44 protein-coding genes and 1 rRNA gene are annotated in these 47,463 nt (G+C 43.1%); 6 read left to right on the forward strand and 39 right to left on the reverse strand.

All coding sequences use genetic code 11. The features are described from left to right. Positions 1 to 155: 155 nt before the first annotated feature. Entirely contained in the window at positions 156 to 1,562 is a 1,407-nt protein-coding gene (gene ffh, locus FTU03_RS12220; RefSeq protein ID WP_004783356.1) for a signal recognition particle protein, read from the reverse strand. A gap of 138 nt (positions 1,563 to 1,700) precedes the next feature. Here ffh and FTU03_RS12225 point away from each other — a divergent pair, with 138 nt between their 5' ends. Beyond that, positions 1,701 to 2,510: an inner membrane protein YpjD gene (locus FTU03_RS12225; protein ID WP_004783358.1), complete on the forward strand. Its 810-nt coding sequence runs from the start codon at positions 1,701 to 1,703 to the stop codon at positions 2,508 to 2,510. A 55-nt stretch (positions 2,511 to 2,565) separates the two neighbouring features. Here the strand turns inward: FTU03_RS12225 and FTU03_RS12230 are convergent, their stop codons facing one another. The 11 genes from FTU03_RS12230 to paaA form a co-directional block, all read right to left on the reverse strand. Next, positions 2,566 to 3,345: a class I SAM-dependent methyltransferase gene (locus tag FTU03_RS12230; RefSeq protein WP_179993127.1), complete on the reverse strand. Its 780-nt coding sequence runs from the start codon at positions 3,343 to 3,345 to the stop codon at positions 2,566 to 2,568. 141 nt (positions 3,346 to 3,486) lie between these two features. Then, a complete protein-coding gene (locus FTU03_RS12235; RefSeq protein ID WP_179993128.1) occupies positions 3,487 to 4,086 on the reverse strand; it encodes a gamma carbonic anhydrase family protein in 600 nt (199 codons plus the stop codon). A 42-nt stretch (positions 4,087 to 4,128) separates the two neighbouring features. Continuing rightward, positions 4,129 to 5,070, reverse strand: coding sequence for a phenylacetic acid degradation operon negative regulatory protein PaaX (gene paaX / locus FTU03_RS12240; protein ID WP_159123525.1), 942 nt, complete (start codon positions 5,068 to 5,070; stop codon positions 4,129 to 4,131). Positions 5,071 to 5,130: 60 nt separating this feature from the next. Next, complete coding sequence (paaK, locus tag FTU03_RS12245; protein ID WP_179993129.1) at positions 5,131 to 6,423, reverse strand: phenylacetate--CoA ligase PaaK; 1,293 nt, start codon at positions 6,421 to 6,423, stop codon at positions 5,131 to 5,133. A gap of 58 nt (positions 6,424 to 6,481) precedes the next feature. Beyond that, positions 6,482 to 7,693 carry a 3-oxoadipyl-CoA thiolase gene (pcaF, locus tag FTU03_RS12250; protein ID WP_179993130.1) on the reverse strand — a complete coding sequence of 404 codons (1,212 nt, stop codon included), beginning with the start codon at positions 7,691 to 7,693 and terminating at the stop codon, positions 6,482 to 6,484. 442 nt (positions 7,694 to 8,135) lie between these two features. After that, positions 8,136 to 8,927, reverse strand: a complete 792-nt coding sequence (gene paaG / locus FTU03_RS12255; protein WP_179993131.1) for a 2-(1,2-epoxy-1,2-dihydrophenyl)acetyl-CoA isomerase PaaG — start codon at positions 8,925 to 8,927, stop codon at positions 8,136 to 8,138. 64 nt (positions 8,928 to 8,991) lie between these two features. Further along, positions 8,992 to 10,050, reverse strand: a complete 1,059-nt coding sequence (gene paaE, locus FTU03_RS12260) for a 1,2-phenylacetyl-CoA epoxidase subunit PaaE (RefSeq protein ID WP_179993132.1) — start codon at positions 10,048 to 10,050, stop codon at positions 8,992 to 8,994. Between the two features lie 65 nt (positions 10,051 to 10,115). Continuing rightward, complete coding sequence (gene paaD / locus FTU03_RS12265) at positions 10,116 to 10,616, reverse strand: 1,2-phenylacetyl-CoA epoxidase subunit PaaD (protein WP_179993133.1); 501 nt, start codon at positions 10,614 to 10,616, stop codon at positions 10,116 to 10,118. A 28-nt stretch (positions 10,617 to 10,644) separates the two neighbouring features. Then, positions 10,645 to 11,400, reverse strand: a complete 756-nt coding sequence (paaC, locus tag FTU03_RS12270; protein ID WP_166136736.1) for a 1,2-phenylacetyl-CoA epoxidase subunit PaaC — start codon at positions 11,398 to 11,400, stop codon at positions 10,645 to 10,647. Positions 11,401 to 11,416: 16 nt separating this feature from the next. Further along, complete coding sequence (gene paaB, locus FTU03_RS12275; RefSeq protein ID WP_004783374.1) at positions 11,417 to 11,704, reverse strand: 1,2-phenylacetyl-CoA epoxidase subunit PaaB; 288 nt, start codon at positions 11,702 to 11,704, stop codon at positions 11,417 to 11,419. Between the two features lie 28 nt (positions 11,705 to 11,732). Continuing rightward, complete coding sequence (gene paaA, locus FTU03_RS12280) at positions 11,733 to 12,677, reverse strand: 1,2-phenylacetyl-CoA epoxidase subunit PaaA (protein ID WP_179993134.1); 945 nt, start codon at positions 12,675 to 12,677, stop codon at positions 11,733 to 11,735. 262 nt (positions 12,678 to 12,939) lie between these two features. On the opposite strand from paaA, the gene paaZ reads away from it, so the two are divergent. The 3 genes from paaZ to FTU03_RS12295 all read left to right on the forward strand — a co-directional run bounded on the left by paaZ (position 12,940) and on the right by FTU03_RS12295 (position 17,831). Then, positions 12,940 to 15,051: a phenylacetic acid degradation bifunctional protein PaaZ gene (gene paaZ / locus FTU03_RS12285; protein ID WP_179993135.1), complete on the forward strand. Its 2,112-nt coding sequence runs from the start codon at positions 12,940 to 12,942 to the stop codon at positions 15,049 to 15,051. 206 nt (positions 15,052 to 15,257) lie between these two features. Continuing rightward, positions 15,258 to 16,697, forward strand: a complete 1,440-nt coding sequence (locus tag FTU03_RS12290; protein ID WP_004783378.1) for an MFS transporter — start codon at positions 15,258 to 15,260, stop codon at positions 16,695 to 16,697. Positions 16,698 to 16,895: 198 nt separating this feature from the next. Continuing rightward, entirely contained in the window at positions 16,896 to 17,831 is a 936-nt protein-coding gene (locus FTU03_RS12295; RefSeq protein WP_179993136.1) for a tRNA-dihydrouridine synthase, read from the forward strand. A 19-nt stretch (positions 17,832 to 17,850) separates the two neighbouring features. On the opposite strand, the gene FTU03_RS12300 is transcribed toward FTU03_RS12295, so the two are convergent. From FTU03_RS12300 to FTU03_RS12360, 13 genes are all read right to left on the reverse strand, one after another. Then, positions 17,851 to 18,525, reverse strand: a complete 675-nt coding sequence (locus tag FTU03_RS12300) for a nuclease-related domain-containing protein (RefSeq protein WP_179993137.1) — start codon at positions 18,523 to 18,525, stop codon at positions 17,851 to 17,853. Positions 18,526 to 18,558: 33 nt separating this feature from the next. Further along, complete coding sequence (locus FTU03_RS12305; protein ID WP_034170626.1) at positions 18,559 to 19,041, reverse strand: methylated-DNA--[protein]-cysteine S-methyltransferase; 483 nt, start codon at positions 19,039 to 19,041, stop codon at positions 18,559 to 18,561. 69 nt (positions 19,042 to 19,110) lie between these two features. After that, positions 19,111 to 19,428 carry a quaternary ammonium compound efflux SMR transporter SugE gene (gene sugE, locus FTU03_RS12310; protein ID WP_034170625.1) on the reverse strand — a complete coding sequence of 106 codons (318 nt, stop codon included), beginning with the start codon at positions 19,426 to 19,428 and terminating at the stop codon, positions 19,111 to 19,113. A 627-nt stretch (positions 19,429 to 20,055) separates the two neighbouring features. Further along, the gene (gene rpe, locus FTU03_RS12315; RefSeq protein ID WP_034170624.1) at positions 20,056 to 20,742 is read right to left on the reverse strand and encodes a ribulose-phosphate 3-epimerase; all 687 of its coding nucleotides are present in this window, start codon (positions 20,740 to 20,742) and stop codon (positions 20,056 to 20,058) included. Between the two features lie 251 nt (positions 20,743 to 20,993). Continuing rightward, positions 20,994 to 22,133 (reverse strand): M48 family metallopeptidase, encoded by a 1,140-nt coding sequence (locus FTU03_RS12320; RefSeq protein WP_179993138.1) that lies wholly within the window; start codon positions 22,131 to 22,133, stop codon positions 20,994 to 20,996. An 11-nt stretch (positions 22,134 to 22,144) separates the two neighbouring features. Further along, complete coding sequence (locus FTU03_RS12325) at positions 22,145 to 23,191, reverse strand: YjgN family protein (protein WP_306669519.1); 1,047 nt, start codon at positions 23,189 to 23,191, stop codon at positions 22,145 to 22,147. A 160-nt stretch (positions 23,192 to 23,351) separates the two neighbouring features. Continuing rightward, positions 23,352 to 24,188, reverse strand: a complete 837-nt coding sequence (gene fghA, locus FTU03_RS12330) for an S-formylglutathione hydrolase (protein ID WP_179993140.1) — start codon at positions 24,186 to 24,188, stop codon at positions 23,352 to 23,354. A gap of 39 nt (positions 24,189 to 24,227) precedes the next feature. Continuing rightward, positions 24,228 to 25,628, reverse strand: a complete 1,401-nt coding sequence (locus FTU03_RS12335; RefSeq protein ID WP_166136755.1) for a C13 family peptidase — start codon at positions 25,626 to 25,628, stop codon at positions 24,228 to 24,230. A gap of 124 nt (positions 25,629 to 25,752) precedes the next feature. Next, positions 25,753 to 26,571, reverse strand: a complete 819-nt coding sequence (locus tag FTU03_RS12340; RefSeq protein WP_159124259.1) for a class I SAM-dependent methyltransferase — start codon at positions 26,569 to 26,571, stop codon at positions 25,753 to 25,755. Then, positions 26,565 to 27,389 carry an undecaprenyl-diphosphate phosphatase gene (locus FTU03_RS12345; protein WP_034705726.1) on the reverse strand — a complete coding sequence of 275 codons (825 nt, stop codon included), beginning with the start codon at positions 27,387 to 27,389 and terminating at the stop codon, positions 26,565 to 26,567. Before FTU03_RS12345 ends, FTU03_RS12340 begins: the two co-directional genes overlap by 7 nt. A gap of 16 nt (positions 27,390 to 27,405) precedes the next feature. After that, the gene (gene tsaB / locus FTU03_RS12350; RefSeq protein ID WP_179993141.1) at positions 27,406 to 28,071 is read right to left on the reverse strand and encodes a tRNA (adenosine(37)-N6)-threonylcarbamoyltransferase complex dimerization subunit type 1 TsaB; all 666 of its coding nucleotides are present in this window, start codon (positions 28,069 to 28,071) and stop codon (positions 27,406 to 27,408) included. Between the two features lie 140 nt (positions 28,072 to 28,211). After that, positions 28,212 to 28,742 (reverse strand): gamma carbonic anhydrase family protein, encoded by a 531-nt coding sequence (locus tag FTU03_RS12355; RefSeq protein WP_179993142.1) that lies wholly within the window; start codon positions 28,740 to 28,742, stop codon positions 28,212 to 28,214. Positions 28,743 to 28,756: 14 nt separating this feature from the next. After that, positions 28,757 to 29,371 carry a CoA pyrophosphatase gene (locus FTU03_RS12360; protein WP_034705731.1) on the reverse strand — a complete coding sequence of 205 codons (615 nt, stop codon included), beginning with the start codon at positions 29,369 to 29,371 and terminating at the stop codon, positions 28,757 to 28,759. Positions 29,372 to 29,494: 123 nt separating this feature from the next. On the opposite strand from FTU03_RS12360, the gene FTU03_RS12365 reads away from it, so the two are divergent. Further along, positions 29,495 to 30,043 carry an NUDIX hydrolase gene (locus FTU03_RS12365; RefSeq protein WP_122959126.1) on the forward strand — a complete coding sequence of 183 codons (549 nt, stop codon included), beginning with the start codon at positions 29,495 to 29,497 and terminating at the stop codon, positions 30,041 to 30,043. A 46-nt stretch (positions 30,044 to 30,089) separates the two neighbouring features. Here FTU03_RS12365 and FTU03_RS12370 read toward each other — a convergent pair whose 3' ends face one another. From FTU03_RS12370 to FTU03_RS12395, 6 genes are all read right to left on the reverse strand, one after another. Continuing rightward, positions 30,090 to 32,015: a hypothetical protein gene (locus tag FTU03_RS12370; RefSeq protein ID WP_179993143.1), complete on the reverse strand. Its 1,926-nt coding sequence runs from the start codon at positions 32,013 to 32,015 to the stop codon at positions 30,090 to 30,092. A gap of 21 nt (positions 32,016 to 32,036) precedes the next feature. After that, entirely contained in the window at positions 32,037 to 33,230 is a 1,194-nt protein-coding gene (filE, locus tag FTU03_RS12375; protein WP_179993144.1) for a putative pilus assembly protein FilE, read from the reverse strand. Positions 33,231 to 33,237: 7 nt separating this feature from the next. Then, entirely contained in the window at positions 33,238 to 34,902 is a 1,665-nt protein-coding gene (locus FTU03_RS12380) for an OmpP1/FadL family transporter (protein ID WP_005234148.1), read from the reverse strand. A gap of 12 nt (positions 34,903 to 34,914) precedes the next feature. Next, a complete protein-coding gene (locus FTU03_RS12385; protein WP_171505611.1) occupies positions 34,915 to 36,168 on the reverse strand; it encodes a hypothetical protein in 1,254 nt (417 codons plus the stop codon). A gap of 38 nt (positions 36,169 to 36,206) precedes the next feature. Beyond that, positions 36,207 to 37,040 (reverse strand): C39 family peptidase, encoded by an 834-nt coding sequence (locus tag FTU03_RS12390; protein ID WP_179993145.1) that lies wholly within the window; start codon positions 37,038 to 37,040, stop codon positions 36,207 to 36,209. Positions 37,041 to 37,230: 190 nt separating this feature from the next. Further along, positions 37,231 to 38,298: a DUF6160 family protein gene (locus FTU03_RS12395; RefSeq protein ID WP_166139568.1), complete on the reverse strand. Its 1,068-nt coding sequence runs from the start codon at positions 38,296 to 38,298 to the stop codon at positions 37,231 to 37,233. A 261-nt stretch (positions 38,299 to 38,559) separates the two neighbouring features. Between FTU03_RS12395 and FTU03_RS12400 the strand changes: the two genes are divergently transcribed. Further along, entirely contained in the window at positions 38,560 to 39,891 is a 1,332-nt protein-coding gene (locus tag FTU03_RS12400; protein WP_179993146.1) for an anthranilate synthase component I family protein, read from the forward strand. 132 nt (positions 39,892 to 40,023) lie between these two features. Here the strand turns inward: FTU03_RS12400 and hisC are convergent, their stop codons facing one another. The 8 genes from hisC to rrf form a co-directional block, all read right to left on the reverse strand. Beyond that, entirely contained in the window at positions 40,024 to 41,115 is a 1,092-nt protein-coding gene (gene hisC / locus FTU03_RS12405) for a histidinol-phosphate transaminase (protein ID WP_179993147.1), read from the reverse strand. A gap of 118 nt (positions 41,116 to 41,233) precedes the next feature. Beyond that, on the reverse strand, positions 41,234 to 42,535 hold the full coding sequence (gene hisD, locus FTU03_RS12410; protein WP_166139574.1) for a histidinol dehydrogenase: 1,302 nt from the start codon (positions 42,533 to 42,535) through the stop codon (positions 41,234 to 41,236). A 187-nt stretch (positions 42,536 to 42,722) separates the two neighbouring features. Further along, the gene (hisG, locus tag FTU03_RS12415; protein ID WP_005234128.1) at positions 42,723 to 43,424 is read right to left on the reverse strand and encodes an ATP phosphoribosyltransferase; all 702 of its coding nucleotides are present in this window, start codon (positions 43,422 to 43,424) and stop codon (positions 42,723 to 42,725) included. Beyond that, positions 43,424 to 44,680, reverse strand: coding sequence for a UDP-N-acetylglucosamine 1-carboxyvinyltransferase (gene murA / locus FTU03_RS12420; protein WP_159124271.1), 1,257 nt, complete (start codon positions 44,678 to 44,680; stop codon positions 43,424 to 43,426). Before murA ends, hisG begins: the two co-directional genes overlap by 1 nt. Positions 44,681 to 44,687: 7 nt before the next feature. Continuing rightward, positions 44,688 to 44,939 carry a BolA family iron metabolism protein IbaG gene (gene ibaG / locus FTU03_RS12425; RefSeq protein ID WP_004783413.1) on the reverse strand — a complete coding sequence of 84 codons (252 nt, stop codon included), beginning with the start codon at positions 44,937 to 44,939 and terminating at the stop codon, positions 44,688 to 44,690. 135 nt (positions 44,940 to 45,074) lie between these two features. After that, a complete protein-coding gene (hpf, locus tag FTU03_RS12430) occupies positions 45,075 to 45,407 on the reverse strand; it encodes a ribosome hibernation-promoting factor, HPF/YfiA family (protein ID WP_004783414.1) in 333 nt (110 codons plus the stop codon). Between the two features lie 185 nt (positions 45,408 to 45,592). Continuing rightward, on the reverse strand, positions 45,593 to 47,038 hold the full coding sequence (locus FTU03_RS12435) for an RNA polymerase factor sigma-54 (protein WP_125279334.1): 1,446 nt from the start codon (positions 47,036 to 47,038) through the stop codon (positions 45,593 to 45,595). A gap of 268 nt (positions 47,039 to 47,306) precedes the next feature. Further along, positions 47,307 to 47,421 (reverse strand): 5S ribosomal RNA (rrf, locus tag FTU03_RS12440). Positions 47,422 to 47,463: the final 42 nt, after the last annotated feature.

Here is a 47,463-nt window from a genome sequence, read left to right on the forward strand (position 1 = left end):
CATGAAATACGGTATTCTGATGTGACAAAACCTGAATCCTGGTCGTTAAAGTGTTTGTTTGCACTCATATTTTAACTGTTAGGACTCAGGTTTTTTTATTTAAAGCAAACTATGGGACAGCAGTGCGCTGTACGCGCCTTTTTTATTTAAAACAGTTATTTTTTGTCGTTGCCGCCGAACAGTGGGCCCATACCACCGCCACCGCCAAACTGTTTTTGCAGACCGCTCAGTGATTTCATCATTTTTGCCATACCCGACGGATTAGCAAATTTCTTCATCATCTTCGCCATTTGCGCATGCTGTTTAATCAGCTTGTTGACTTCTGAGACTTCCATACCGCAACCTGCTGCAATACGCTTTTTACGGCTTGGATTCATCAGGTCAGGGTTACGACGTTCCTTGATGGTCATCGACTGGATAATCGCTTCCATTTTCTTCACTTGCTTTTCAGGATTCGCCTGCGCAATCGCATCTTGAATACCAGAATTGCTCATGCCTGGAAGTTTGTCCAGGAAGCCCATCATGCCGCCCATCTTGTTCATCTGCTCGAATTGCATCAGCATATCTTCAAAGTTGAAGCTACCGCCTTTCTGCAATTTCTTCGCCATTTTCTCGGCTTTTTCTTTGTCGATTTTGCGTTCAACTTCTTCGACCAAAGAAAGCACGTCACCCATGCCCAGAATACGCTGTGCCACACGTTCCGGATGGAATGGCTCAAGCGCATCCAGTTTTTCGCCCATACCGAGGAACTTGATTGGCTTGCCAGTAATCGCACGAACAGACAGTGCTGCACCACCGCGCGCATCACCATCAGTTTTAGTCAGGATCACACCTGTCAAAGGAAGCGCATCGTTAAATGCTTTGGCCGTATTTGCCGCATCCTGACCGGTCATGGCATCGACCACGAACAGGGTTTCAGTCGGATTAATCGCTGCATGCAGCTCTTTAATCTCTTCCATCATATCGTCATCGATATGCAGACGACCTGCGGTATCGACAATCAGTACATCGGCAAACTGGATTTTTGCCTGTTCAATTGCACGATTAACGATACTGATTGGTTTTTCAGTAGCACTCGATTCAAGGAAAATCGCGCCAACTTCGCCAGCCACCGTCTGTAGCTGCTTGATCGCAGCCGGACGATAAACGTCGGCAGACACCATAGCTACTTTTTTCTTTTGACGCTCTTGCAGGAAGCGCGCAAGTTTGGCTGCAGTCGTGGTTTTACCCGCACCCTGCAAACCGGCAAGCAGTACCACCACCGGTGGTTTTGCTGCAAGGTCAAGGCTTTCATTAGCCTCGCCCATCATTTTGGTCAATTCGTCATAGACGATTTTGACGAAGGCTTGCCCTGGTGATAACTGAGTCATCACTTCCTGGCCTAATGCTTCTTCCTTAACTTTCGCGATAAATTCACGAGTTACAGGTAACGCAACGTCGGCTTCAAGAAGTGCCATACGTACTTCACGTAACGTATCTTTAATATTGTCTTCGGTTAGCTGCCCTGAGCCAGTAACATTTCTTAAACTCTGCGTGAGTCGTTCTGTTAAGGTATCAAACATTGCAAAATCCGCTTAAAATAGCCAGTAGCAAAAAATTGTTTCTTAAAATAGAAAATTTATGCATAGAATGCTATAGGATACTGTAGTTCGCACTGAATTTATATAAATGAATATTCATCACCCTTAAAAAGGTTTGACATGCTTAGCCTACCCTTGGTTTACACGATCTTAGCATTAATCGCTTATACCTCCTCTTTTTGGTATCTGTTCATTCATTTAATGACTAAACGTACTCCAAATCAATGGTTTGTCGGCTTAACAGCTTTAGTTGGACTGGTACTGCATGCTTTGGTTTTATCAGGTGACATGTATACCCCGATGGGGATGAATTATGATGTATTTGCCTTACTTTCCTTTACGTCAGGGCTAATGCTGCTGCTAAGTATCATTTACAGTACCTATCGGCCGATTATTGCTTTAAACCTGATTGGTATCCCCGTCGCTGCAACCGGCCTAATTCTCGGTTTCAGTTTCACCCAGCCAGCGAAAGTCATTGCACAGAATTCTCTAGGCCTGGATATTCATATTATCTTGTCCCTATCCGCTTATGCTGTGTTATTGATGGCGACGATTCAGGCCGTCATTTTGCGGTTTCAGGATCGTGAACTGAAGAAAAAACAGAAACGTCGGGTTTGGGTGAATCTGTTGCCCTCCTATCAGGATATGGAATCTTTATTGTTCGATATGCTGATGACCGGTTTCATTTTACTGACACTGGCATTGGGTTTTGGCTTCTTTACCATCGATAATTTCTTTGCCCAGCATCTGGCCCATAAGACTGCCTTTAGTATTGTGTCCTGGCTGGTTTATGGTGCATTACTGATCGGCCACTGGAAATTTGGCTGGCGTGGTCAGAAAGCAGTGCGCTTTACCCTGCTTGGGTTTGGCCTGCTGGCGCTCGGCTTTATCGGTTCCAAATTTGTGCTGGAAATGCTGTTAAACAAATAAATTGATTTACCTCTACTTTATATTTTTAAAGCCCAGCTAAGACTGGGCTTTTTATTTAATTATCCTTTTCTTGATCTGGATTTATCCTTCCCACTCGTAGCGATAGCGGCCAACTCACCACCCGGGGCAATTCTGGATCTTCCCATTCTGGCAATAAGGCATCTGCCAGTACATTCAGCGGATTATGTCCGAGTGCCTGGGTGGCTGCTTTTACGGCTGACCAGGTACTCATATAGCCTATCAGTTGGTAAAAGTTCCACTCGACTTGTAATACCGGCGGCTGTACAGAAATTTCCTGAAATGGAAATGGCAGATTTTTGTATCCTTCATCGACATGGCGACGTTCAGGTGCCCAATAGGGTGCGATCGTCACTTCATAAAAATGTCTGAAATAATGATTCAGATGTTCTTCATCAATGCTGAATACCCCATAACTAATAAGAGCCAGAATGGCATTGGATTTTGCAATACGGCGAACTTCCGCATAGAACTTGTCCAGATCCAGCCAATGGGCAGCTTGTGCGACTGAAATCAGATCTACACTCTGGTCAACACATGGGATTTCTTCGGCTAAGGCCTGATGATATTGAATTTTCGGATGAGGTTTGGCCTGTGCGATTTGTTCGCTACTCGCATCAATGGCAATGATCTGATCAAAATAATGCGCCAAAACCTCTGAAAACTGTCCTGAGCCACAGCCGACGTCTAAAGCCAATTTGGTACTCGTTGATAGCTCTGCCAGCATCTTCCCCAAAGTGTCCGGATAATGCGGGCGAAACAAGGCATAATCTTGGGACTGCTGGGAGAAATGGTCTTTAAATTCCCGCCTTTCCATCTGCACTTTCCTGACCTGTTTTCTAACAGCTTAACTCGATCCAGAAAGGCGACAATAGTAATTTGGTTTCATTTCCAATAATTTTTAAAACTAAAAAATTAGCGTATTTAAATTATCTAAATTTTTTAAACATCAGCTAGTTTAACTATTTTGCTTGATTTGATAATCCGCTTTAAAGTTCTGATAACTACGTCGCTCTGCGGAATTTTCGGTTAAAGCTTTTACTTCCTGCATGGTATTCAAGCAACGTGCAGTGAGCTGGATATATTGCTCGGTGCCATGGCTTTTCCAGGCAATTTCTTTTTCCTCTAAGGGACGAACTACTTTCGCCGGACTGCCAAGTACCAGATTATTTGCTGGTACTTTGAATTTAGCCTTGACTGTACTGTTGGCCCCAACAATGACATTCTCCCCGATTTCGGCCTCATCCAGAATCACACTATTCATACCGATCAGGGCATTTTTTCGTACCACGCAGCCATGCAGAATGGCACCATGACCGACATGGCCATATTCTTCAACCAAGGTCACACTGTCCGGAAATCCATGGATGGTACAGGAGTCTTGGACATTGGCATTTTTCTGGATATGAATCCGGCCAAAATCGGCCCGCAGCGAAGCGAACGGACCAATATAAACTCCGGCTTCAATGATCACATCACCGATCAGCACAGCCGTAGGATGGATATAAGCTTCAGGGCTGACGACAGGAATCACCCCATCAATCGCATAACATGGCATAGACTCCTCCTTGAGCTATTACATTCATGATTTTTTAAAATATTAAAAAGTCAATTCCGGCTGCTTTAAGCCACCAAAACGTTTATAAAATTGTGGATGTGCAGGTGGCATAAGGCCTTCCGCGGTCCGGGCAGTCTCTAGGAAAAACTCATCTCCTGCTGCAAATACTGCCTGATATAGATTGGTACTTAAGTTACGTGCAATCAGTGACAACCAGTCTGTTGGTAACAGTTCAAATGGCAGATTCGGGTCTTTCAGTAAAATACGGCGATATTGATGGATCAGCAGAATACGAATCTGAAAGGCTTGTACTGGATCCAGTTCCTCTTCATTTTCCACCAGATAGAAAAACTCGCGGAAATCGCTAATAAATTTTTCATAACGCTGATGCAGTTCCGGGATTGGCCAATTGGTTTCGACCATGCGTTTAATGGTTGGATAAGATTCCTGCCAAAGCTGTAAAGTTTCAGCACGAAACACTACGACTTGATCAGTCATCTTGTTATTCAGTAACAGGTTTTGCAGTTTCTGCTGATCACACCCCGGATAGGCCATGACATTGGTCGCGATATTGGCAAAGCCTAACCATTCCAGTTCTTTTTTCAGTGTCTGTTTATTTTCCAGTTCAACTGAACTGAGTAGAACCAGATCCCATTTCTGGTCCCATTCATTATGTTGGAAGCTGTAAATTTTCTGGTCTGCGGTAATAAAACGCTGACGGCTGCTTTCGGTAATCCGGTAATAACTGGTGCGGCCAATTTTTTCAGAACTCAGCCAGCCATTTTGTACCAGACGGAATACGGCGGTACGCACAGAACGCTCATTGAAGCCGAATACATCCATCAGCTGAATCAGGCTGGCAAGACTAATGACTCCCCCGCGGTGATAAATACTGTCACCAAAAATCGTCATTACCAATGAGGTTCCACTGAGGGTCTCATTCTGAATGAAATCATCAATTACTTGTTTTAATTTCGGATTCATTATGTTCAATTTACCTTGTCAAAGCCGGATGACAGACCTGAGCCTGTCATCCAGATGTATTTAAGCGGACTTTCGGATATCAAACACCCGCTGAGCCTTACCTTCAGAACGTGGCAAGCTACCTTCCGGTAAAACTTCCACACTGACACTAATCCCGACCATGGTCTTGATTTGTACTTTCAGCTGATTTGCCAATTGGTGTGTCATATTTATAGCATTATCTTTACGCATTTCGGTACGAATATGCAATGTATCCAGGTGACCCTGTTTACAAATCTGAATCTGATAATTTGGAATAAGCTGCGGAATATGCAGGATTTGCTCTTCAATTTGTGATGGGAACACATTCACACCACGAATAATCATCATGTCATCACTGCGACCGACAATCTTATCCATACGACGCATGGTACGTGCTGTACCTGGCAATAAGCGTGTCAGATCACGGGTACGGTAACGAATCACCGGCATACCTTCTTTGGTGATGGTGGTAAATACCAGTTCACCCAGCTCACCATCAGGTAATACTTCACCGGTTTCCGGATGGATAATTTCAGGATAGAAGTGATCTTCCCAGATGGTAGGACCATCTTTGGATTCCAGACATTCCATCGCCACACCCGGCCCCATCACTTCAGACAGGCCATAAATATCTAGCGCATCAATACCCAGACGTTCTTCGATTTCACGGCGCATTTCATTGGTCCATGGCTCTGCGCCAAAGATCCCGGTCTTGATGGAACAATCCTTGGCAGTCCCGAATTTTTTCTCCAGACATTCAATAATGTTCAGACAATAAGATGGTGTGACCATTAAAGCTGTTGGCTTGAAATCATGAATCAATTGTGCCTGTTTGTCGGTCTGGCCACCTGACATTGGAATTACGGTAGCGCCCAGACGTTCTACACCATAATGTGCACCTAGACCACCAGTAAACAGGCCGTAACCATAAGATACCTGAATCGTATCTTTACTGCTGAGTCCTGCTGCACGTAACGAGCGTGCCACCACATCTGACCAAGTATTAATGTCATTCTGGGTATAACCGACTACAGTCGGCTGACCTGTAGTACCTGAAGAAGCATGTACACGGACAATCTGCTCCTGAGGCACAGCAAACATGCCAAATGGATAGTTTTCGCGAAGATCCTGCTTGGTGGTGAACGGGAATTTTGCCAGGTCTTCCAGTGATTTTAAGTCATCCGGATGGACACCGGCTTCATCAAACTTTTTCTTGTAAACCGTACTTTTCTGATAAGCATGCTGCAGTGTTTTTTTCATACGTTCCAATTGCAGGCTACGTAATTCATCTACTGAAGCGGTTTCAATCTGTTCCATTGCATTGTTATTCATATTCTTGCTCCTGCTGCAGTCATCCTGACTGCTGATGATTTCTCTTTTGATTCAGTCCTTAAGCCACATTTTCCAGAATCAGTGCGACACCCTGTCCAACACCGACACACATGGTACAAAGGGCATATTTTCCTTGCTTGCGCTGTAATTCTTTCATGGCAGTAATCACGAGTCGTGTACCGCTCATTCCGAGTGGATGGCCAAGGGCAATAGCACCCCCGTTTGGATTGACTCGTGGATCATCATCCTGAAGGCCTAGCTCACGTAGCACTGCAAGTGCCTGTGCGGCAAAGGCTTCATTCAGTTCGATCACATCCATCTGTTCCAGACTTAAGTTTGTCTGTTTTAATACTTTCTGTATCGCTGGTACTGGTCCAATCCCCATATAGCGTGGCTCTACACCTGCACTGGCAATTCCTACCACCCGTACTAGCGGTTTCAGTCCATATTGTTCTGCGAAATATTTATTACCCAGTAGCACACAGGCTGCACCGTCATTGACACCAGACGCATTACCCGCAGTTACCGAACCACCTTCCTTTCGAAATGGTGCTTTTAAAGAAGATAACTTTTCTAAAGTAGTATCGGCACGTGGATGTTCATCTTCAGCAATCACCCGAGTAGAACCCTTAGCGCCCTTGATTTCCACTGGCAGGATTTCTGCCTGAAAAATACCATTCTGCTGTGCCTGTGCAGTTTTTTGCTGGCTACGATAAGCAAACAGATCCTGATCTTCACGATTAATCTGATATTTTTCAGCCACATTTTCTGCTGTTTCCGGCATGCTATCTACGCCGAAACCTGCCTTGAATTTTGGATTGATAAATCGCCAGCCAATGGTGGTGTCATAAATTTCCGGAGTACGGCTAAATGCTGTGGTTGGCTTGGATTGTACAAATGGCGCACGGCTCATGGATTCTACCCCACCGGCCACTACAAATTGCGCTTCACCCGATTTAATTGCACGTGCTGCCAGGCCGACCGCATCCAGACCGGAAGCACAGAGACGATTTACAGTAATCGCGGGTACACTTTCCGGCAGGCCCGCTAAAAGTGCTGCCATACGCGCGACATTACGATTATCTTCACCGGCCTGATTAGCACAGCCTAAAATCACTTCATCAACTTCTGCCCATGGCAGGTTGGGATGCTGCTGTTTTAAATACTGGATCGGTAAAGCAGCAAGGTCATCAGTACGAATACTGCTCAAACCACCTGCGTAACGACCAATTGGGGTACGAATACCGTCAAAAATATAAACATGTTCCATCGTTCTTGTTCCTTAGCTCGCCATCCCTTAGTCTGTTGGCGATACTTGTTGCGCCTGTCCTAGCGCTGTCTGCTTAGTTCAATATATACCAGGTTGTATCACTCTTCACCAAAAATACGATACATATTTTTTAATATTTGTAAATTCCTGACATATTAAATTCCACTTACTCATCCAAATCATTTTTTTGAATAAAAAAAATAAAAAATAATTCAAAAATCAACATCTTGAGTATAAAAATAGTGCATAAATCTATATTTTCAGATTTCATTTACTATCAGGGTACTACTACATATAACATAGGACCTAGCTAACCATCAGACCAAATAGGTATCATATTCATACCTGTCAGTAATAATTCAACTCGACCAAGTTGCTAAGCGATAACTGAAAGGAAAAAATCCAACAACTTTGAGCCGAGTCAAATCCATCTCCGGCAGATTTAGCAGCCCTTATATTGTGGTGTGCGTTTTTGCATAAAGGCCTGAACGCCCTCACGATAATCATTAGAACGGCCCGCCAGACGTTGCAGATCCCGCTCCAGAATCAGTTGCTCATCCAGATTATTGTCTGCAGCGGCATGAATCGCTTTCTTGATCAGGGATAGACCATAAGTCGGCTGAGTCGCCAGATGTTCAGCCATTTTTTCAGTTTCTGCCTTTAACTGATCATCTTCAACTACCTGCCAGATCATGCCGAGTTGCAGCGCACGTTCAGCCGAGATTTTGTCACCCAGCATCGCCAGACCCATTGCTTGGGCACGGCCAACCAGGCGTGGCAGGAACCAGGTACCCCCTGAATCTGGCACCAGACCGAGACGGCAGAAGGCCTGAATAAATGAAGCAGATTTCGCTGCTACCACGATGTCACAAGCCAGAGCAATATTGGCACCTGCACCCGCTGCTACACCATTTACGGCACAGATCACCGGTTTTGGCATTTCAGTAATCAGTTTAATCAGCGGGTTGTAGTATTTTTCAATGGATAAACCTAAATCTGGAGCATCAGCATTTGGATCTACTACACGGTCGTTCAGGTCCTGACCAGCGCAGAAACCACGACCTTCTGCAGAAATCACCACTGCGCGAATTGCTGAATCTTGCGCCCAGCGTTTTACGACAGAAGATACTTCCTGATGCATGGTTTCATTAAAACTGTTGAGCTGTTTTGGACGATTAAAAGTCAGGTAGCCCACTGCATTTTTTTCTTCAACAATAATTGTTTGGTAATCCATTACACACCTTTTAAGTTTCTATTTCGTTCATGCATTTATCTGCATGGTGCTTAATTTAAAATCTTTACTCGTCGAAACTGAGACGAACATTTCGAGTGGTTGGACGCGCCTGACAGCTCAGCACATAACCTTTCTGGATTTCTTCTTCTTCCAGGCTATAGTTGATTGCCATTTCCACTTCACCTTGCAGCACCTTACATTTACAGGTTGCGCATACCCCGCCCTTGCAGGCATATGGCAGATCTGCACCAGCACGTAAAGCCGCATCCAGAATGCTGTCATCCTGTTTGGACACTTCAATGATCAGCTCACGACCATCCAGAATGATGTTGACCCTTTCCTCGGTACGGCTTTCGATCTGCTGCGCAGAGGCTTTTGGTGCAGTACCGGTATTAAAGCGTTCGGTGTGAATTTTGCTGCGTTCGATCCCAAGGGTTGGCAAAACGGTTTCTACTGCATTCATCATTTCTTCAGGGCCACAGGCAAAGCAGTGATCGGTTTCTGCTGGAATCAGGCCTGCCTGGAACAGCTGCTGCAGTTTTTCTGCATCAATACGACCATTGAAAATCTCGCTGTCATTCAGTTCACGCGAGAAAATATTGATCAGTTGCAAACGCTCTTTAAAACGGTCTTTCAGATCCATAATCTGTTCAGAGAACATAGTCTGTTTCCAGGAACGGTTACCATAAACCAAAGTAAAAATGGCATCTTGTTGACGGTTCAACACTGCTTTGACAATAGACAAAATTGGTGTAATGCCACTACCTGCAGCAAAACCCAGATAATGTTTACCACCAGTCTTGGCCGCTTTCTGGAAAAACACACCTTGTGGTGGCATTACTTCCAGTACATCGCCCACTTTCAGGTTTTCATTCGCCCAAGTTGAAAACTGGCCTTGATCAATTTTCTTGATCGCAATACTCATGTCTTCATCACTATCGCTACAGATCGAATAGCAACGGCGCAATTCTTCCTGTTCTGTCATATGACGGATGGTCAGGTGTTGGCCCGGCTGATACTGAAAATTTTCGGCATGTTCCGGACTCAGTTCAAAAGCAATGCAAATTGCCTGTTCAGTCTGAGGCTGAATCGATTTAATGGTTAACGGAATAAACTGGCTCATTTCAAAATCCTTCTTAAGCTGTGGCGATCTCACGCTTTATTGTTATAGCTTGTGCGCTTAAGCCCTTAAATACATTTAAAATAGTCAAACGGCTCCAGGCATTCCTGACATTTGTACAGCGCCTTGCAAGCGGTTGAACTGAATTCACTGAGTAATCGGGTGTGGTGGCTATGACAATGTGGACACTGGATACCATCACTGAGTGCAACATGAGTGCCGCAGCTATTCGATTCACCTTTAGGTGGAGCAATACCGTATCGCTGCAATTTATGTTTACCTTCCTCACTCATCCAGTCAGTGGTCCATGCTTCTGACAGATCGACCACGACTTTGACCGGCGTCAGCTCATGTGCTGCAAATGCCTGGGTGATTTCCGCCTTGAGCAGATCGGTTGCCGGACAGCCACTATAAGTGGGGGTCAATCGAACCACGATTTCATCCTGTGGGTTGATCTCCACTCCACGAATCATGCCCAGGTCAAGGACTGACAGGACTGGAATTTCCGGATCGGAAACCTGTGCCAGGACCTCCCAGCATTGATCTTCTACATGTCTAATCAAGTTCATGCCACTCACTCCCTGTGATGTGCTGGATTTACCAGTTCATGCCTGGATAGCTGCGCTGCATATATTGCAGTTCCGCCAGTACATAACCCAGATGTTCGGTATGTAGTCCCTGCTTGGCGCCACTACGGTAAGCACCACTTTCTGGCAAGCTCAGTTCAAAACGTTGCAACTCAGCAGATATAGTTTCCAACCATTTCGGTTTCAGCAGTTCCAGATCCGGAATCAGGTGAGCATCAACCAGCTGACGTTCATCTGCAGTCAGGCTGAACAACTCTTCGGTAAAACGCCATAGCTGATTCAGACCATTCTGGATTTTTTCATGAGCTTCTGCTGTACCTAAGCTCAGGCGTTCCATCCATGAGGTTGAAAAACGCAAATGGTATTTCACTTCTTTCAGCGACTTGATGGCGAATGAGGAAATCTCTTCATTCCTGCTATTGCTCAGGGCTGCAAACAGCAAAGCATGGTAATGATCCATCAACCACTGACGTACGATAGTTTGACCGAAGTCATTATTTGGCTGTTCGCATAGCAGTAAGTTACGGTATTCACGCTCGGTACGGAAATAGGCCAGTTTATCTTCATCACGACCTTGCCCTTCAATTTCACCGGCTAGACTCAACGCGGTACGTGCCTGACCCAGCAGGTCCAAACCGATATTTGCCAATGCAATATCCAGCTCCAGCTCCGGTGCGTGACCGCACCACTCTGCCAGACGGTGTGAAAGGATGAGCTGACTGTCGCCAACATGCAGTAAAAATTGTGCCAATACCTGATTCGTCATTGCTCTTTCCTCCACCTTACATGTGTTCGATGCCATCTGGAATGTGATAGAAGGTCGGATGACGGTAGACCTTGTTCAATGAAGGATCAAAAAACTCCGATTTTTCATCTGGTTGAGATGAGGTAATCAGTTCAGATTTCACGACCCAGATACTTACACCTTCATTGCGACGGGTATAGACGTCACGGGCATTTTGCAGGGCAATTTCATCATCAGGGGCGCGCAGGCTGCCGACATGACGGTGGCTCAGACCCTGTTTGCTGCGAATAAATACTTCGTATAAAGACCAGTTATTCTTGTTCATTTGCATATCCTTGTGCTATTCCGTTGCCTTAAGCGATTTTTCGTTGATCTGACTGCTGCTGTTGCTTGCTGGCATAAACTGCTGCTGATTCACGCACCCATTTGCCGTCTTCCCAAGCCTTGCGACGCGCTTCGATACGTTCATGGTTACATGGACCTTTACCTGCCAGCACATCGAAGAACTCATCCCAGTTCACCTGACCAAATTCATAGTGGCCTGTTTCTTCATTAAACTTCAGGTCTGGGTCCGGCACAGTCAGGCCAAGCTGCAATACTTGCGGCACGGTGTTGTCGACAAATTTCTGACGCAATGCATCATTACTGAATAATTTGATTTTCCACTGCATGCTTTGTGCACTGTTTGGAGAATTGTCATCACTTGGACCAAACATCATCAGTGCCGGCCACCAGAAACGGTTCACTGCATCCTGTGCCATCTGTTTCTGTTCTGGTGTACCTTCTGCCAGTTGCATCATGGCTTCAAAACCTTGACGCTGATGGAAACTTTCTTCTTTACAGATACGCACCATGGCACGTGCATAAGGACCATAAGAAGTACGACACAGCGCCACCTGGTTGACGATTGCCGCCCCATCCACCAGCCAGCCAATCGCCGCTACATCTGCCCAGGTCAAAGTTGGATAGTTAAAAATGGATGAGTATTTCATGCGGCCAGCAATCAGCTTTTCCATCATGTCATCACGGTCTGCACCAAGCGTTTCTGCTGCACTGTACAGGTACAGGCCATGCCCGGCTTCATCTTGTACTTTAGCCAGCAATACCGCTTTACGTTTCAAAGTCGGTGCGCGGGTAATCCAGTTACCTTCTGGCAGCATGCCAATCACTTCTGAATGTCCGTGCTGACCAATCTGGCGAATCAGGGTCTTTCTATAGGCATCCGGCATCCAGTCCTTCGCTTCAATCGAAATGTCCTGCTCTATCTTCTGATCGAATGTTTGTTGTTGCTTATTCATGTTTGTCTCACTTATCCCAAGTGCTGATACACTCAAATTAAAACGATACAAATATAAAATCAATACTATTTTTTAAGTATCATATATTTTTCAAAAGCATTTTTTATTAAGTTATTGTATTTATTGTTTTTAATTTTTTAATTACATCAAAATTACTTTTTTGTTTGCGGATTATGATTGACATTTAAGCTTTTTGATTGCAATTTATGAAACATCAAAAGTAAAAATAAACTCAATAACGTATCATAAATGGAGTTATACAATGTTGGAACTGGACAGCACTACCCAGAGCACGGATCTTCAGGACGACACACAGGCGAATTACTCAGCTAAAGTTAAAGTATTGAGTTCACTGGTTTTAGGTGGTGAACATAGCGCACAAAATGACTTGCGTACGGTTTATCACGCTATTAGCGGTGAAGCGATTTATCAGGTCAGCAGTCACGGTATCGACATGCATAATGTGGTGCAATATGCCAAACAGAAGGGTGCAGCCATTGCCCACTGGACTTTCCACCAGCGTGCTAATGCTCTGAAACAGGTGGCACAATATTTACTGGAACGTAAGGAAGATTATTACCGCCTGGCAGCCGCAACCGGCTGTACCCGCAAAGATGCCTGGATTGATATTGAAGGTGGGATCGGCACTCTGTTTGCCTATTCAAGTCTGGTTCGCCGTGAACTCAGCGATGAAACGGCACTGGTTGAAGATGCCTGGATTCCATTATCCAAACAGGGCAGCTTTGGTGCCAAACATATTCTGAGCCCGAAAGCTGGTGTAGCAGTGCATATTAATGCCTTTAACTTCCCGATCTGGGGCATGCTGGAAAAAATTGCACCTACTCTACTAGCCGGCGTACCTTGTATTGTCAAGCCAGCAACAGAAGGTGCAGAACTGACACATACAGTCGTTAAAGACATTTTAGCCAGTAATTTACTGCCAGAAGGTGCTCTGCAGCTGATCTGCGGGCAGACTTACGACCTGTTTGATCACCTGAATGCACAGGATACCGTTACCTTCACAGGTTCGGCTGCTACCGGCCAGAAACTGCGTGCGCATCCACACCTGAATGCCCACTCCATTCCATTCAGCATGGAAGCCGATTCGGTGAACAGCGCCATCCTGACCCAGCAAGCCAACGATGAAACCATTGACCTGTTTGTGCGTGAAGTCTTCCGTGAAATGACAACCAAGGCCGGACAAAAATGTACTGCAATACGCCGTGCCTTTGTGCCAGCAGCATTGCTCGATACCGTACAGCAACGCCTGACTGAAAAACTACAGAAAGTGGTCATCGGTGATCCTGCAAAGGATGGCGTAACCATGGGAGCTCTGGCCAGCGTTAAACAGAAGCATGATGTTGCTGCCAAGGTAGAACAGCTAGCACAGGAAGCAGAAATCATCATGGGTAGCCATCTGCGCCAGGATTTTAGCATTCAGGTCGCACATCCAGAAAAATCGGCTTTCTATCCGCCAACAGTACTGTTATGTAAAGATCCGGTTCAGGCCCAGCAGATTCACAACATCGAAGCCTTTGGTCCAGTTGTTACATTGATGCCGTATAGTGACCTGCCACAACTGGCAGCATTAGTGGCTCGTGGTGAAGGCAGTCTGGTTGCTTCAATTGTGCGTAACCATGATGAAAATATTGAACAGCTACTCAGCAAGATCGCGCCTTGGCATGGTCGTGTGCATATTCTGGACCGTGAGAGCGCTAAGGAAAGTACCGGTCATGGTTCACCACTGCCATTGTTGGTACATGGTGGTCCAGGTCGTGCTGGCGGTGGTGAGGAACTCGGCGGCCTGCGTGCAGTGAAACATTATATGCAGCGTACTGCTATTCAAGGCTCACCAAATGCGCTGACTCAAGTCGGTCATAGCTGGACCGCAGGTGCTGAGGTGTTTGAAGACCGCGTACACCCATTCAAGAAATCTTTTGATGAACTGCGGATTGGTGAGCGCCTGCTGACTGCACGCCGTACCATTACTGAAGCTGATATTGTCAACTTTGGTGGTTTAAGTGGAGATTACTTCTATGCACATATGGATAAGATTGCGGCTGCGGAATCCTTGTTCGGTGAACGCGTCGCACATGGTTACTTCATTGTTTCTGCCGCTGCCGGCTTGTTTGTTGATGCTGCTCCAGGTCCAGTTATTGCCAACTATGGCATGGACAACCTGCGCTTCGTAGAACCGGTGAAAATTGGTGATACCATTCAGGTAGAACTGACCTGCAAGCAGAAAACCCCAAAACCGCTGCGTGATGAGCAGAGACCGCATGGTGTCGTGGTCTGGGACATCAAGGTGAAAAACCAGCGCAATGAACTGGTCGCGACCTATGACATCCTGACTCTCGTGGAAAAAGCTGCTTAACAAATATTTTCAAACACTTAAAGTAAGAAGGGAATCTATTTGATTCCCTTTTTTATTGATTTAAAAATAATTGTATCTTTTTAACCCAGACATATTGACGGCTGTGCAAATTACTCCTAGATTAGATTAATTGATACACATTAAAAATAAAAATAATTAAATTTGTATCAAATAAACCAATCACTATAACTTGCACAGGATGTTGCATGATGAATGAAAAAACATTGGTCATAGACAAGGTTGACAATGACGTCCAACCACTCGATTCTCATCTAAAAATTACTACGCCTATCCCTGAACAGGTGGCTACAGAAATTCCACCAGCAACTCCGGAACGTAGCAGCTATCAATGGTATGTGGTGATCATTTGTATGGTGGCCTATATTTTGTCTTTTGTAGACCGCCAGATTTTATCCTTGATGATTGAGCCGATTAAGGCCGACTTGATGCTCAGTGATACCCAGTTCAGCCTATTGCAGGGGCTGGCCTTTTCGCTGTTTTATGCCTTTATGGGCGTACCGATCGCCGCACTGGCCGACAAGAAATCACGTGTGAAAATTATTTCGGTTGGGATCGCTTTCTGGAGTCTGGCCACTGCAGCCTGTGGCCTCAGTAAAAACTTTATCCAGATGTTCCTGGCTCGCCTCAGTGTCGGTGCAGGTGAAGCAGCCCTATCTCCTGCTTTTTACTCAATCGTGGCGGATCTGTTTCCTAAACATAAACTAGGCCGTGCGCTGGGTGTTTATGCCATTGGTGCTTTTATCGGTTCAGGACTGGCTTTCCTGATCGGCGGTTATGTCATCGGTCTGCTCAAGGATGTTAGTTTCGTTACTTTACCGGTAATTGGTGAGATCAAGACTTGGCAACTGACCTTTATGATTGTCGGTTTACCGGGTGTATTGCTGGCGCTGCTCATGATTTTGACCGTACGGGAACCCGAGCGTAAAGGCCTCAAAATGGATGCGAATGGTGTCGCCGTTAAAGCATCTTTTAAGAATTCCATCGGTTTTATTAAAACCCATAAAAAGACTTTCTTCTGTCATTTTATTGGCTTCTCTTTCTATACTATGATGCTGTATTCCCTGCTCGGCTGGGCACCGGCCTACTACATGCGTCACTTTGGCCTGGATGCAAGCCAGACCGGATATATCCTTGGAAGTATTATTCTTGTCGCAAATACTTCAGGCGCCCTATTCTGTGGCTGGCTCATCGACTTCTTTTCTAAACGTGGCTATAGCGATGCAGCAATCCGTGCCGGTGCAATTGGCTGTGCTGCCCTGATCATTCCAAGCGTGCTGTTTACCCAAGTCGACAATATGCAGCTTTCATTCGCACTGATCTTTGTCGCCATGTTCTTCTCCACCTTCCCGATTCCAGCATCAGCCGCTGCTACCCAGATGCTGACACCGAACCAGTTGCGCTCTCAGGTATCAGCCAAATTCCTGTTGATTTCTAACCTGATTGCACTCGGTGTGGGTACAACTGCTGTGGCGCTGATTACAGACCGATATTATGAAAATACCTTAATGGTGGGTAATTCGATTTCTATCGTCAATGCTGTAGCTGGTGTAATCGGTGTATTCCTGCTGTATAAAGGCTGTCAGTATTATCGTGAAAGTATGAAAGTCGAAAAACTAATCGATTAAGACAATATTAGATTTTTAAGATTTAAATCCAAACCTTAAATCAGTCGATTTAAGGTTTTTTTATTTCGATAGCAAAAGATCAATAGATACTCATTCACACTCAATCTTTTTCTGCAATTCATATGAAAATTAAACTGCCTGGACATTCCCACCAAAAAGCCGTATAACACCGTTTTTCGAATTAACAGGTGTTGACCATTGAAACTTGTTCTTGCACCCATGGAAGGCTTAACTGACCCGATTATGCGCGATGTACTGACATCCGTCGGGAGCTTCGACTGGTGTGTAACCGAGTTTATTCGTGTCACGGATTCGGTGCTGCCAGATCATATCTATCACACCTACTGCCCTGAACTGTTAAATGAGGGCAAAACTGCTGCCGGTACGCCGGTGCATGTACAGTTTCTGGGAAATAATCCGGAAATGCTGGCAGCCAATGCAGTGAAAGTCGCTGCCATGGGTGCTCCTGTGATTGATATGAATTTTGGCTGTCCAGCCAAAACCGTGAATCGTCACCGTGGTGGTTCAGTGCTGCTAGATGAACCTGAAGTCGTTTATGAATTGGTCAAAGCTGTTCGTGATGCAGTGCCCACACATATCCCGGTTTCGGCGAAAATGCGTCTGGGTTATATGGATCGCAACTTCATGATGGAAAATGCCCATGCCATTGAAGATGCTGGAGCGGCCTGGGTCACCGTCCACGCGCGGACCAAGGCCGATGGCTATACTCCGCCAGCCTTCTGGGACCAACTGCAACCGATCCGTGAAGCCTTAAAGATCAATGTGATTGCCAATGGTGAAATCTGGACCAATGCCGATGCCAAGCAATGTCAGCTAGAATCAGGCTGTGAAGACTTGATGATTGGCCGTGGTGCGGTCACTACACCTGATCTGACCCAATGTATTCGCCAGAATTCTGATGAGCCGCTTATCACCTGGAATGAACTACTGGAACTGCAAATCCGTTTCCTGAATGGTTCCTATAAAAAGGAAATGAATATGGTCGGCCGTTACAAACAATGGCTGGGGATGATGTCCAAGCATTATCCTGAGGCCAAAACACTTTGGGATGAGGTCAAACGGATTAAACAGCTGGTTGAAATTACTGAAAAGCTAAAAGCCTCGAAAAATTAAGAAAAAGCCTTTGAATGATTCAAAGGCTTTTTTGTTCGGATTCTCGCCTGTTTAAATTTGCAACATGTTCACGGTTGGTTTTCCAGGATTTTTCTAGTACTTCCTTCTCCAATCGAATCTGGATACGTTTAATCTTGGTATCAGAAATAACTCGCTGATTAAAGCTTTTTACATAATCTGTCCAACCTGCACCCCGAAATACATAATTCGGCATTGGGGTTTTGAATACCGCATCTGGCATAAATACAATCACAGAATGCAGCTGGTCTGGCTCGATAATATCAGCCAGCAACTGCTCCAGAACTTTGATGTGCTTATAATTCTGATGAATCGGATTTTGAAATTTATAGCTATTTTTATAAAGTTTTTGCGTCCAGGTTTTTTGTCGCTCGCTACCAAAGATCCAGCCTTTATAGTTCTTGGTTTCAATCACAAACAGGCCATAAGGACTTAATAAGAGATGATCAATTTGTGTTGTGCTTCCTTCTCCATCCGAAAGAGTCAAATCGTTTAATAACCGATACTCAAGGTCTTTCAGATAAAGTTTGACATGCGTGGTAACAGCGAACTCTCCCATCTTTCCTTTTATAAATGGTTTAAATAACTTAAAAACGATTAAACCAATAAAAAGTAGAAGAACCCACCATAAACTGGACCAGAGTTGGCCTAAGATTTGTGTTGCGAACTGATCCATATTTTAATTTTCATTAATTTTATGATTTTGATCTTAATGGGTTCGCTCAATATTTAACAGAATTTCTTTTTTATCCAGACCACCCGCAAAGCCTACCAGCTTACCGCTACTGCCAATCACCCGATGACAAGGTGCAATAATCGAGATCGGGTTTTTACCATTGGCAGCACCCACGGCGCGTACTGCTTTAACATTACCGACCTGTTCAGCGATTTCCCGATAGCTTCGGGTCTGTCCATAAGGAATATTCAGCAAAGCCTGCCAGACTTTTTTCTGGAAATCTGTACCAGCAAAGTCCAAAGGCAACTCAAAAACATTGCGCTGACCGGCAAAATATTCCTGAAGCTGACGCCGAGCTTCTATCAATACAGGATGCTGTGGATCTTCAACCAGAGTTGCCAACCTGACCCGATTAGGTTTTTCACAATCCCAGAGTACAGCTACCAGTGCCGTTTCATTGGCGACCAGCTGCAACTGTCCTACAGGCGAGTCCATATAAATATAACTGAGTTGCATGGCCCTACTCCTACAGAATCAAGCTTGGCAGTTTTTATTTTACTCGAAATCAGAACTGCTCAACAGCTCTTAGGAGGAGGATAATTTCATCAAAACAAGTCCGGAAATAATCAGCACCGCAGCCAGCATACGCATAGCAGAAGCAGGTTCACCTAAAACTATAACACCGACCAGAAATGAGCCGACTGCGCCAATGCCCGTCCAGATGGTATAGGCAGTTCCTAGAGGCAAAGTACGCATGGCATAGGCCAGTAATACAAAACTGAGCACCATAAAAACAATCGTAAAAATACTCGGTGTGAGTTTAGTAAAACCCTCTGAGAGCTTCATGGAATAGGCCCAGACAATCTCAAATAGTCCAGCGAATACAAGTATAATCCAGGCCATATTGCCCTCCTCCTAATTAACAGAGTCAGGCCGTCCTGACGATTTTTCTTGTTGAATTTTATAAATTTAATCAACAAGGGAGGTCGTTCCCCCTAAAAAAATAAACATCTTATAAAACAGATGACAAAACCAAACTGCCGTTTACAAAATTTGACTGAATGAGAATTAACTTAACCATGTCTTACTCAAATGCTCAGGACAACTTGAAGATTTCAGCCTATCTTAAGGAACGCCAACATGGGACATCGTGTTATGGCATTACAGAGACTTGAGTAAGAAAAACAAACAAGGAATAAGTCCATATTATTAAGTTATGCACATGAATTAAATTTAAAAATAGCGTGGAGATCTTACACAATGAAACACAAAACTAAGACCTATTGATCACTTTTTGTTTGGCTTGATTATTAACCTTTGATGAATAAACGACCACTAAAATCAAGGGCTGACATATGTAAAAAGAACTCCAATTGAGTTCTTTTTATACAAATTTTGTCTAAGATACAATCAATCAGGCTACAAACGATTACAAAATATGCAACATATCCATATGGTTATCAACATAGATATCTACACACTTATCCATAAAGTTATCCACAGATTTATGCACCTTAAACATTTTAGAGATTAAAGCTGGATTTGACCGACTTTAGCCAGCTCACTACGCATTTCATCAATCACAGCTTTATAATCTGGCTTGCCAAAAATCGCTGAACCGGCCACAAACATATCTGCACCAGCTTCTGCAATTTCACGAATATTTGCTGGTCCCACACCGCCATCTACTTCTAAGCGGATATCACGACCTGAAGCATCAATGATCTTGCGCGCCTGACGTAATTTATCCAAAGTCATTGGAATGAATTTCTGTCCACCAAAGCCAGGGTTCACACTCATTAGCAATACCTGATCAACCTTATCCAGTACATAATCCAGATAATGCAATGGTGTCGCTGGATTAAATACCAGACCGGCTTTAGCACCACCCGATTTGATCAATTGTAAAGAACGGTCAATATGATCAGATGCTTCCGGATGAAACGTAATAATATCTGCACCTGCTTCCAGAAAGTCACCAATCATGCGATCTACAGGTTTCACCATGAGATGCACATCAATAGGTGCCTGAATACCATATTTTTTCAATGCCTTACATACCCCTGCACCAAAGGTTAAATTGGGTACATAGTGATTATCCATGACATCGAAATGCACAACGTCTGCACCGGCCTGAAGTACATTTTCAACTTCTTCACCTAAACGGGCAAAGTCGGCAGACAAAATAGAAGGTGCAATTAAATAAGGCTTGGACATGAAAGGACCTGGCTAACTGAAATTGGATTTTTCTCATTATACCAAATCCAGTCCTGCTACTGTGACTTGGATGTTATGTGAATACAATGCTATGTAACGCTGGACAGTATTTATGCTTAATATCACTTGGCCTGGATGAAAATGATTGATTAAGACAGGAAAACTCGCATATCCATCAATCAAAAATCGAGGCTAAACACGCCTCGATCCTCAGGATATAGAGATATGAATTTTTATACTCAATATCAGGGCTAAGCAGGTTGGCTCATTTTTTCTTCAAATGCATGAATACGTTCAATTCTTTTATCCAGTTCGGGATGCGATTCCAGATATTTTTTGAGTTTTCCAATCAAACGCAACCATTTCAGCTCAGACTCGGTAATTTGCCGTTCTTTTCCATCAATATTCAGGGTAAAGTTTTTCATTTTTATCGTTTTACTCTGCTCTGCCAAGATTCTAGCGTTTTCAACCCGCTGCAAAAAGTTCGACAGATGAATACTGGAGATCTGCTGTTGATGCAAATGTTGCATGGCATAATCATCCGCAGCAAGTTCAAGCGCCTGTGAATATCCCGCATCGGCGAGTACCGCTATAGATGCCGCCACGACATCACTTAAGTCTCCTGTTACCAAGGCAAATAATCCTGCTGCACCCAGGTTAGAAATCACTTTTTGCATGCTATGTTTTTGTACCAGATGACCTTGTTCATGCGCCAGTACTGCAAGGACTTCTTCATCTGCACCACTAAGCTTGACCAGTTCATCGGTGACAATAATGGTATTGTTCGGAATCGCAGCGGCATTAAGTCCCATGGTTTCACCGCCTTGACGGAAAATAATCTTAGCGGGTTTCCCTACTGCAATTTTTTGTTCATACAATTTTTTTAGATGTGCTTGATGCTCTGCGGAGAGCTTGGATGGCTCAGTTTGCTCAATTAATTTCTGCTCAGTTTGATTTCCTACCTCGATCAAGGTCTGTTCGGGAAGTAATTGAGCGAGCTGATGGGCCGTATAAGGAATCCCCCATTTAAGAATAAAAATTACCGCACATATCACGATAATCATCGAGAAGAAAATCAGGCGTGGAGAACGTTCAAATTTCCATATGGCATGATAGATTTCTTTGGATTTAATCTTCAGCCAATGCGGTGCTTTGGTCAAAAATTCAATCCGACGATCTTCAGGCAGTTCGATAATCGGTTTACGTCTCCCGACCCCGCCAATATACGCCATATCAGGATAACTAAAATAAAAGTCAGCCTCGCTCACTTGCTTGGGTGTTTCTTCACTGAGTTTCAAGGCAATCCCGCGTTGCTGATCAGGGACAATCCATGCACGCTGGGCTTCGGCCAAAACCCCATCATAAAATCTGACTTCAACAGGTCGCTTCATCCTACTTGCCTCTATAACGATGCATCGAAATCAAAGATATCCAGTACTTCATTGGCTATAGCATTTGGATCACGCTGCAAGATATTTTTTAGATTAGTTTCGTCCTCTGCTAGATAGAGTTCTAGGTTAGCCAGTTGATATTCATATAAACGGATGCTCGTCCAAGGGGTCATGAGTCCCAAACTGAGTGCACGCACTATCCAGTTACTGAGTACAATCCAGCTATAGCGCCATGTCGTTACCCGGGTTTTAAAATAGCTTTGACCAAGCTCTACATGATTCCAGGTATACATATATAAGCGTGCAGAGATCATCGGCCAGACCAAGGCCAGGCAAAACAGATAGCTCAACACAACACCTAAGGTAAACAGGGTTGTACCGATCAAATCGACCCAGTAAACGATTGCTGCGATCCATGCGATACCAATTAGCAGACACAGACATAAGGGAACATAGACTGCTGACATAAATTTAGACCATTTGATCCCCAAGCTGAACTGAAGTTGGCCGATTGATAAATGATTAAAGCAGTAACGTTTGTATAGCCAGATCACCACTGGGCTGAAAAGAAACAGGGTGAAAATATTGACCAATATCGCGAGCCATAAAACCCTATAGGCTTCCCGATTGCTTCCACTAAAATGAAACCGGATATTGCCATATTTACTATTCCGGGCCTTAAATTTCAGGGTCATCCGAATTAACCAAGGTAGAGAGATCGCAGCAATCAGAAATAATGAACTGGTGACAAGAATGGAGTAATTGGTCAAGATCAGTGTCACCACATACAACTCCAATGCCAATAGACGACCTAGCAGAATTCGGCTTGGCATGGCGATGAAGTCAAAGCGATGTTTTAACAATTGGGTATTACCGTAGAAATAGCGGATACGGCGTGCCTTTGCCCACGGGCTATACAAAGTAAGCGTAATGATGGTTAACATCAGATTCACCATCCAGATTCCAAAATATTCAGTGGCACTGCCATGAAATCGGAAGCTGTGTTTTTCTAGTGGAGGTGATGGTTGGTCAATCTCTGGTTCAGGCTTATTGTGCATCGTGTTCTTAACTGCAACTGGTTCTACCTGATTTTTGAATAGCAACTTATATGCCATTTTTATTATATTTATTTGATATTCATATAAAAAACTCCAAAAATATGACCTATTCTTGGAGTTTCATTGTACTTTTAAGTTTGCTTGGCTTTTGCTGCTTGGCTTATGGATTTAATTGCACAGCATGGAATTGTAGATGGTCATCTACAAAGCTTTGAATAAAATAGTAACCATGATCATAACCTTGATGTTCACGTAAGGTTAATTTCTGGTTCACAGCATCGCAGGCTTGCTGAAATAAAGCCGGATTCAGCTGGCTATAGAACTGGTCAGAAAAGCCCTGATCAATCAGGATATCGCTAAACAGTGCACCTTTTTCCTGAACCAGCGCAGTTGCATCATGCTTCAACCATTCTTTGCGGTTTTCGCCCAGATAATTTGAGAATGCTTTTTCACCCCATGGACATTGGCTTGGTGCACAAATCGGTGCAAATGCCGAAACTGAACAGAATTTTTCCGGATATTTAAAAGCCAAAGTTAAAGCGCCATGTCCACCCATGGAATGACCGAAAATCCCGATCTTATCTGCCTGAACTACGAACTCTTCACACACCAGTTCATACAACTCATCGACGATAAAGCTTTCCATCTGATAATGTTCAGCCCACGGTGCTTGAGTGGCATTAATATAGAATCCGGCACCTTGCCCAATATCCCAGTGATCCCCTTTGGCAACATCATCTCCACGCGGAGAAGTGTCTGGTGTAATCAGAATAAGACCAAGCTGGGCCGCCAGACGCTGGGCATGTGCCTTGATTGCAAAAGTTTCTTCCGTACAGGTCAGGCCAGCTAAATAGAACAAAGCAGGACAACTTTGGCCTTCCAGAGCTTGTGGCGGCAGGAAGATTCCAAATCTGGTTGGTTTTTTTAATATTTTAGACTCAAAGCTATAAATCCGCTGTTCACCCTCAAAGCTTCGATTATTCTGTACCAGTTCCATCATCATTCCTTTTTCTATTTTCTAAAGTTGTAGATTGGTTTATGGAGTCAAAGCGACAGACGGAGATGCTGAAGTGGTCGTCGCTGGAGGGAAAAGGCGCTGTTCCAGTTGTGGCAACATCAATTCCATGTTTTTGCCAATCACCCATTGTGGTTCTGACGGTTCAAATCCCTGAGCTGCTTCCCATTTAGCCACTGTAGTCTTGGCCTGCTCAAAAGAGGCTTTCAGGCTGTTATTTTCACGCATGGCCTCATCAAAGAAAGCACGGCCGAAATAGGTATAATCAGCTTCGTTTGAACAACCGAAAGACTGACGGTCAGCAGCAGAGGCTGTGATAATTAAAGTATTATCATTCTGCAAAGCCGAAGCGAAACTACCTGAGAAACAGGCAGAAATAACAATCACTCGCCAGCGTACACCTGAGGCATCCAGAGTATCACGCAACCATTTTGGATCGACTGATGCCAGATCTAGCGGTGCATTTTCCATTTCAAATTCATTTGGCAAGCCATGTGAGGTCATATACAGGAACAGTACATCACTTTCCCGGTTCATCTGCTGGCCAATACGGCGCAAGGCCAATTCCATGCTGGTTTTGGAAGCAAGTGGAATCTCAGTCCGTGTTGCCGGATGATTGACTAGCATAATCGAACGGCCGAAAGTCCCAAACCGGGTATCAAACTGCTTTTTAATCCGCTCTATTTCTGAATAGAACACATCCTGATAACTCGCGCCAGCGACGCCCATGAAGTACCAGTGCGATTGTGCAAATTCACCATATTCAATTGCATCCAGCGCCTTATTCAGCAAGATCGGCTGAGCATAGAAAGCATCTTCAGCAAAACTTGGTGGAATTTCTTCAACTTTCCAGATGGGCTGATCTTTCACCGAAATCTGCCACACCACTAAAGTAAATAGCGTAGCCAGCATAATCAGTGCCCGTTCCCACCACGGCCATTTTAATTCACGTGAAATCACCCAGACCACAGCCAGACTTTGCCAGACAAACAGCATGACAAACAGGGTCGGAATATAGGCATAGAAAATATAGGGTAGATAATCCAGATCCCCCAGATACTGGATCAGGCTCTGGAACAGCATGATATGTGTATCCAGCACTAGCCAGAGCAATGCGGGTACCAGCATCAGACGAGGATTATTCACCCGTTGGGACAAAAAGATCCCGACAATCAAGGCAATAAAGGGCCAAAGCGCATAACTGATGAGACCTTGAGAGTTGAAATCTCCCATGCGGCCAGAACTAAGCCAGCTAAACAGGCTGTTAGCACAGCCGCCCAAAATGCCCCAGAATACCAGTTGCAGAATAGATGGACGCACCAGTTGCAGCGAACGCCGAGATCCCAGAAATAACCACATCCCGGCAATTTGGTTGCTTTTAAAATCGTGCCAAAAATTGATGGAGGGTTTAAAGTCGATCATATGATTTCAGGGAGATGAGTGGCTCGCTAATGTGCCCAATAAGTTTATGCTTGATATAAGTTTTATCAATGCCAATTTTTAAATATATAACAAATCCTTGATCTATTTTGAAGCAATTCTCATATTAAGTAACCAGTTCATGCTGAAAATAGGCATCAAAACGGCAAGCATCACCAGACCATTGATGATTTGGCTCTTTTCCAGCTAAAAATACGGCCAGACGAGGACGTTTCACCACCACCCGCTTGCCAATTTTTTGTGCTAATTCTAAGAGATTATCCCCCAGATCCATTTCACCATCTTCCGGTAAAAGCAAATGTAATAACTGCATTTGTTTTTTCACCTGTGCCTGCTTTTTCGGTGCCTGCTGATTCTGGTCACGTTGTGGAAACATCGGGTCCAGATAAACCACATCGACGACCGCATTCTGCTCAGCCTGTGATTTCAGATAGTCTGCAGAATCTGAAAAAACCAGATGAATCCGGTTAACCACCGAACTTAGAAAAGTATCCTTTTTCGCTCGGTGATGACTGTCTTCAAGCAGGGTAAATAAAATAGGATGTCGTTCGACCAAGGTCACCTGAGCACCCAAATGTGCCATCAACAGGCTGTCATGACCTAGCCCAGCTGTCGCATCGATAAGAGTCGGCTTTTCTCCGAGGTTACAAGCACGAGCAATCATTTCCGATTTTAAAGAGGCACGTTTTAAACGCCCTACTTCTGCTTGCCAATCTGGTTGCATTTTCATGCCATTGGCACAGAGCCATAGGCCGTCAGCATCAACACACAGGGCCAGTTCGGGATGTAAACGCAAGAAACGTGCATTCAGCTTTTCAATAACCTCAATACTAACCTCTACACCACGAGAAGAAAGCACAGCCTCGAAGTGCTGTGCTTTCTCTTGATACTCAGATTCGGTATATAAGCGAATCGTGCTTACCATAATCTCCAACCTGTAAAGGCAAATAATAAAATCAGTAAACCTGAGGCTATGCGATACCAGGCAAAAACCATGAAATCACGTTTTGCCACATAGGCTACCAAGGCACGGATTAATAAAAGCGCTGAGATGAACGATACGATGATACCGACTGCCAGAACCGTCCAGTCTTCTGTGGTACTGTAAACATCATAGCTTTGATACAGATCGAGCAGGCCTGCACCGATAATAACCGGAATCCCCAAGAAGAATGAAAATTCAGTTGCAGCCTTACGTGATACGCCAAGGAACATCGCCCCGATAATGGTCGCACCTGAACGTGAAGTTCCCGGTATCAGGGATAAGACCTGAATCAGACCAATCCAGATCGCATCTTTTACGGTCAGATCTTCAACTTCCTGGGCACGTACCTTAGGTGGATTCTTTTCAATCCAGATAATGATCAGACCACCGACGATCAAGCCAATGGCAATTGCAATATTATTGAATAGCAGTTCTTTTACAGTTTGCCCTAGGGTCAGACCAATCAGCACAATGGGAATAGAGGCCAGAATCAGGCCAATCCCTAAACGGCGTCCTTGCGGTTCACCACTTACGATCCCGGTTGCTGCACCCCAAAGCCGTGCCCAATATTCATAAATAACCGCGGCAATTGCCCCCATCTGAATTGCGACGACAAAAACATCGCTTTTTTGTTTAGTCCAGAAATTCATTAATTCTGAAGCCAAAATCAGATGCCCAGTACTGGAAATAGGCAAAAACTCAGTAATACCTTCAACAATACCCATAATTGCTGCTTTCAGCAGCAGTAAAAGATCCATGCTTAATCCTGATTAATTATGCTTTGCCTTGTTCTGGAATTTTTTTCCATGCGTTATCACGTAAATATACCGGAAGTGCCAATTCTGCACTGACCCAATTTTCTGTTTTTGCTGCTGCACGCGCAATCATGGCAATATCCTGCGCTGTTGCACTGACATTTTTATATTCAGATGCTGTTTCTTGAACTAGATTGGCACCTGAACCCACCACAGTAAATTTGACTGCTTCAGCACCTTGTTCATAACTCAAAAGCTGTTCTTCATCAACAGCCTGCATAATCCCTTGAGCATCTAACTGATAACTGGCCACGTAGACTTCATTCATCCGTGCATCCAGTACGGCAGTTACTGTAGTTAAACCATGCAAACGATATGCCGCTTGCGCCAAAGCTTGTAAAGTGGATACCGGAATTACAGGCAGATCATTTGACCAAGCCAAAGCTTGGGTCACAGCCGCATTGATGCGAACACCACTAAACGATCCCGGGCCACGACTAAAGGCAATCGCTGTCAGATCAGATACAGCCCAGCCCAGATCATTGAGACCTTGTTCAATCATTGGGAGAATGGTTTGCGTTTGTGCCTTGGCGCGCGCATCAAGCTGAAAAAATAGTTCTTGAGTATCATCGATCACAGAGACGGAACACTGCTCATTGGCAGTCTCCAATGCCAGCACTTTCATGCACAACCTTAATTCAGAGAATATAAAAAACGTCGAATATAATACTCCACTCATATCTTCTAGGCGAGATTTTCCCAAGCCAGATACAAAAATGCCTAGAAAATTCTAGGCTTAACTGAGGACATTATTCAGATAACAGCCTAAAGCTGTACTTCTTCCAGATTTTGAAATTTCTGGAAATGCTCGGCATAGTGCATGGCACTCATTTTCAGTTTCTGAATACTGGCTTCATCTAAAGTTTTCACGACTTTGCCTGGTGAGCCCATTACCACCGAATTATCAGGAATCACCTTCCCTTCTGGAATCAGAGCATTGGCACCAATAATACAATTCTTGCCAATCACGGCATGATTCAAGATCACTGCCTGAATTCCAATCAGGCTATTATCGCCAATGGTACAGCCATGCAGCATGGCCTGATGACCAATGGTCACATAATTCCCGATGTTCATTTCAATTCCAGCATCGGTATGTAGCACCGCATTTTCCTGAACATTGGTGAAGTCACCTAAACGGATTTTACTGTTATCGGCACGAATAACGGCGCCAAACCAGACACTCACCTGCTTACCTAATTCAACCTGCCCAATGACCGTCGCTGTAGGTGCCACCCAACCATCCCATGGCTGATGCGTTACTTTTGGTGAATGTCCCTGAAACTGATATAACATGGCTGAAATCCTGTTCAACGGTTAAAAAATTTTGAGCGTTTAAACGCAGGTGAATTAAGTAAAAATGGCCAGTCTTTTTTATAGTCAAGCCCGTACTGAAATAATGAAATTAGCATACGTGCGGTCAGTCCCCAGACAATCTCATTTTCCACCCGCATACTTGGAAAATATAAAGACTGCTGGGCAAACCGCACTTCATAAGGCATCGGCTGGGCTTCCAGCAAATGCTGCAAGGAAGCAAAGAAAATCCGGTCAATTTCCGTCGGCTGAGGAATGAGTTGAATGGTAGGCGGAATTATACCTACCACAGGTTTGACCAGCATTCCATTACGTGCCTTTTGCATCGGCAGATCCCCGATCAGATGCACATCAAATGGATTAAGCGCCGTTTCCTCATACGCCTCTCTCAAAGCCACTACAATATTACTGGTATCTTGCGGATCGCGTTTACCACCTGGAAAAGAGACTTCTCCTGCATGATTATTCATATAAGCTGAACGGCGTGTCAGCAAAACTTTGGGATCAGCTTCATCTGTGATCGCAATTAATACAGCAGCCTGTGCAGTTTGAATCCGTTTGGAAAATCGTAAATGTTTCTGCAAGCGTTGTATTAATCCCAGCTCATCCATTCATTCAGCTCCCTATGCGACTGTAATTTCATCATAGCTGATTTTTGATTTGGCGGGATAGAAATGATGCCAAATTTTGATTTTTCAGTTATCCTGACCTTACTGTTATCATTGATGATGAATATGAACTTCTGTGTGAACTGTGGACATAAAACAACAGAGAAAATTCCTTTAGGCGATCAGAAGGTTCGCAAGGTTTGTACTACATGCGGATATATTCATTACATTAATCCAAAAGTGATTTGCGGTGCATTGGTGCTCTGGGAAGATAAGGTCCTGCTCTGCCGCCGTGCAATTGAACCACGTTATGGACTGTGGACTTTACCTGCCGGTTATATGGAACTGTTTGAAACCATGGAACAGGGCGCGGCACGTGAAACCCGTGAAGAAGCCGAAGCTGAAGTGGATATTGAACAGCTGTACTGCATGTACAATATTCCGCGGATTGGCCAGATTTATGTCCTGTTCAAATCTCAACTGATTGATGGAAAATTTGGTGCAGGTGAAGAAACCATTGAAGCACGTTTATTTAACGAAGATGAAATTCCCTGGAGTGAACTGGCTTTCCCGAGTGTAGAGCATACGCTTCGTCATTATTTTGAAGACCGTAAAACCAATAACTTCCCGATGCACCTAGAGACCTTGGGAACCCGTTTGGATCACACAGGTTAAAATGTCTTTTTATAAAAAAGCCCATCATTTGATGGGCTTTTTTTTATTATTTGGTTTTGATGCTATAACAATCCGCTAATTTAAATGAAACACTTCCGCCACTTAGCTTGGCCAGATTGGTCTCCTCCGTCGTTTCATCAGTATTATTGTTGTTATAGATTTTCTGGAAGCTGGCATAAGTATTCGCCCAACCTACGCTTTCTCCAGCTGAGTTGGTAAAGCCCACACGACTGGTTCCATTCAGTACATTAGATAAATTGAGTAATGCTCCACCAATCACAATCTTATCATCTGTATTGGTTGAAGCCTGAATAGTGGAGTTCATACCTACCAAGGCACCATTTAATGAACCAAATACAGGATCAGCGAAGACCAGTCGCATAGATACTGTTTTTTCATCTATAAATGCACGGCCTAATGTACCCAGACGATATTGTTGAACGCCGTTATTGTCTTTAAGTCCAGCCGGTAAGATATCTCCCTGGCAACCATTAATACTATCAGTTGCAAGATTGCTCGCGGACTGCATATTGGTACGCACATCACCATTACTATCAATCACAACACCCACTGTAACAGGGCTAATTGAGTTTTCGCTAAATTTAAACTCCATGTTGCCATACATTGGGAAAATATATTCTTCACCTGGCTCTACATTTTCAGCTGTTCTAAAGACTTGACGATCCAGATAGCTAATCGGGAAAATTTTATAAAGATCAATTGAGCCACTATAGTTGTCATCATCGGCATTAAAACGCCATAAGCCAAGACTGGCACGATCAGCATCGCTGAGTTCAGTTTTACCTGTGGCCATCTTATAAAATGCTTCTTTACCAGCAATCACATAATCGCTCAGCAAACGGCCTTGGTAAATTTCTAATGGATTGCTGTTGTTAGCCACATTCATTTTATATGGTGCATTTGATGAAAGCATTCTCGTGGCAGGGCTAATCCAGCTGGTTTGCGGTACTGCAGTAATTTGCTGTGGTTTGACCTTACGGATCAATTCCGCATTAATGCCACCCAAAGATCCCAGATTATTGGAGCCCAGTTTTAGCTGAGTATCACGCCACTGTAGTCCACTACCGAAGGTATAACCTTGGCGGTCTGTAATCAGGATAAAATGTCCAAATAAATATTTAGTCGTTTTATCTTTAATGTCACATACAGATTTATTACAACCCGCCAGACCATCGGAACCAGTCAAGTTACTGCTAATAATGCCTGAGGTTGAGAACAGAGAAAATTCTGGTTGATATACTGCTGCACTGGCAATATTGGCCAGTTTTTTTACGACTTCAAAGGCCTGATCATCACTAATCTGGCTAATATCAATAAAAGGTTTAAGGGTTTCTGCTAAATTTGCATCTGTCAGGCTGATATCTTTATTAATTTTGCCCAGATTCTTTCGCATATCCTCTGTGATATACAAGGGCTGTACATCTGTCGGATTATAGATACGACCTTTTTCCAGTGCCAAGGTCTGCCAGATTTTGACCAGTTTCATCGCCACCTGTACGGTTGGATCTGTCTGTTCGATTCTGGCAATGTTACGACCAGTAATCCCCTTGGCAATATCAAGTACACTGAGTCGGGGTAATTGGCTCGATGTACTGAGGTTCATATATTCTGAAAGCTTTACAGTACCCAATTTGATTTTGGTATCACTAAAACTTTTTAGATAAAATTCAATACTATCTGCTTTTTGACAAGTACCTGACGCCACCCCATCATTTTGGTCAAATAAAGTAATAAAGGTATTTTCTTTATCACCACTACAATTAAAGTTAAGACCATCAATTGGATATTCAAGCCCCCATTCCAGACAATTCGTTGCAGTAGCAGAGCATGAACCGTTCGTGGTGGCTTCATCATTTTGTTCTGGTATGACATTCGCACTTTCACCTCCGCATCCGCTGAGGGCGGCAAATAAAGCAGTGAAAGCAAATGGATATAATATTTTATTTTTCATCTTATTCTACTCGAATCGTCCTTATCGAATGGCGACTAGTTTTAGTTGTCCATAATTTGTCAGCATCTTGTCTTCAACATCTATGGCTGAAGCGAGTGGGGTCATTAATACATATTGGCTTTGCGCAGGAATCTGAATAATTCCCTGTATCTTCTCATGTTGAATAATATTGGCTTGTGCTTCCTGATTTTTAAAACCGCCCGCCCCTTCTAAAACACAGCCTCGTTCATCCAGAAATACAACAAATGGCCAGTAATAGGCAGGATTATTCTGACGGGAAGCATAAGACTGAATCTGAATATTTTTAATATCAGATTTTAGCTTCACAATTTCATAATCAAACTCATCTGATTTCAGCGGTGCCCGTGGCCACAGATTAATGGATTTACCTGCACTAATCTCTTTCGCATTCTTAACTTTTTTATCTTTAAAACACTGCTTACCTAAGCTTTCTACAGATTCAGGCTGAGAAATACGGTAGTAGGTTTGGGCCAGTACAACAGGACCAGAATCTATGACAGGTTGTTGAAACAAGGATTTTATAATCGACTGTCCAACTCCTTTTTCACGCTCAATCGTCTGTACACGTGTTGACCCAATATTTTTATCAACTATCCCTTCAGGCATACTATAGAAACGTTTTTTACCTTCCAGATTAAATTCTTTATTTTCCAGATATTCACTATCCACATATTCCACCCCTTCAATCTGACTGAAACCCTGTTTTTGAACAGGATCAGGTACTGCCTGAATGACAGGTTCAGGGGTTTGAAGCTGTGTCACTGGTGGTAAGTGCTGCGGTAATCTAGACTCAACGTGTTTAGTTGGTTGTACTGGTTGTACTGGTTGTACTGGTTGTACTGGTTGTACTGGTTGTACTGGTTGTACTGGTTGTACTGGTTGTACTGGTTGTACTGGTTGTACAACCATATTATTTTTTTGCTCACCTGTTGTCACACTTTTTTCCACCGCCTTTGGCTCGGATTTTTTCAGATCCTGTGCAGTAGATGTAACGGGCGTAGTCAATTTTTTCGGAGTAGTGGCCGCTTGGTTTTTTGTTGTTTCTTTCTGCTCATTATTTTGACGTGGCACAACTAATGGTCGCCCATCGGGCCCAATGATCGTAATAAACTCTCTGGCATTTGTATAAAAAGACCATGGTACCAGACTTAATGCCAGTACCATTTTTATCCCTAAGTTCCCTGTTCTGATCATTTCTTCCTTACCAACGGGTGCGATAGTTCAAACCTAAAATTGTGATCTTGGTATCTGTTTTGACATTCAAGCCTGCATATGGATTCAGTAACAGGTTATTTACCCCGGTCTGGTTCGCTAGGCTACTGGTATTTGCTGGAATATTATCTTTACTGCGTAAGAAACCAATAGATAGATCCAGATCCGTATCTGCGTCAAAACGGTAGCCCACTCCTAAACCAAATAGCTGTGCACCATTAATCGGTACCATAGTATTGCGTTTATCTTTTGGAATGGCACTGGTACGTGGTTCATAGCCAGCACGAAGTTTCAGTCGGTCAGTTGCTGAATACTCTACTCCGATCCCGAAGTTCCATGGCGACTCAAACCTAAGCGGTAATGCAAGTGAAGAATCCGTTACATTGGCAGATAACAGTTTGGCAATCTTCAAGGCAGACAGGGTACGGTCGAACTCAAACTTGAATTGGTCCCAAGCAGCATAATCTGTCCAGCCAATATCAAAATTGACTTGTAGATCTGGCATTACCTTATATTTGATCCCCGCCTGAAAGTGAGCTGGGTATTCGAAATCCATGGAAACCAGACCCGATTCACTTGAAGGGATATAATTTGGAAAACCAAGAATTGCAGCTAAAATCTGGCCAGTTGGAGAGGTCATCAGACCTTTAATCATTTCCTGTGGCGCTTTGGCATTATCGATATGATATTTACCTTTTAAGCGCATTTTGGCCGCACTCTGGTAAACCATACCAAAACTGAAATCTTCAGTAGGCTCCCATAGAACACCCAGGTTATAGCTTGGACTTAAATTTTGTTCTAATGAAAGTTGCATTTGGCCAAATTTACCAAATGGGTTCATTCCTTCATCAGCATTACAGATCCCGAGCAACAAGATGTCAGTAATGATGTCAGAATTTTCTTTAAATGGTGTACATACGACTTCATCAATCATACGCAACATGCCAATCAGCTCATTGGGAAAACGTAAATCTGTTTTCATGGCAATGGCTTGATAAGACATCCCGATTGAAGCACCAATCGAAAGCTGGTCGTTGACTTCATAACCAATTGATGGAGATAAATATGTAATCCGCTCCAGAGCAACCTGTTGTCCCATAAAATTGGCAGGATTACCATCTTCATGACCAAAACCTGCAACTAGCGGTGCATAAACGGCAGTTGCATAAGTTGCTTTAGAGCCTGGTGGTTTATAAGAGACCCCCATGGTAGGTGCTGCCATCGGGAGGCCTTCACCCAAATCCACCATTTTTTTCAAAATTGGTACGTAGAGACTGACATACTCTACATCACCCTTCACTGGGCCCTTAAAATCTGTACATAAATCAGAAGACACTTCAGGTCCATCATTACAGACCATTGGATCATCTGAATAACCAAAAACGTTATATCCAGCAGGAACCGTAAATTCACGCTGAATATCAAAGTTCGCAACAATAATTTGCTGTTCGGTTTGTAAGCCTTCAATTTTAGCCAATGCAGCCGGGTTAAAGTGAATTGCATTCACTCCTGGCGGATCTGCAGTAACTGCGTTCCCCATAGACAATGCACGCAGGTCAACAGAAAGGTTGGTCCCTAATTGTGCAAAGGTATAACTTGAACAGCCCGCAAGAATAATTCCTGTTAATAACGGGCTAAGTCGAATGTTTTTCATACGACACCCCTATTAACTGAATTTCTTACCGAAACCTAAAATATCAAGTGGGAATGAAAGTCCCAGTGAAACATCTGGTGCATCTTCGGTCAGCCCTAATCCGACCGTACCATTTACAATGGTTTCTGGGGATACACGCACTCCTAAAGAAATCGCAAAAGTAGAACTAGTCTGATCAGCTGCTGAATAGCTTTCACCCGTGTGATACTTAAATTCTGCACCAGTATTAAAGCTTTGCTGATATGACATGGTCATGGAAACATCATAGTTAAATGAATAAGCGAAACCGAAAGCAAAACCACCACTAATCCCTGGTTCAAATTCTTCAATAATGCGTGTACCACGACGCTGATCTAAGCCAGATTCCTTAAACCCATAATTTGCAGAAACAGAGGCAAATAGCACCACTGGATCAATATATTTACGTGTACTCGCCCCCACACCGGCTGAGTAATATCCCTTGCCTGCAGCCAGATCTTTTGCTGCATTAATTTCATATGGGCTATCACCTGTTTTAGTCGACAAATTAGCAAATAAAATAAGTGGTAAACGACCTGCTTTTAAAGGGAATGGCTCCCAACGTGCACCTAGACTAATATCCCCTAATCCTGCTGTAGAGGTATCTTTTAATAGATCTGTTTTAGCGACTAAAGGTAAAGAAGCTGTTAAGGTCAGGTTATCTTTCACCCCATACTGAAAAGTGAAAGTATTGGTCAGGCTATGCGTTGCATTTTCCTGAACACGGAGTTGATACAACTGGCCCTGTGCCATTTCCATATCGAGTTGTGTATCTCGATAATAGGTATAATCGATATCATAATAGGATGAAATCTCACCTTGTTTAATAAGTGAGTATTGACGCTCATTTGAAGTAAATACTTCTTCTAGACTCGCTTCCTGAGTAGCATCTCCTTCTTTTTTCTGTAAGGCTTGAGATGCATCTACTGCTTGAGTGGCTGGAGCTTCAACAGGTGCAGCTGTTTCAACAACAGCTTCTTCCTGAACGGTTTCATATCCTCCCAGTTCAGGCTCTGCTACAGCTTCCTCCTGAACTGTTTCATACCCCCCAAGTTCAGGTTCTTCTACAGCCTGAGTTGCTGCTGGTTCAGGCTGAATATCAACGGATGCGGCAGTCTCGACTACTTCTTCCTCAACCGTTTCATACTCACCCAGTTCAGGCTCATCCGCAGCCCATGCCACTCCCATGACCATCTGAATGCTGAGCGCCAAGAATGTCTTGTTCATCCATTTACTGTTCATATCCATTTCACCATTTTTAATTTTTCTATAGCCATCTTTTCGTTTTATTTATTCTTGTAATAAAGTCTGAGAAAATTATATTGATATTCCCCAAATTTTTCTGAATCTACATTACGGTTACGATCCATACGGATAGTCGATGCTTTATCGGCAATTTTATCCATATAGAACTGTGGATACTGCATATCAACTAAAGCATAACGGTTAATGGTTGCATCTTCGACATGACGCATATCCGACTCTTTTAATGCCAAAAAGTTTTTTCGATATTGTTCAGGGACATTAATTAAATATAAAGTATTGTTTTCCCAAACTTCCTTAAATCGCTGTTCATCAAAACTGATATTACCCAGTGCTGGATCGGCAACATACACCCGTCCATTTTTATAAGCTTTGTACACGACAAAATGTTTAAATCCTGCATAGGAAATAGGAACAATGGCGGGTTGTCCCTGTTTAACCAGATCTTCAAATTCCCCGCGATAGCCACCACTTTCCAGACCTAAGGCAGCAACAAAACGTTTCATATCAAGAAGGGAAAAGCTACGACGTTCGATGATTTTATCCGTTTCACCAAATTTCATTAGGCCATTCATGACTTGCTGCTCATCCAGCCGGGTACCTACATAGCCATTTAATAAAGTCGTAAGTGCTGCCGAACCACAACTATAATCATAAGCCTGACGCACAATTCCCTGAAACTGGTCTAACAGTGCAGGTTTGACTTCCACATGTTCGCGGTGCATACGTACGAAAGAATCATTTCTTGAATCAAGAACTTCAGTATAGTGAACAGCGCCTGGTGGCTGTTTTTTAATATCCAGAGCTTCTTTGGCAGCGTAATACATCAATGCCGAGCCCAATGCAATCTCTAACATATTCTTTTACTTTTCTTATCATTGGCATGATGTGCCTAATTTTTCTTTTTATAGAGTCTTCACTCTACTTCCCTGTAACTAGAAAGATACCTTCTTTTTCAAAAAAATACAGTCTTTTTTTATTTTTTTAGATAGATGTTGTAGTCATAAAAAAAAGCGCGTGTAAACACGCGCTTTTTTAAGGTAAAAATTAGTGACCAGAAATGGTAATAATTGCACCTTTTGCATATTGGCCAGGTGCCGGGCTAAAGTAAGTTTGCAGACCTTGAATTTCCATATCACCAATTGATGCTGCATTTTGGCTACCTAGGTGAATACCTTTCACATAGTTATCATGTGCACCACTTGTACTCATAATACGAATGAAACCATCGTTTGCACTTGATTCGCCAAATACACTGATGCTTTGGTTCAATGTCAAATCTTTAGTACCAGCATCGGTTAACTTGATGCTTTCAATGAAGATTTCACCTGGGCCTGAAGTGGTTACACCGTCAGCAACTTGTCCACCAGTCGTTGAATTATCAAGAATACCCAAATCTGTAATTGTTAAGCCGCCAGTCATTGTTGCATTCAGTTTAATCATTGCACCCTGTGGAGCAGCACCTAATTGAATATTGGCAGACATTGGACCTGTTTTAAGTGATAGGCCAGATAAAATCGCATTTTCCTTACCAGCACCACCACGGCGAATACTAGTAGCTGAAGCTAAACCATTTTCATAATCTGTAAGAGATGAAGCTGATCCTACAACCCCAATTTCACCGATGTTGATATCTAAGCCAGATACTTCTGCTGCAATGTTGATGAATGGATTACCAGCACCAGCATCTGAGTCAATGGTTAAATCTGCAAGGTTACGTGAAGCTAGTAAATACGCACCATTGTCATCGTAGTTTGCACCAATCACGATACCATTAGCTGTTGTTCTTCCTTTACCATTTGCTTTGATATAGATCGCACCTGCTTCACCAGTACCACCCACAATACCCTTAGCAGCCTCTCCAGGGCGAAGAACAACTCCATCATTATTATAAATTTCAATAACACCCGCTGTTGCAGTAGAGTCCTCAGCTAAACCATCATTATCATGGATAAATAGTTTTTCAATTTCAATTTTTGAAATACCGATACCGATTTTCAAACCGTCCTGACCTGTAGTCGCGCTTAGAGATGCATCGTCCAGTGATTGCATCGCCATTGCGTTTGCACTAAAAGCAACTGAAGCAGCTAAAGCCAATTTTGTGAATTTTTTCATTGTTTACTCTCCCAAGAGTACTATTTTTTTTGGTTGTGAATCACTCAGTGCCGACGTTGTGTTTTTTATTTTCTGACAACGCAAAGCATCTTTCCTTGAGTAATTTTGCTCGCCCACTTAAATTAACGTCGAGTCATATTTTGATCAACTGTTGTTGGTCGCAATATTGAGCTTACCGACAAACGGTATTTGATGATTTAGAAATATTTTTTCCTATTCTTGATATAAAATACCGGGTCATATCGGAATATGCGCTACTGAATGAACGAAGCTCCTTACCATTGTCCTTTAAGTTTTGCATCTCTTCAGCTTAAAGATCTATTGCATGCATTAAGCCCCTTAGATCACCTGATATATTTAAATAATAATGGGCAGCCTTTTATTGCCTGCTGTGCACAGAAATATTTTATGGTGCAAGATGGACAACCTCAGTCATTTAAGAGAGTGGATATCGAACAATATCAGGCTAATATAGCTAAACTCATCTTAGAGCTTGAGCAAACTCCAGATATTCAAGCGAATGAATTTTCTGGGGGTTATGTTGGGTTTATTGGCTATGATTACGCTGCTCAACAGCACATCCAATACCCGGAGCGAGCTCAACCTGGCTTATTTATCGGTCAATTTGATTCTTATATCAAGTTCGAAGCTGATCAATGGGTATTTTATAGTCATGATCCGCAAGCAGCAGATATTTTCAATCATCTTCAAAATCTATTAAATCAAGCCTCCATAGCGCCTAAGTTTCAATTAAAAACCCTTTGCAGCCCACGTTGGAACAAATCTCGCTATGCACAGGCATTCCAGGATATTCAGGATTATATTCTAGCCGGTGATTGTTACCAGATTAACTTAACCCAAGAATTTACAGCACTGGCTGAAGGTTCATTATTAGAAACTGCACATGCTTTCTGGACATTAACCAATGCGCCATATGCGGGCTATCTTCGTATTGGTGATTTTGAATTATTGAGCTGTTCACCTGAACTGTTTATTGATTTTGAAGCACATCGAAAAATTGTCACCAAACCGATTAAAGGTACCATGCCACGTTTTGCCGATCCGGTGCTTGATGAACAATCCAAACAACGCTTAAAAGACTCAAAGAAGGATCAGGCTGAAAATGTCATGATTGTAGATTTACTACGCAATGACCTCAGTGTTTATGCAGAAACAGGTTCAGTCAAGACACCTAAGTTATTCAATATTGAGTCATTTAACCAAGTACATCATATGGTTAGCGAAGTCGAAGCGACCTTAAAAGAAGGTGTACATCCTTTTGAGGTATTGCTGTATGCACTTCCAGGTGGATCAATTACCGGTGCACCAAAAATTCGTGCCATGCAAATTATTGAAGAGTTAGAAGGTGCTCCACGTGGAGCGTATTGTGGTTCATTAGGTTATTTTAATTTTGATGGAACAGGAAGCTGGAATATTCTGATTCGCTCGATTCAGAAATATCAAGATGAGGTTTCACTTTGGGCTGGTGGCGGAATTACGATTTCTTCTGACTGTGATGCAGAATATCAGGAGTGTTTTGATAAAGTCGAGGCCATGCTGGATTTACTCAATACCTGGTATAAACCTAAATAAATAAAAAAGCGACTCGGTTGAGCCGCTTTTTTATAAATCTCCCCTAACCCCTCTTTGTAAAAGAGGGGATTCTCTCTCTTTAAAAAGAAAAAGGTTCCCTCCTTTATCAAAGGAGGGTTAGGGTGGATTTAATTAAGCTAAAATATCATTCTTCAATGTATCCACTAAACGCTGATTTTGCTCATCTGTACCAATGGTAATACGTAAAAATTGATTGATACGAGGTTTATTAAAGTAACGTACGATAATGCCGCGTTCCCGTAATTCAGCTGCTAACTCACCTGCATCTTTTGATGGTAGTGAAGCAAAAATAAAGTTCGCACTTGATGGCAAGACTTTGAAACCGAGCTCATTCAACTGATTAACCAGTTTTTCACGACTGGCAATCACTTTAGCATTTTGTGCTTCAAAGTATTCCTGATCTTCGAATGAAGCGACCGCAGCCGCAATGGCAAAACGATCCATTGGATAAGAGTTAAAGCTGTTTTTTACCGCTTCAAGCGCTGCAATCAGATGTGGTTGGGCAATCGCAAAACCGACACGTAAGCCTGCTAAAGAGCGGGATTTTGAAGTCGTTTGACAGACTACTAGATTCTCATATTTCTCAACCAAACTCACTGCTGATTCAGCACCAAAATCTACATAGGCTTCATCAATGACGACTACTGAATCTGGATTCGCCTGCAGAATTTCTTCAATGGCAGACAAACTAAGCGCAATACTGGTTGGCGCATTCGGATTGGTGATGATAATGCCGCCATTTGGCTGTTTATAATCATCTACCACAATTTCAAAATTTTCATTGAGCGGCAAGATTTTGGTTTTGACACCAAAGAACTGGCTATAAACTGGATAGAAGCTATAGGTAATATCTGGATAAAGCAGTGGCTGTTCCTGAATAAAGAAGGCTTTAAAGATATGTGCTAGAACTTCATCAGAACCGTTACCGACAAAGACATTTTCAGCAGCCACATTTTGTTGTTTAGCTATGGCATGTTTCAATTCAGATGCATCGGGATCTGGATAAAGGCGTAAAACATCTGCGCCATTGGCTAAAACTTTTTGCACCGCTTCCACGACTTTCGGTGATGGTGGATACGGATTTTCATTGGTATTTAATTTTAAAAGGTTTTGAATTTTGGGCTGTTCGCCTGGAACGTAAGGCTCTAGCTCACGGACTTCAGGGCTCCAAAAACGCATTTGCTCTATGGTGATATTCGACATTTTCTATTCTCAAATTCCCTCTCCTTTTAGGAGAGGGTTAGGGAGAGGTCAAATAATTCCCCTTACCTAACCTCTCCCGAAGGGAAAGAAATATCTTTTATTTAATATAAGTATTTAATTACTGATAACGGTAGCGTGCTGAACGGGCATGCGCATCCAGATTTTCCTGCTGTGCCAGAACATCTGCAGTTTTCGCAAGGGTTTTCACACCATCTTCAGAACACATAATCAGGCTTGAACGTTTCTGGAAATCATACACACCCAGTGGTGATGAGAAACGTGCTGTACCCGATGTCGGTAATACATGGTTTGGACCTGCACAATAGTCACCAATCGCTTCAGGCGTATAACGTCCCATGAAGATCGCACCGGCATGGCGAATCTCTTCAGCCATTTCTTGAGCTTCATCCAGACACAGCATTAAATGTTCAGGTGCTACTTGGTTAATCAGCTCAATACCTTCAGCACGATCTTTCACAAGCACTAATGCACCACGATTGGCAATTGAAGTGCGGGCAATTTCTGCTTTTGGTAGAGCTAGCAAATGCTCTTCAATTGCTTGTTCTACTTCATTGAGAAGCTGTTCATCAGGCGTAATAAATACAGCTTGAGCAACAGTGTCATGCTCAGCTTGAGATAACAAATCCATCGCTAACCATTTGGCATTGTTCTGCCCTTCTGCATAGACCAGAATTTCTGAAGGACCAGCAATCATGTCGATACCGACCTGACCAAATACGGCACGTTTTGCCGCAGCCACAAAACGGTTACCTGGACCAGTGATTTTATCGACACGTGGAATGGTTTCTGTACCATAGGCCAATGCAGCAACCGCTTGTGCGCCACCAATGGTAAATACACGGTGTACGCCAGCCAGATAGGCAGCAGCCAAGACCAATGGATTCAGTTCACCATTTGGAGCAGGCACCACCATAACAATTTCACCTACACCTGCCACATGTGCAGGAACAGCATTCATTAACACCGAAGATGGATATGAAGCCAAGCCACCTGGTACATAGATCCCTACGCGATCCAATGGCGTCACTTTCTGACCCAAGGTATTACCTAGAGCATCGACATACGTCCAACCATCCTGTTTTTGTGCCTGATGGAATTCGCGAATACGGTTTGCAGCCAATTCTAAAGCTTCACGCACTTCAGTCGTTAAGCCTTCGAAAGCTGCTTTAAGTTGCTCTTGAGTCAGTTCCAAATCTGAAAATTGATGCGCTGGATGTCGATCGAACTGCTGAGTCAATTTAAGAACATGAGCATCACCATGCTGACGTACGTCAGCAATAATTTGGTCTACAGTTTTTAAAAGTTCAGGATCATTCACGGTTTCAAAAGCCAACAAGTCAGCAAACGCCTGCTTGAAGTTTTGATCTTGTGTCGATAAACGTCGCATCAATTTACCCATAAGGTTTGAATTCGAAGGCTTTAGTTTACCTGTTTTCAAAGACTTTGTCGGTAGCTAGAACAGACTTGTGCTATGAGTTTTATTGGAAATAGCTTTTGATAAAATTGATGAAAGCATTGAGCTTCTTATATTTATAATCAGCAATAAAAAACCGCCCAAAGTGGACGGTCTTTGATAAAGCTTAAATTTAAGCTTTTTTCGCCTGTTCGCGTGCTTCCACTGCTTGCTCAAGCTGAGCAAGAATCGGATTCAGTAATGCCTGCTTACGTTTAAAGCTGGCTTTGTTCACAATCAGACGTGAAGAGACTTTGCAGATTTCTTCAAGTGGTTCAAGACCATTGGCACGCAGTGTATTGCCTGTATCGACCACATCGACAATGTAATCACCTAAGCCCACCAATGGTGCAAGTTCCATTGAACCATAAAGCTTGATCACATCAACCTGTTCACCGAGGCTCGCGTAGTATTGACGGGTCAGATTCACGTATTTAGTCGCAATTTTTAAACGGCCTTTCGGACGCTCCATGCCGACTTTACCTGCTGTCATCAATTTGCAGTTGGCAATTTTAAGATCTAATGGTTCATAGACATTTTGCGCGCCATGTTCCATCAACACATCTTTACCTGCTACACCGATATCTGCCGCACCATTCTCAACATAAGTCGGCACATCAGAGGCACGTAAAATCAGGATACGCACCTGTTTATGCGTGGTTGGAAAAATCAGCTTTCGTGATTTATCCGGATCTTCCAGCAGGTTAATCCCTGCTGTTTCAAGCAGAGGTAAAGTTTCTTTTAAGATACGGCCCTTGCTTAATGCTAACGTTAAACCATGATCAAAATTGCCCATTACGTCAAAGTTTGGATCATCGTTTCTCATATCACTCATTAACTTACTCGCTTAATTTGGGCACCTAAACCTTGTAACTTTGCTTCGACATCTTCATAACCGCGGTCAATATGATAAATACGGTCAATCAATGTTTCTCCTTCGGCTGCAAGTGCTGCAAGAACTAAAGAGAATGAAGCACGTAAATCTGTTGCCATCACAGGCGCTGCAGAAAGTTTTTCTACACCTGTTACGACAGCATCATTACCTTCGACCTGAATATTGGCTCCCATACGAGCCAATTCAGGAACATGCATAAAACGGTTTTCAAAAATCGTTTCAGAAATTGTGGCAAATCCACGACCAATGGCATTGACTGCCATTAACTGGGCTTGCATATCTGTTGGGAAATCTGGATGTGGCAAGGTACGGAAGCTCACTGCTTTCGGACGTTTACCCATCATATCCAGTTCAATCCAGTCATCACCACGAGTGACTTCTGCGCCCATTTCCTCAAACTTATCCAGTACAGCTTCCATTAAAGCCGGATCTGTATGCGTGGTTTTAACACGTCCACCAGTAATGGCTGCAGCAGCCAAGTAAGAACCGGTTTCAATACGGTCGGCAACCACTGCATATTCACAGCCATGCAGGCTTTCTACACCGGTTACCACTAGCGTATCGGTATCCAGACCTTCAATCTTCGCACCCATCTTGATCAGCATTTGAGCAAGATCGGTAATTTCAGGTTCGCGCGCCGCATTACGAATCGTGGTCACACCATCCGCCAATACTGCAGCCATCAGAATATTTTCAGTACCACCCACAGTCACCATATCAAAGACAACTTCACCGCCTTTCAGACGACCATCGACTTTAGCATGGACATAGCCGGCCTCAACCTCAATCTCGGCACCTAAAGCTTCTAGTGCTTTCAAATGCTGATCGACTGGACGAGAACCAATCGCACATCCACCTGGCAGGGATACTTTTGCACTACCGTAGCGCGCCAATAGAGGACCAAGCACCAAAATAGAAGCACGCATGGTTTTTACGAGTTCATAAGGTGCAAACTGGTTATCCAAAGTAGAGGTATCTGCAATAACTGTATCGCCTTCATAACTAATCGTGATCCCAAGACCTGCGATCAGCTTTACCAAGGTATTTACATCTTTTAGATTTGGAACATTTTTAAGTGTGATTGGCGTATCAGCAAGAATCATTGCTGCTAATAATGGAAGCGCTGCATTTTTTGCACCAGAAATACGCACTTCACCGTCGAGCTTAATACCGCCCTGAATTAAGAATTTATCCATTAATTGATTAAGCTCCAAATAAGCTTGCTTTACGCCATTCTTCTTTGGTCAATGCACGAATGGTCACAGCATGCACTGCACCACTGGCAATATGGGAATTGAGAGGAGCATAAACAGCTTGTTGACGTGCAACCGGACGTTTACCTTCAAACTGATCATCCACAATACGGAGATCGAATTTTCCGCCCTGACCACTCACAGCAACATCCGCCTCAGGAAAAGCGGCTTTTAAAATTTCAGCGAGCTGTTCATTATTCATCACAAGACCTCTTATAGGACTAAGGGTGTAAAACGAGTCATTTTACTATAAATGTAAAAAATAATTCATTAGTCACATACATTATATATATAAAAAAAGAGGCTTTTAAAAACCTCTTTTTCCCCATTTGGTCGCTTAAATGGCTAAACTCTGATGATTCAGCTGCATTTCGCGATATCGGTCAATCTGTTTTTTTAATTTTTCCGTCAAAATTTTAATTGAGGTATACATGTCATCAGCATTAGCATGGGCAAAAAACTCAATACCCGGTAAACGGACAATCGCTTCTGCGATATGGTTACTACTGCCTCTTTTTGAGCGCTTATCAATCTGATGATCTTTGGAAAGCTTAACCTGCATGCTGTTCACCTGATCCAGATGTTTGGTCATCTGTGAAAATTTCGTTTTTATAGTTTCTTCAATCGCTGGCGTAATTGATAAATGATGTCCACGAATTGTTATTTGCATAGTTCTATCCCTCACCTTCGTTAGGATCAGAAGAGTCACAGTTAAAAATGAAAAGAATACAATAACTTGCTCAAGCAAAATCGTGATTTAAAGCATTTATTCAGATCATTTTTACCATTCCTCAAAAGAAAAAAAGATTCATTACGATGTCATAATGAATCTCTAGAATAATCAAATTTCAAAAACTAGATCAAGACTTTTCGCTCAGAAGAGGAAGGAATATGTAACGATTCACGATATTTCGCGACCGTGCGTCGTGCCACATCAATCCCCTCTTCTTTCAAAAGATTGGCAATTGCATTGTCCGATAAAGGCTTACGTGCATTTTCTTCAGCAATCATTTTCTTAATTTTGGCACGGATCGCAGTAGATGAAGCCTCACCACCCGAAGTCGTTCCCACATGACTCGAGAAGAAGTATTTCAGTTCAAATAAACCACGTGGGGTCAGCATATATTTGTTAGTCGTTACACGAGATACGGTTGATTCATGTAATTCGACTTCTTCAGCAATATCACGTAAAACCAGAGGTTTCATACCTTCAGGGCCAATTTCTAAAAAACTTTTCTGATGTTCAACAATACAGGTAGCTACTTTCAATAAAGTTTTATGACGTTCGTCGATACTTTTAATAAAGTTTTTTGCTTCCAGCATCTGATTACGAAGATATTGATTATCTTCACTTTGATCAGCACGACGGATCATATTGGTATAAAAAGAATTCAGTCTTAACTTTGGCATCACATCAGGATTTAACGTCACCTGCCAGCAGTCATTCTTTTTCATTACCACGACATCCGGGATCTGATAATCAGATTCTTTACTTTCAAACTCCAGCCCAGGATATGGCTTAAGAGTTTTCAGCAAATCAACCGCACAGCGTAATTGTTCCTGATTTAAACCAGTTTGCTTAATGAGTTTGGGTAATTCATTGGTAATCAGCAGCTCATAATGTTGCAGCAATTTAACCGCATCATTACGACAAGGGGTATTAACTGGTAGGCTATCTAGCTGAATCAATAAACACTCAGCTAGATTTCTGGAACCTACTCCAATCGGATCAAGACGCTGAATATGCTTGAGAACAACGAGTACTTCATCCTCTTCGATTTCTTCCTCATAATCCATGGAAGATAAAAGATGCTGTACTGATGCAGTAATTTCAGAAATTTCTGCATCCAGAAAACCCTTTTCGTCTAGAGAATCAATAATGCAGTATGCAATCAGCTGATCAATGCGAGAAAAATGCAGCAGATTAATCTGCTCGAGCATATATTCTTGTAAGCTTTGCTGGCTTTGACGGTTATCTTCACGCTCTTCGAATTCTGCTGCACCCAGACTTGTCGGTTGATGAGTATAGACATCATCCCAGTCGGTATCTACAGGTAGATCGTCCGGAAGATGGTCTGCATTGAGTTCATTGGTTAAATCCTTTTGACTCGCATCAACAGTCGAAAGACTTTCAACACTGATTTGCTCTTCAACTTTTTCTAACAAAGGATTACTATCAAGTTGTAGCTGGATTTCTTGCTCTAGTTCTAGACTGGATAATTGTAATAAGCGGATTGCTTGTTGTAACTGTGGAGTTAATGACAGCGAGTTGGCAATTCGTAATCCCACTGATAATTTCATATGACCCCCTAATAAAAATCTCGTTTTATAAGCAATTTTCATGCCGTTTTAACTTTTATAACATAGTTTGATAAAAAAACACACAAAACTATAGTGATTTCATGAACTCTACCGTCATTTTTATATAATTTTTTAAGCATTATTAATCACTTATTTTTATTAAACAGTAATTAACCAATTTGTAAATTAATATAATTTGATTTAATTTTTTAAATCTCACGCATAAAAAAAGCCCCCTGCGTGAGCAGAGGGCTTTTTAGGAATAATGAGCTGGCGATGACTTACTCTCACATGGGATACCCCACACTACCATCAGCGCTAAGAGGTTTCACTTCTGAGTTCGGGAAGGGATCAGGTGGTTCACTCTTGCTATGGTCGCCAGCACAACTGGTATGCTTACTCGCTATGGTCTTATCTACGTTGCT

It is taken from the genome of Acinetobacter sp. YH12046 (assembly GCF_013419905.1).
In the GTDB taxonomy this organism is placed as follows: Bacteria; Pseudomonadota; Gammaproteobacteria; order Pseudomonadales; family Moraxellaceae; genus Acinetobacter.

Bases quoted from the DNA above. Each gene is read 5' to 3' on its own strand.
- FTU03_RS12380 (WP_005234148.1), bottom strand. From the start codon at position 34,902: ATGAAAAACATTCGACTTAGCCCGTTATTAACAGGAATTATTCTTGCG.
- hisD (WP_166139574.1), bottom strand. From the start codon at position 42,535: ATGGGTAAATTGATGCGACGTTTATCGACACAAGATCAAAACTTCAAG.
- FTU03_RS12300 (WP_179993137.1), bottom strand. From the start codon at position 18,525: ATGGATCAGTTCGCAACACAAATCTTAGGCCAACTCTGGTCCAGTTTA.
- FTU03_RS12385 (WP_171505611.1), bottom strand. From the start codon at position 36,168: ATGGATATGAACAGTAAATGGATGAACAAGACATTCTTGGCGCTCAGC.
- FTU03_RS12400 (WP_179993146.1), top strand. From the start codon at position 38,560: ATGAACGAAGCTCCTTACCATTGTCCTTTAAGTTTTGCATCTCTTCAG.
- FTU03_RS12235 (WP_179993128.1), bottom strand. From the start codon at position 4,086: ATGCCATGTTATGCGATTGATGGGGTGATTCCTGTCGTCAGCCCTGAA.
- paaD (WP_179993133.1), bottom strand. From the start codon at position 10,616: ATGAACTTGATTAGACATGTAGAAGATCAATGCTGGGAGGTCCTGGCA.
- paaC (WP_166136736.1), bottom strand. From the start codon at position 11,400: ATGACGAATCAGGTATTGGCACAATTTTTACTGCATGTTGGCGACAGT.
- FTU03_RS12355 (WP_179993142.1), bottom strand. From the start codon at position 28,742: ATGTTATATCAGTTTCAGGGACATTCACCAAAAGTAACGCATCAGCCA.
- FTU03_RS12365 (WP_122959126.1), top strand. From the start codon at position 29,495: ATGAACTTCTGTGTGAACTGTGGACATAAAACAACAGAGAAAATTCCT.
- hpf (WP_004783414.1), bottom strand. From the start codon at position 45,407: ATGCAAATAACAATTCGTGGACATCATTTATCAATTACGCCAGCGATT.
- murA (WP_159124271.1), bottom strand. From the start codon at position 44,680: ATGGATAAATTCTTAATTCAGGGCGGTATTAAGCTCGACGGTGAAGTG.
- FTU03_RS12345 (WP_034705726.1), bottom strand. From the start codon at position 27,389: ATGGATCTTTTACTGCTGCTGAAAGCAGCAATTATGGGTATTGTTGAA.
- paaK (WP_179993129.1), bottom strand. From the start codon at position 6,423: ATGAATAACAATGCAATGGAACAGATTGAAACCGCTTCAGTAGATGAA.
- FTU03_RS12435 (WP_125279334.1), bottom strand. From the start codon at position 47,038: ATGAAATTATCAGTGGGATTACGAATTGCCAACTCGCTGTCATTAACT.
- paaA (WP_179993134.1), bottom strand. From the start codon at position 12,677: ATGAATAAGCAACAACAAACATTCGATCAGAAGATAGAGCAGGACATT.
- hisC (WP_179993147.1), bottom strand. From the start codon at position 41,115: ATGTCGAATATCACCATAGAGCAAATGCGTTTTTGGAGCCCTGAAGTC.
- paaZ (WP_179993135.1), top strand. From the start codon at position 12,940: ATGTTGGAACTGGACAGCACTACCCAGAGCACGGATCTTCAGGACGAC.
- paaG (WP_179993131.1), bottom strand. From the start codon at position 8,927: ATGGATTACCAAACAATTATTGTTGAAGAAAAAAATGCAGTGGGCTAC.
- rpe (WP_034170624.1), bottom strand. From the start codon at position 20,742: ATGTCCAAGCCTTATTTAATTGCACCTTCTATTTTGTCTGCCGACTTT.
- FTU03_RS12230 (WP_179993127.1), bottom strand. From the start codon at position 3,345: ATGGAAAGGCGGGAATTTAAAGACCATTTCTCCCAGCAGTCCCAAGAT.
- FTU03_RS12370 (WP_179993143.1), bottom strand. From the start codon at position 32,015: ATGAAAAATAAAATATTATATCCATTTGCTTTCACTGCTTTATTTGCC.
- FTU03_RS12325 (WP_306669519.1), bottom strand. From the start codon at position 23,191: ATGCACAATAAGCCTGAACCAGAGATTGACCAACCATCACCTCCACTA.
- paaB (WP_004783374.1), bottom strand. From the start codon at position 11,704: ATGAACAAGAATAACTGGTCTTTATACGAAGTATTTATTCGCAGCAAA.
- FTU03_RS12320 (WP_179993138.1), bottom strand. From the start codon at position 22,133: ATGAAGCGACCTGTTGAAGTCAGATTTTATGATGGGGTTTTGGCCGAA.
- FTU03_RS12225 (WP_004783358.1), top strand. From the start codon at position 1,701: ATGCTTAGCCTACCCTTGGTTTACACGATCTTAGCATTAATCGCTTAT.
- FTU03_RS12340 (WP_159124259.1), bottom strand. From the start codon at position 26,571: ATGGTAAGCACGATTCGCTTATATACCGAATCTGAGTATCAAGAGAAA.
- pcaF (WP_179993130.1), bottom strand. From the start codon at position 7,693: ATGGAACATGTTTATATTTTTGACGGTATTCGTACCCCAATTGGTCGT.
- filE (WP_179993144.1), bottom strand. From the start codon at position 33,230: ATGATCAGAACAGGGAACTTAGGGATAAAAATGGTACTGGCATTAAGT.
- paaE (WP_179993132.1), bottom strand. From the start codon at position 10,050: ATGAGCCAGTTTATTCCGTTAACCATTAAATCGATTCAGCCTCAGACT.
- FTU03_RS12290 (WP_004783378.1), top strand. From the start codon at position 15,258: ATGATGAATGAAAAAACATTGGTCATAGACAAGGTTGACAATGACGTC.
- ibaG (WP_004783413.1), bottom strand. From the start codon at position 44,939: ATGAATAATGAACAGCTCGCTGAAATTTTAAAAGCCGCTTTTCCTGAG.
- sugE (WP_034170625.1), bottom strand. From the start codon at position 19,428: ATGGCCTGGATTATACTTGTATTCGCTGGACTATTTGAGATTGTCTGG.
- FTU03_RS12390 (WP_179993145.1), bottom strand. From the start codon at position 37,040: ATGTTAGAGATTGCATTGGGCTCGGCATTGATGTATTACGCTGCCAAA.
- tsaB (WP_179993141.1), bottom strand. From the start codon at position 28,071: ATGAAAGTGCTGGCATTGGAGACTGCCAATGAGCAGTGTTCCGTCTCT.
- ffh (WP_004783356.1), bottom strand. From the start codon at position 1,562: ATGTTTGATACCTTAACAGAACGACTCACGCAGAGTTTAAGAAATGTT.
- FTU03_RS12335 (WP_166136755.1), bottom strand. From the start codon at position 25,628: ATGATCGACTTTAAACCCTCCATCAATTTTTGGCACGATTTTAAAAGC.
- paaX (WP_159123525.1), bottom strand. From the start codon at position 5,070: ATGAATCCGAAATTAAAACAAGTAATTGATGATTTCATTCAGAATGAG.
- FTU03_RS12305 (WP_034170626.1), bottom strand. From the start codon at position 19,041: ATGCAACTCAGTTATATTTATATGGACTCGCCTGTAGGACAGTTGCAG.
- hisG (WP_005234128.1), bottom strand. From the start codon at position 43,424: ATGAGTGATATGAGAAACGATGATCCAAACTTTGACGTAATGGGCAAT.
- fghA (WP_179993140.1), bottom strand. From the start codon at position 24,188: ATGGAACTGGTACAGAATAATCGAAGCTTTGAGGGTGAACAGCGGATT.
- FTU03_RS12360 (WP_034705731.1), bottom strand. From the start codon at position 29,371: ATGGATGAGCTGGGATTAATACAACGCTTGCAGAAACATTTACGATTT.
- FTU03_RS12395 (WP_166139568.1), bottom strand. From the start codon at position 38,298: ATGAAAAAATTCACAAAATTGGCTTTAGCTGCTTCAGTTGCTTTTAGT.